This is a genomic window from Geodermatophilus sp. SYSU D01186 (assembly GCF_054050215.1).
In genome coordinates this window covers 54,808-110,863 of the sequence record NZ_JBJGYW010000016.1, presented here as the reverse complement: position 1 = coordinate 110,863, position 56,056 = coordinate 54,808, and the positions used below count along the sequence as shown (strand labels likewise).

The window sequence follows — 56,056 nt, the reverse complement described above, 5'->3', positions numbered from 1 at the left end:
GCCATCGTGGTCGCGGTCATGCAACTGGAGGGGCACGTCCTGCAGCCGCTGCTGCTGGGCCGGGCGGTGCGGGTGCACCCACTGGCCGTCGTCCTGGCGATCGCCGCGGGCCTGCTGGTGGCCGGCATCTTCGGCGCCCTCATCGCCGTTCCGCTCGTCGCCTGCGCGAACGTGGCCGGCACCTACCTGAGCCGCCGGCACGACGGGCCGCGGCCCCCCGAGCCACGCCCGGAGCGGGCGCGCCCGGCGGTCAGCGCCGAGTAGGAGGACCCCCTCCTCCTCACCCCTGGCACGCTCGCGGTGAGCCTCGGGACGGGGCCGAACCCTGGACGGGGCCGGAGCCGGAGTGGAACCGGACGTGCCGGCCCTCAGCCGGCGGCGATCCGGCCCTCGACGGCGGCCAGCGCGATGTCGGTGCGCCAGTGCGCGTCGGCCAGCCGCACCCCGGCCACCCGCTCGTAGGCCAGCCGGCGGGCGGCGGCGAGGTCGTCGCCGACCGCCGTCACCGCCAGCACCCGCCCGCCGGCGGACCGGACCGTCCCGTCCGCGTCGACCGTGGTGCCCGCGTGCAGCACGCCCTCGCCGTCCGCCCCGGTGATGGGGTCGCCGGTGCGCGGCCGCTCCGGGTAGCCGGCCGCGGCGACGACGACCGTGACCGCCGCCCCGTCCCGCCAGCGCAGCGGCGGGTGGTCGGCGAGGGTGCCGGTCGCGGCGGCGTGCAGCAGGCCGGCCAGCGGGGTCTCGAGCAGCGGCAGCACGACCTGGGTCTCCGGGTCACCGAAGCGGGCGTTGAACTCCACGACCCGGACGCCGCGGGAGGTCAGCGCCAGCCCGGCGTAGAGCAGCCCGGCGAAGGGCTCACCGCGGCGGGCCATCTCGTCGACCGTCGGCTGCAGCACGGTGGCCAGCACCTCGTCGACCAGGCCCGCCGGCGCCCAGGGCAGCGGCGCGTAGGCGCCCATCCCGCCGGTGTTGGGGCCGGCGTCGCCGTCGTCGCGGCGCTTGGCGTCCTGGGCGGGGACCAGCGGCAGCACCGTCGTCCCGTCGGTGACGGCGAACAGCGACACCTCGGGCCCGTCCAGGTACTCCTCGACCAGCACCGCGCCGCCGGCCTCCAGCACGCGGTGGCCGTGCGCGACGGCGGCGTCCCGGTCGGTGGTGACGACGACGCCCTTGCCCGCGGCCAGGCCGTCGTCCTTCACCACGTACGGCGCGCCCGCCTCGTCCAGGGCGGTCTCCAGCTCCGCCGGGCCGCCGACCGGCCACGACCGGGCGGTGGGCACGCCGGCGGCGGCCATCACGTGCTTGGCGAAGGACTTGCTGCCCTCCAGCTGGGCGGCCTGCTCCGACGGGCCGAAGCAGGCGATGCCGGCGTCGCGGACGGCGTCGGCGGCACCGGCCACGAGCGGCACCTCGGGGCCGACGACCACCAGGTCGGCGCCCCAGCCGGTGGCCAGCGCGGCGACGGCGACCGGATCGGCGACGTCGACCGGCGCGGCCTCGGCGAGCGCCCGCGTGCCGGCGTTGCCGGGAGCGCACGCCAGCGCGGTCACGGCGGGGTCGTTCTGCAGAGCGACGCACAGGGCGTGCTCCCGGGCACCGGAGCCGATCACGAGCACGCGCACGTCCGGCGACCCTACCGGGGCTCAGCGCGGGCGGTTCGGCTGCGCCCGGTAGGACCGGTACAGGGCGCGCACCCGGGCGTGCTCGGCGGCCCGCGCCCGCGCGTCGGAGCGCAGCGCCTGCCGCCGGGCCTCGGCCTGCAGCTTGCGCCAGGCGGTGTAGCGGGCGGGGTCCAGCCGGCCCTCGGCGATCGCCCCGGCGACGGCGCACCCGGGCTCGGACCGGTGCCCGCAGTCACGGAACCGGCACCGCCCGGCCAGCTCGGTGACGTCGGCGTAGGCGGTGTCGATGCCCTCGTCGTCCACCACGCCCAGCTCCCGCATGCCGGGGGTGTCGACGAGCAGGCCGCCGCCGGGCAGCTGGTGCAGCTCGCGAGCGGTGGTGGTGTGCCGGCCGCGGCCGTCGCTCTCCCGCACCTCCGCCGTGGCGACGACCGGCGCCCCCAGCAGCGCGTTGGCCAGGCTGGACTTGCCCACCCCGGACGGCCCGACCATCGCGGCGGTGCGGCCGGGGCCGATCCGGGCGGCGACGTCGGCGAGGCCGGCCCCCGTCACCGAGCTCACCGGCAGGACGTCGACGCCGAGGGCCGCCTCGGCCACCTCCTGCACCACCGCCGGGACGTCGTCGCACAGGTCGGCCTTCGTGAGGACGACGACCGGTGCCGCCCCGCTGCCCCACGCCACCGCCAGGTAGCGCTCCACCCGCCGGGTCCGCCGCGGCCCGGTGAGGGCGTCGACGACGAGCACCGCGTCGAGGTTGGCGGCCACCACCTGCTCGCTCGACGTCCGGCCGGCCATGACGCGGGTGAACGCCGTCCGGCGGGGCAGCACCGCGACGGCGAGCTCCCCGCGCAGCGCCACCCAGTCGCCGACCGCGGGCCCGGCGTCGCCCAGCAGCGCCGACGCGGGGTGGGCGCGCAGCTCGCCGTCGGCGGTGAGCACGGTCAGGCGGCCGCGGTCGACCCGCGCGACCCGGGCCGGTGCGCACCCCGGCGGCAGCTCGGCGCGCCGCTCCGGCGTCCAGCCCAGGAGTGAGAGTTCCGTCACTCCCGCATGGTGACGCGCTGGTCAGGGCGGCGTCTTCCGAATTGTGCTGCACGCGACTCTCCGCGTTCACGTTCTCGTCAGGTGACTGCGGTGTTCTCAATGACATGCACGCGAGCGAGTCGCTGGCAGTCCGTCCCGCGACCGGCCTCCCCCGTCCCGTCGTCGTGGGTCACCGCGGCGCCTCCGCGTACCGGCCCGAGCACACGGCCGCCAGCTTCGAGCTCGCGATCGACCTCGGCGCCGACCTCATCGAGCCCGACGTCGTGGTCAGCCGCGACGGCGCGCTCGTCGTCCGGCACGAGAACGAGCTCTCCCCCTCCACCGACGTGGCCGACCGGCCGGAGTTCGCGGACCGCCGCACCACGCGCGTCGTCGGCGGCCGCGAGCGCACCGGGTGGTTCGCCGAGGACTTCACCCTCGCTGAACTGCGCACCCTGCGGGCCGTCGAGCGCATGCCGGCGCTGCGTCCGCTGAACACGACCTACGACGGCCGCTACGGCGTCCTGACGCTGGCGGAGGTCGTGGAGATCGCCCGCCGCCGCTCCACCCCGGGCCGGCAGGTGCGCGTCCTCGCCGAGCTGAAGAAGCCCACCTGGGCCGGCGACCACGGGCTGCCGATGGTGGAGCTGGTCGCCGCCGAGCTGCGCCGCCTGGGCGCCGACACCCCCGACGGCACGGTCGTGCTGCAGTCCTTCGACGCCGCCGCGCTGCGGCAGCTGCGCGCCGACCTGGGCGCCGCGGGGCCGACCATGCTCCAGCTGGTGGACGACGTCGCCGCGGACGACGCCCTCGTCACCCCCGCCGGCCTGCGTGCGGTGAGCACCTACGCGCAGGGCATCGCGCCCAGCCGGCACCGCATCCTGCTGCGGGACGCCGACCAGGCGCTGACCGGCGTCTCCGACCTGGTCGCCCAGGCCCACCGCGCCGGGCTTCTCGTCGTCCCGTGGACGCTGCGGCCGGAGAACGCCTTCCTGCCCCGGCACCTGCGCCGCGGCGAGGACCCGATCGGTCCCGGCGACGCCCAGACCGAGGCCCGGCTGCTGCTGGCGCTCGGCGTCGACGGCGTCATCACCGACGCCCCCGAGGTCGCCGTCCGCGCCCGGGCGGAACTGCAGACCGCGGCCCTCGCCCCCATCCGCCGTCCGTAGCGGAGGCGGCCGTCCGTAGCGGAGGCCGGGAGCGCAGGTCCCCTGCGCTCCCGGCCTCCGCTCAGCCGATCAGGTCGTGGACCACGACGTTCTCGTCGCGGCCGGGGCCGACGCCGATGACGCTGATGCGGGCGCCGGAGAGCTCCTCCAGCCGCCGCACGTAGGCCTGGGCGTTGGCCGGCAGCTCGTCGAAGGTTCGGCAGTGCCGGATGTCCTCGAACCAGCCCGGCAGCTCCTCGTAGACCGGCTTGGCGTGGTGGAAGTCCGTCTGGGTCATGGGCATCTCGTCGTGCCGGACGCCGTCGACGTCGTAGGCCACGCAGATCGGCACCGTCTCCAGCCCGGAGAGCACGTCGAGCTTGGTGAGGAAGTAGTCGGTGATGCCGTTGACCCGGCTGGCGTAGCGGGCCACCACGGCGTCGAACCACCCGCAGCGGCGGTCGCGGCCGGTGGTGACGCCGACCTCGCCGCCCTGCTTGCGCAGGTACTCGCCGCTGGCGTCGAACAGCTCGGTCGGGAACGGGCCCGAGCCGACGCGGGTCGTGTAGGCCTTGAGGATGCCGACCACCCGCTGGATGCGCGTGGGGCCGATGCCCGAGCCGGCCGCGGCCCCGCCCGCGGTCGGGCTGGACGACGTCACGAACGGGTAGGTGCCGTGGTCGACGTCCAGCAGCGTGCCCTGGGAGCCCTCCAGCAGGACCCACTCGCCGGCGTCGAGGGCCTCGGCCAGCAGCAGCCGGGTGTCGGCGATGCGGTGCTTGAGCTGCTCGGCGTACCCGGCGTACTCCTCGACGACCTCGTCGACGTCGATCGCCTTGCGGTTGTAGACCTTGACCAGGACCTGGTTCTTCTCCTGCAGCGTGCCCTCGAGCTTCTGCCGGAGGATGGAGAGGTCGAGCAGGTCCTGCACGCGGATGCCGGTGCGGGCCACCTTGTCGCCGTACGCGGGGCCGATGCCCCGGCCGGTGGTGCCGATCCGGCGCTTGCCGAGGAACCGCTCGGTGACCCGGTCCAGCGCGCGGTGGTGCGGCATGATCAGGTGCGCGTCGGCCGAGATGACCAGGCGTGAGGTGTCCACGCCCCGCTCCTCCAGGCCCGCCAGCTCCCCGATCAGCACCTCCGGGTCGATGACGACGCCGTTGCCGATGACCGGCGTGCACCCCGGGGTGAGGATCCCCGACGGGATCAGGTGCAGCGCGTAGCGCTCGCCGTCCGGCGTGATCACGGTGTGGCCGGCGTTGTTGCCGCCCTGGTACCGCACCACGTAGGGCACGCGGCCCCCCAGCAGATCGGTGGCCTTCCCCTTGCCCTCGTCGCCCCACTGGGCGCCGATCAGCACGACTGCCGGCATCGCTCGCTCAGATCCCCTCGGAACTCCGTCACCGGCGGATGACCGGCTGGCAGGTGGCAGGGTATCCGCATGTCGCTCGTCCGGTTCGACCTGCGCGGCCTCGACCCCGGCCAGGCACCGGCCCGCGAGACGGTCGCGCCGGCCGTCGACGCCGACGCCGTGCTGGTCAGGGGCCCGGTGCCCGCGCTGGCCGCGGTGCTCGCCGCGCTCGACAAGGCCGGGCGGACCGCCGGGGTGCCGGTGTCGTGGGAACCGGCCGACGACACCGCGTCGACCGGGCTGGCCCGCGCGCTGGGCGTGGGTGCCGGCGAGGAGCGCGAGCTCAGCCTGGTGCGCGACGACCACGGCGGCGTCCTGCTGCACCACGGCCGGGTCGAGGCGGCCGATCCCGGACGGCGCGGCCCGCTGGCCCGCCGGTTCGGGGCGCAGGCGCACAACGACGCGGCCAAGGTCGCCGACGGGATCATCACGCGCATCGACGTCCGGCCGGAGTGGCGGCAGGTGGACACCCTCGGGGTCGTCGTCATGACGCTGCCCCTGCGGCCCGCCCGGCGCACGACGGGCCGGGCGGTGCAGATCGCCTGCGACCCGGCCCGGGTCGTCCGGGACGGCGTGCCGTACCCGCGGCCGGTCAGCCGCTGGACCTGGTACGCCGACCACCGCGTGCGCTGGCGGCTGCGCCCCTGATCGGCGGCGCGGGGCGCTGCGGGTGGGTCGCGCCGTTCGTGGACACTGGACGCACGTCCCTGGTCGAGGAGGCCCCGCTGCCGACGTCCTGTCCCCGCCGGTGACAGCCGACGGACTGCCCTCGTTCGGGCCGCACGCCACGCCGGCCCCGGCCCGGGGACGACGGCTGCTCGACCGGGCGCTGGCCCGCCCCAGCCTCGCGGCGTTCGTGGGCCTGGCCGTCGTCCTGCTGTTCTTCGCCCCGCAGGCACCCCACCTGCTCAGTCCGGGCGGGCTGGCCAGCGCCCTGGACGCGGCAGCGCTGATCGGCATCGGCGGTGTCGCGGTCGCGCTGCTCCTGGTCGCCGGGCACTTCGACCTGTCGATCGGGATGATCTCCGTCGGCAGCGCCCTGGTCACCGGCGTGCTCATCACCGAGGCCGGGTGGGGCACCTGGCCCGCGCTGGCCGGCTCGCTGGCGGCCGCGCTGCTGGTCGGGCTGGTGAACGGCTGGCTGGTGGTCACGACCGGGCTGCCGAGCTTCCTGATCACCCTCGCGACGTTCCTCGTGCTACAGGGCGTGGCCCTGGCCGGCACCCGGTCGCTGACCCGCTCGGTGCGCATCGACGGGCTCGGCGAGGCCCCCGGCTGGTCGTCGGCGACGGCGGTGTTCGGGTCGACGGTGCAGATCGGCGACGGGCGGTTCCGCGTCTCGCTGGTGTGGTGGGTGCTCCTGACCGCCTGGGCGTCGTGGACGCTGTGGCGCACCCGCTTCGGCAACGGCGTGCTCGCCGTCGGCGGCGCCCGCCGTGCGGCCCGCGAGCTCGGTGTCGCCGACCGGCGGACGACGGTCGCGCTGTACTGCTGCACCGCCGCGGCCGGCTGGCTGGTCGGCACGCTCGGGGTGGTGCGCCTGGGCGGCGTGCAGGCCAGCACCGGGCTCGGGACGGCGATCACCTTCGTCGTCGTCGCGGTCATCGGCGGCTGCCTGCTCACCGGCGGGTACGGGTCTGCGGTCGGCGCCGCGGTGGGTGCGCTGCTCTACGCCACGGCGCGGCAGGGGGTGGTGCTGGCCGGGTGGGACGCCCGCTGGTTCGAGGCCTTCCTCGGCGTCCTTCTGCTGGTGGCGCTGCTGGCCAACGGCGTCGTCCGGGACCGGCTGAAGGCGGTGCCGCGATCGTGAGCGGGCCGGCCGACCGCCCCGTCCCGCTGCTGGAGCTGCGCGGTGTCAGCGTCCACCACGGCAGCGTGGCGGCGCTGGCCCGGGTGAACGCGGCGTTCCGCCCCGGCGAGATCACCTGCGTGCTGGGCGAGAACGGGTCCGGCAAGTCCACGCTGGTCTCGATGCTCTCGGGCCTGTGCCGGTACGACGAGGGGGAGCTGCTGCTCGACGGTCGGCCGGTGCGGTTCCGGTCGCCCAAGGCCGCCCGCGCCGCCGGCATCGCGACCGTGTGGCAGGACCTCGCGGTGGCACCGCTGCTGTCGGTGTGGCGGAACTTCTCCCTGGGCGCCGAGCCCACGCGCGGGCCCTGGCCACTGCGCCGGCTCGATCTCGAGGCCGCGCGGGAGACGACGGTGCGGGCCCTCGCCCAGGTCGGCGTCCCGGGCATCGACCCGGACCAGCCGGCCTCGGCACTGCGCGCCGGGGAGCGGCAGACGCTGGCGATCGCCCGGGCGCTGCACTTCGGCGTCCGGGCCCTGGTGATCGACGAACCGACCGCGCCGATGACGATCCAGCAGCACACCCTGGTGGGCCGGGCCGTGCTGACCGCCCGCGCGCGGGGGCTGGCCATCGTGGTGGTCACCAGCAACCCGCGGTACGCCCACCTGGTCGGCGACCGGTTCCTGCTCCTCGCGCACGGGCACGTGGCGGGCGACCTGACGCGTGAGGACGTCGATGCCGACGTCCTCACGCGTCTCATGGCCGGCGGGGACGAGCTGGCCTCACTCACCGCCCGGCTGCGGGAGCTGCACCCGGAGCTCGACGAACGCTGAGTCGGGGCTCCGGGTGCAGCTCAGGTGAAGATGCTCACCCCACCCGGCCCGACGAGCAGGCCCACGATGATGAGCACGATCCCCCACAGCAGTTGCCTGCGCACGATCGCGACGATGCCGGCGACCACGAGGATGACCGCGAGGATCCAGAGAAGCGTTGCCATGCAGCACCTCCGGTGACGGGCGTCCCCAGTGGACGCCGGAGACGGAGCGTAGGCACGGTCCTGGAAATCCGCACGTCGAGCGATCACCCAGCGTCACAACGCCTCCACGATGGGACCGGCACCCACTTCTGGGGCGCGGGTCGCCGGGATCCCCGGCCTCGTCGTGCCCCGGAGCGCCCGGCGGTGTCCGGCCGCTCCCTGTGAGCCCGAGACCGCCGGCGTCGGCCCCCGGCCGCCGCTGCCCTCCCTGGATGCGCCCCGGGCGGGCAGTGGCACCTCAGGCGGCTGGGCGGACCACGCGCTCGAGCAGGTCGACGTGCCAGTCGACCTGCACCCGCCGGCCGGCGTGCCCGCCGGGCCGGACGAGGTCGAAGCGGGTGACGACGGCGCCGGCGTCGGCCCACAGCAGGGCGAGGTGCCCGGGCGCCGGGCGCGGGACGCCGGACCGGTCGTCGAGGTCCAGCTGCAGCTGGCGGCTGGGGGCCTGCCGGTAGAAGGCGCGCAGCCCCTCGGTGGCGGCCGCGGGCAGCTCGCCGTCGTCGGAGCGCCAGACCCGCAGGACGTCGGTGGCGGTGCGCAGCAGCAGCCCGCTCATCGGCAGGCCGAGGTTGTCGGTGCTGGTGTCGGTGAACTCCAGCTGGCGGGTCAGCCACGGATCGGCCTCGTCGTCCGGGGCGGCACCCCACGGCTTGAGCCGCTCCATCGCCTCGCGGCGGACGAGCTGGTGGTCGAGGTGGCGGTCCGCGCTCGGGTTCCAGCCGTGGGCGGCGTGGATCGCGGCGCTGACCGCCACGCCCGCCGACAGCGCCTCGTGGACCGCGAGCAGCAGCGGCCGCAGGCGGGCCACCACGGCTGCCGGCGTGTGCTCCACGGGGGTCAGTCTGCCGCTCCGGGCCGACAGCACTGCGGGCGTCCCCCGGGCTGTCTCAGCGGAGGCTGGGAACGCAGGAAACCTGCGCCCCCAGCCTCCGTTGCGCGTCAGGAGGGACGCCCGCAGAGGGGGGTCAGGCAGCGAGGCTGGGGTCGCAGTCGCGCAGCAGCTCGGTGAGGCGCTCCTGCTCGGCCGTCTCGCCGATCGCCTCGGCGGCGCGGGCCAGCACCGTCACGCAGCGCAGGAACCCCCGGTTGGGCTCGTGCGACCAGGGCACCGGGCCGTAGCCCTTCCAGCCGTTGCGGCGCAGCGCGTCCAGGCCGCGGTGGTAGCCGGTGCGGGCGTAGGCGTAGGCCTCGATGGTGTCCCGCAGCGCCCGCTCGGGCCGGTTCAGCGCCTCCTCGGCCAGCGCGGCCCAGGCCGCGCTGACCGTCGGGTGGTGCGCGGCGACCTCGGCCGGCGTGCTGCCGGCCGCGAGCTCGGCCTCGGCCTCTGGGTTGGCCGGCAGCAGCGTGGCCGGCGGCTCCCCGAGCAGGTTCTGGTGCGAGTGCGTCACAGCTCCTCCTCGCCGGCGCTCGTCGGACCTGCGCCGCGCGTCGCTCCGTCCATGCGTGACCTCGCGAGCTCGGTCACTCAGGCGCTCGGCGACTGGCCGGCCGACAGCAGGTCCTCGCACGCCTGGACGATGCGGGCGGCCATGCCCGTCTCGGCGGCCTTGAGGTAGCTGCGCGGGTCGTAGGCCTTCTTGTTGCCGACCTCGCCGTCGACCTTCAGGACGCCGTCGTAGTTGCTGAACATGTGCCCGGCGATGGGCCGGGTGAAGGCGTACTGGGTGTCGGTGTCGACGTTCATCTTCACCACGCCGTAGGAGAGCGCCTCGCGGATCTCCTCCTGCGCCGACCCGGAGCCGCCGTGGAAGACGAGGTTGAACGGCTTGCTGCCCTCGGCCAGGCCGAACTCCTTGGCGACGACGTCCTGACCCTGCTTGAGGATCTCCGGGCGCAGCTTGACGTTGCCCGGCTTGTAGACCCCGTGCACGTTGCCGAAGGTGGCGGCGAGCAGGTAGACGCCCTTCTCGCCGAGCCCCAGCGCCTTGGCGGTCGCGACGAAGTCGCCCTCGGCGGTGTAGAGCTTCTCGTTGATGTCGTGCGCGACGCCGTCCTCCTCGCCGCCGACGACGCCGATCTCGACCTCCAGCACCAGCTTGGCGGCGGCCGACTTCTCGATCAGTTCCTCGGCGATGTGCAGGTTCTCGTCGAGGTCGATCGCCGAGCCGTCCCACATGTGCGACTGGAACAGCGGCGCCTGGCCGGCGTCGACGCGCTCCTTGGACAGGGCGATCAGCGGGCGCACGTAGGCGTCCAGCTTGTCCTTCGGGCAGTGGTCGGTGTGCAGCGCGACGTTGACCGGGTACTTCTCGGCGACGACGTGCGCGAACTCGGCCAGCGCGACGGCACCGGTGACCATGTCCTTGACCCGGGTGCCCGAGCCGAACTCCGCGCCGCCGGTGGAGAACTGGATGATGCCGTCGCTGCCGGCGTCGGCGAAGCCGCGCAGGGCCGCGTTGACCGTCTCGGACGAGGTGCAGTTGATCGCCGGGTAGGCGAAGCCGCCCTCCTTGGCCCGGTTGATCATGTCGGCGTAGACCTCAGGGGTCGCGATGGGCATGCGAGGCACTCCTTGCGTCGGGATCGGCGCTTGCTGGCGGCCAGTATCCCGCCGCGCCCGTGCCCCGCGACACCCGCTACACCCCGCCGGGCTCCACCCGCAGCCCGAGCGCGGTCACCAGGGCGACCGCCTGGACGACGTCGATCCGCGCCCCGGCCAGCTCCACCTCCCGCGGGTCGACCCCGGCGAGGTCGGTGCCGCGCAGGTCGGCACCGGAGAGGTCGGCCCCGTGCCACTCGGCGGCGGAGAGGTCGAGGTCCCGCAGCGTCGCCCCGACGGCGCGCACCCCGGTCAGGTCGGCCTCCCGCATGCGGACGCCGGTGAGCGTGGCCTTCGCCAGGTCCGCCCCCGCCAGCCCGACGAAGGACCAGTCGCCGCCGGTGACGGTGAGCAGGTCGAAGCCGCAGCGCTCGAACCGGGAGCCGACCAGCTTGCAGCCGGTGAGCGTCGCCTGGGAGAACGAGCAGCCGGTGAACGTGCAGGTGAGGAACGCCGCGTCGGTGTGGGTGGAGAGGGTGAACCGGCAGTCCCGGAACACGCAGTCGGTGAAGACGGCGCCGTCGTCGGTCGTCTCCGAGAGGTCCACGGCGCTGAAGGTGACCCCGGTGTGCTCCTGGCCGGAGAGGTCGTCGCCGTACCAGTCCGCCCCGCGGACCTCACCCTTGGCGGTCACCCCCGCTCCGCCCGGCTGGCCACGCGCGCGGCGACGAGCACCGGGTCGTAGACCGGCGAGAACGGCGGGGCGTAGGAGAGGTCGGAGCCGGCGAACTCCTCGGCGGTCAGGCCGGCCCAGATGGCGGTGGCCATGACGTCGATCCGCTTGCCGCTGCCGGGGCCGCCCACGATCTGCGCCCCGAGCAGCTCCCCGGACCCGCGGTCGCTGACCAGCTTCACCGCCATCGGCTCGGCGCCGGGGAAGTAGCCGGCCCTCGTCGTCCCCTCGATCGTCTCGGTGCGGATCTCGTAGCCCGCTGCCTCCGCCTGGCTGGTGCACAGCCCGGTGCGGGCGATCTCCAGCTCCCCGATGCCGGTGAGGGCGGTGCCGAGCACCCCGGCGAAGCGCGCCGGCCGGCCGCCGACCACCGAGCCCACGACCCGGCCCTGCTTGTTGGCGTGGGTGCCCAGCGCGACGTGCGCCGGCTCGCCGGTCAGCCGGTGGAAGGTCTGCACGCAGTCACCGGCGGCGAACACCTCGGGGTGCGAGCGGGAGCGCTGGGTGCGGTCGACCTCGATGGCGCCGGTCTCCCCCAGCCGCAGGCCGGCGTCGCGGGCGAGGGCCACCTCCGGGCCCATGCCCAGCCCGAGGACGACGAGGTCGCAGGGGTAGCTGCCGGCGTCGGTGCGGACGGCCCGCACCACGCCGTCGGCGTCGGTCTCGATCTCGCGCACCGGCTGGTTGGGCTGGACGTCGATGCCCATGTCCCCGATCGCCTTGCAGACCCGCTCCCCCATGTCGGCGTCCAGCAGCGCCATGGGCAGGGGGTCGGCGAGCACGACGGTCACCGCCACGCCGCGGGCGTGCAGGACGTCGGCCATCTCGAGGCCGATGTAGCCGCCGCCCAGGACGACGGCGCGGCGGGCGCCGGCGGCGACCGCGGCCCGGATGGCGGCGCCGTCGGCCAGCCGGTGCACCCCGTGCACGCCGTCGGCGTCCAGGCCGGGCACCGGCGGGCGCAGCGGGCGGCCGCCGGTGGCGACGAGCAGGTGGTCGTAGCCCAGGGTCTGCCCGTCGGCCGTGCGCACCGTGCCGGCGTCGAGGTCGATCGCCTCTGCCCGGGTGCCGGTGCGGACGTCGATGTCCTGGGCGGTGAACTCGTGCCGGCTGCGGGCGATCAGCCGGTCCCGGTCGGAGACCACGTCCCCGACCCAGTAGGGGATGCCGCAGGCGGAGTAGGAGACGTCGGGCCCCTGCTCCAGGACGGTGATGGCCAGGCTCTCGGCCGGTCGCAGCCGCCGGGCCTGTGCCGCCGCGGACATGCCGGCGGCGTCCCCGCCGATGACCAGGAGCCGGTCTGCAGCCATGGGGTCAGCGTGTCAGGCGGCGCAGCACCTTGCCGGGGTTGAGCAGCCCGTCCGGGTCGAGCGCGGCCTTGATCGACCGGTGCACCTCCAGCGACACCGGGCCGACCTCCCGCTCCAGCCAGTCGACCTTGATCGCCCCGACGCCGTGCTCGCCGGTGATCGTGCCGCCGAGGGACAGGCCGAGCTCCAGGATGTCGTCGAAGGCGGCGAAGGCCCGCTCGCGCTGGTCGGCGTCGGTGGGGTCGAAGCAGATCGTCGGGTGCATGTTGCCGTCGCCGGCGTGCCCGACGACGCCGATGGTGAGCCCGCGCTCGGCGGCGATGGTGTCGCAGCCGTCGAGGAACTGGGCGATCCGCGAGCGGGGCACGGCGACGTCGTCGATGAGCGTGCTGCCCAGCTGCTCGAGCGCCGGCAGCGCCATCCGCCGGGCGGCCAGCAGCAGGTCGCCCTCGGCCGGGTCGTCGGTGGTGTGCACGAGGTCGGCGCCGGCCTCCCGGCACAGCTCGGCCAGCGTCTCCATCTCCCGGACGGCCGCCTCGCCGCCGGCGTCGGACTGGGCCACCAGCAGCGCGTGGGCGTCACGGTCGAGATCGGCGCGCAGCAGGTCGTCGACGGCGCAGATGCAGGTGTTGTCCATGACCTCCAGCAGGCTGGGCACCAGGCCGCTGGTGACCACCCGCTCGACGACCTGCCCGGTCTGCGCGGTCGTGGCGAAGGTGGCCACGAGGGTGACCGGCCGCTGCGGTGCCGGCCGCAGGGCCAACGTCGCCTCGGTGATGACGCCGAGGGTGCCCTCCGACCCGACGAACAGCCGGGCGAGGTCGTAGCCGGCGACGCCCTTGACGGTGCGCCGTCCGGTGCGCAGGACCCGCCCGTCGGCGAGCACGACCTCCAGGCCCAGCACGTAGTCGGTCGTGACGCCGTACTTGACGCAGCACAGCCCGCCGGAGTTGGTGGAGAGGTTGCCGCCGATCGTGCACCAGTCGTAGCTGGAGGGATCCGGCGGGTAGAACAGCCCGGACCCGGCGACCGCGTCCCGCAGCGCCTTGTTCACCACCCCGGGCTGGACGACGACCAGGCGGTCCGCGGGGGACACCTCCAGGACGGCGTCCATCCGGGTCATGACCAGCGTGATCGCGCCGTCGACGGCGTTGCTGGCCCCGGCCAGACCCGACCCGGCACCCCGGGGCACCACCGGGATCCCGTGCCGCGAGGCGATCTGCATGACCGCGACGACGTCGGCGGTGCTGCGCGGGAGGACGACGGCCGCCGGCGTCCCGGCCTCGGCGAGCATCGCCTGGTCACGGGAGTAGGAGGCGGTGACGTCGGGGTCGGTCAGCACGCTGTCGGCACCCAGGGCATCGGCCAGCTCGGCCGCCCACGCCGTCGTCACCGTGGTCATCGTCACACCGTACGACGCCGCGGCCGCGGGTCCGTCCTTCTCGGTGTTCAGTCCAGGCCGAGGTCGGCGAGGGTGAAGGCGGCGCGGTACTCCAGGCCCGCCTCCTCGACCGCGGCGCGGCCCCCGCGGTCGACGATGACCGCGACCGCGACCGGCTCGGCGCCGGCCTCGCGCAGCGCCTCGACGGCGGTCAGCGGGCTGGAGCCGGTGGTGGACACGTCCTCGACCACGAGGACGCTGCGGCCGTCGACGTCCGGGCCCTCGATCCGCCGCTGCAGACCGTGCGCCTTGCCGGCCTTGCGCACCACGCAGGCGTCGAGGAAACCCTCCCCCGCGGCGGCCGCGTGCAGCATCGCCGTGGCGACCGGGTCGGCGCCGAGGGTGAGCCCGCCGACGACGTCGTAGCGCAGGTCGCCGGTCAGCTGCCGCATCACCCGGCCCACCAGGGGCGCGCCCTCGTGGTGCAGGGTCAGGCGGCGCATGTCGATGTACCAGTCGGCCTCCTGCCCGGAGGAGAGCGTGACCCGTCCCTGCACCACGGCGAGCTCGACGATCAGCTCCAGCAGGCGGTCGCGGTCGGGCAGGGCGGCCCCGCCCCAGGGGCCCGTCCCGAGGGACGAGGGGCGGGGAGGGGCGGGGTCCTTTTCCATGCAGCCGACCCTACTGACGGCCACGATCGGGGCATGTCGCTTCCCCGGACCCGCCTCGTCGCCGCGGCCGGGCCGCTGGCCGCCGCCGTCCTCGGCGGGCTGGCCACCGACCCCGGCAGCCGGTGGTTCCGCCGGCTGGACAAGCCCTCCTGGTACCCGCCGCCGCAGAGCTTCGGCATCGTCTGGACCGCTCTGTACGCCGGGATGGCGTGGGCCGCCGGCGAGGTCCTCACCCGCAGCAGCGACGGCCGGCCGTTCGCCCGGGCCTACGCGCTGAACCTCGCGCTCAACGCGGGGTGGTCGCCGCTGTTCTTCCGGGCCCACCGCCCGTGGGCCGCCACGGCCGAGTGCGCCGTGTTCACCGTCTCCACGGTCGACCTCGTCCGCCGGGCGGCGGCAGTCAGTGGCCCGGCGGCGGTCGTCCTGGCCCCCTACGCGGGATGGACGGCATTCGCGACGGCGCTGACCGCGGCCATCGCCCGGAGGAACGGGGCCGTCACGCCGGCGGGCTGAGCACCTGGTCGATGACGTAGACCGTCGCGTTCGCCGTCGGCAGGTTGCCGCAGACCACGGTGGCGTCGGTGCTGCCGACGAGGGTCTGCTCGGCGCTGATGGTGAACGACCCACCGGAGCCCTCGATGGTGACCGGGTCGCCGCTGAGGGTGGCGTGCGTGCCCGCCAGCTCCTCCGGCGCCAGCCGGCCGGGGATCACGTGGTGGGTGACCAGCTCGGTCAGCCGCGGGGTGTCGGCCAGCAGGGGCTGCAGCGTCTCCGGCGGCACCGCCTCGTAGGCCTGGTTGATCGGCGCGAGGACGGTGATGTCCTGGGTCGTGTTGAGCGGGTCGACGAGGGTGGCCGCGTGCACCGTGATCATGAGGTTGGACAGCGGCGGGGCCCCGGCGACCGCGGTGGCCAGCGGGGCGCCGGCCATGGCGGCGATGCTGCCCTCACCCTCGGGCGGGAACGCCCCGCACCCGGTGCCGATCGGCCCCGTGGCGGCCGGGGCGGCAGAGGTGGGAGCCGCCGTGGCGCCGGGGGCCGGGGCGGCGTCCTCCGCGGCGTCCCCGGAGCCGCAGGCGGCCAGCGGGACGGCCAGCGCCGACGCGGCGGCGAGCAGGGCGCGGCGGGCGGGGGTGTGCGTCACGGGACGGAGCTCCTTCGCAGTCGACCGCCGGCCATTCTCCCCGGACCGCCGGGTGCCCCCCGGGACCGGCGCGGCCCGGCCCCGGCACACCGCATCGGCGCGCCGGGGCCGGGCCCGGCCGTCAGCGCAGGCCGGCGGCGCGGCGCCGGCCCATGGCCCGGTACCACTCGTTCGACGGCGGCCGGGCCAGCAGCACGACACCGGCGATGACCACCAGCATCTGGCAGACCGACAGCGCGGTGAGGAAGCCGGTGGTCGGCTGCGCCAGCGCGGACAGGCCGCCGATGATGCCGAGCCCACCCAGCACGAACAGGATGATCCGCGCCCAGTTGCGCCCGTTCCAGGCGAACCAGATGAACAGCGCCTCCAGCGCCACGAACAGCAGCCCGATGACGGCGCTCACGGTGATGACGGCCTGGACGGCGTCCTCGGAGACCGTGACGCCCTCCCGCGCCAGCTCGGAGTCCAGCAGGGTGTCGATGCTGGCGAAGGTGACGATCGCGCCGACGAGCCCGATCAGCAGGTTGGCGACGAAGGCGCCGATCCCGAAGCGCACGCTGTCGGGGCGCGGCGGCGCCTCCTGCGGCGCGTACCCGGGAGCCGACGGCGCGGGGGCGTAGCCGTACTGCCCCGGCTGCTGCCAGCCCTGCTGCGGCTGCTGCCACCCGGGCGGAGGCGGCGCCTGCCAGCCCTGCTGCGGCGGGGCCTGCCAGCCCTGCTGCGGCGGCTGCCAGCCCTGCGGGTCCTGGCCGCCCTGCTGGGGGTCCTGACCGCCCCACCCACCCTGGCCGCCCTGCCCTGACGTCATCTGTGCTCCCGTCGTCGTCCCCCGGTGTCGGCGGAGATGATCACCCACCGCCGAGTCCCCGAGCCACCCCTCGACGTGTTTCGAGACCGGATCGGTAGGGACGACGACCGGCCCACGACGACAGCGCCGGCCTGCCGGCCGGCACCGCGGCCGGCTGCCGTCCCCCCGGCGCGCGGAGCCCGCACCCGCGGACCCGGCGGGAGGCGACCACACCGTCGGCCTGCCGGCCGACACCGCGGCCGGCTGCCGTCCCCCCCGGCGCGCGGAGCCCGCACCCGCGGACCCGGCGGGAGGCCTCCGGCCTCCGCACCGGGTCCACGGTGGTCGTGCAGGGCGCGGCGCTCAGCCGCGGCGGACGATCAGCCCCTCGACGGCGAGGTCGTCCGGCGCGTCGACGACCACCTCGTCGCCGTCCCGGATGTCGCCGGCCAACAGCGCCTTGGCCAGCTGGTCGCCGATCGCCGACTGCACCAGCCGGCGCAGCGGCCGGGCGCCGTAGACCGGGTCGAACCCGTTGATCGCCAGCCAGTCCCGCGCCGCGTCGGTGACCTGCAGCGTGAGCCGGCGAGCGGCCAGCCGCCGCGCCAGGACGCCGACCTGGATGTCGACGATCCCGGCCAGCTCCTCGCTGCCCAGGGCCCGGAACACCACGACGTCGTCCAGCCGGTTGAGGAACTCCGGCTTGAAGTGCTGCCGGACCACCTCGAGCACCGCCTGCCGGCGCCGCTCCTCCTCCACCGACTGGTCGGCGATCACGTGCGAGCCGAGGTTGGACGTGAGGATCAGGATCGTGTTGCGGAAGTCGACGGTGCGGCCCTGGCCGTCGGTGAGCCGGCCGTCGTCGAGCACCTGCAGCAGCACGTCGAACACGTCGGGGTGGGCCTTCTCGACCTCGTCGAGCAGCACGACGGTGTAGGGCCGCCGCCGCACCGCCTCGGTGAGCTGACCGCCGGCCTCGTAGCCCACGTAGCCGGGCGGAGCGCCGACGAGCCGGGCCACCGAGTGCTTCTCGGAGTACTCGCTCATGTCGATGCGGACCATCGCCCGCTCGTCGTCGAACAGGAACTCCGCCAGCGCCTTGGCCAGCTCGGTCTTGCCGACGCCGGTCGGGCCGAGGAACAGGAACGAGCCGGTCGGCCGGTCGGGGTCGGCCACGCCGGACCGCGCACGACGCACGGCATCGGAGACGGCTCGGACGGCGTCGGGCTGGCCGACGACCCGCTGCCCGAGCTCCTCCTCCATGCGCAGCAGCTTCTGGGTCTCGCCCTCCAGCAGCCGGCCCGCGGGGATGCCGGTCCAGGCCTGCACGACCTCGGCGATGTCGTCGGGGCCGACCTCCTCCTTGAGCATGGAGTCACCGGCCTCGACGGACGCCTCGGCGTCGGTCAGCGCCTTCTCCAGCTGCGGGATCCGGCCGTAGCGCAGCTCGGCCACGCGGGCCAGCTCGCCGTCCCGCTCGAACCGCTCGGCGTCCAGGCGCGCCCGCTCCAGCTCCTCCTTGATCTGCTGGATGCGGACGATCGCGCCCTTGTCCTGCTGCCACCGGGCGGTCAGCTCGTCGAGCTGCTGGCGCTTGTCGGCGAGGTCCGCGCGCAGCGCGGCCAGCCGCTCCACCGAGGAGGGGTCGTCCTCCTTGGCCAGCGCCATCTCCTCGATCTCCAGCCGGCGGACGGCGCGCTCGACCTCGTCGACCTCGACCGGCCGGCTGTCGATCTCCATGCGCAGCCGGCTGGCGGCCTCGTCGACCAGGTCGATCGCCTTGTCCGGCAGGAACCGGGCCGTGACGTACCGGTCCGACAAGGTGGCGGCGGCGACGATCGCGGCGTCGGTGATCCGGACGCCGTGGTGCACCTCGTAGCGCTCCTTGAGGCCGCGCAGGATGCCGATCGTGTCCTCCACGGAGGGCTCGCCGACGAAGACCTGCTGGAAGCGCCGCTCGAGGGCCGGGTCCTTCTCGATGTGCTCGCGGTACTCGTCGAGCGTGGTCGCCCCGACCATGCGCAGCTCGCCGCGGGCCAGCATCGGCTTGATCATGTTCCCGGCGTCCATCGCGGAGTCGCCGGTCGCGCCGGCACCGACGATGGTGTGCAGCTCGTCGATGAAGGTGACGATCTCGCCCTCGGACTCGGTGATCTCGTGCAGGACGGCCTTCAGCCGCTCCTCGAACTCACCGCGGTACTTCGCGCCGGCCACCATGCTCGCCAGGTCCAGCGCCATCAGCCGCTTGCCCTTGAGGCTCTCGGGCACGTCGCCGGCGACGATCCGCTGGGCCAGGCCCTCGACGATCGCGGTCTTGCCGACGCCGGGCTCACCGATGAGGACCGGGTTGTTCTTGGTGCGCCGGGACAGCACCTGCACGACCCGCCGGATCTCGGTGTCGCGGCCGACCACCGGGTCGATCTTGCCCTCGCGGGCACGCTCGGTGAGGTCGACGGCGTACTTCTCCAGCGCCTGGAAGGTGCTCTCCGGGTCGGCGGTGGTGACCTTGCGGTTGCCCCGCACGGTGCGGAAGGCGGCCAGCAGCGCGTCGCGCGTGGCACCGGCGCTGCTCAGCACCGTCGCGGCCTCGCCGTCGGAGCTCGCCAGGCCGACCAGCAGGTGCTCGGTGGAGACGTACTCGTCCCCGAGCGCACTGGCCTGCTCACCGGCGGCGTTGAGCACCCGCAGCAGCTCGCGCGACGGCGAGGGCGCGGGCACGGTGGCCCCGCTGACGCTGGGCAGGCGCCGCAGCGCCGCCTCCGCCTTGGCGCGGACGTCGGAGACGTCGGCGCCCACGGCCTTGAGCAGGGGCCCGGCGATGCCGTCGGTCTGCTCCAGCAGGGCGAGGAGCAGGTGCAGCGGCTCGAGGGCCGCCTGGCCACGGTCGACCGCCAGCCGCTGAGCAGCGGCGATGGCCTCCTGCGAACGGGTGGTGAGCTTGCTCTGCATGGTGGGTGCAGCGGTCCTCTCGGCGTGGGGTCGGCCGGGGCTCGGCCGTGGTTCTCGTCCCGTCCAACGTGGACGAGGTTGAGTCTGTTCCACTCAATCTCGCTGCGCGCCCCTGGTGCACGCACCGGAGGTCCTCACCCGCCCGTGTCGATCCTCGGCAACCCCCCGTGGCGGCCTGGCCAGGACGCCTAGACTCCCGGGGATGACGCGTCTGCCGGCACCGAGCGCGGTCCTCGAGGACCAACTCTGCTTCGCGCTCTACGCCGCATCCCGGGCGATGACGGCGCGGTACCGCCCTCTGCTCGACGCGATCGGCCTCACCTATCCGCAGTACCTCGTGATGATGCTGCTCTGGGAGACCGACAACCAGACCGTTGGCCAACTGGGCGCGCGGCTGTCCCTGGACAGCGGCACGCTCTCCCCGCTGCTCAAGCGGCTCACCTCCGCCGGCCTGGTCACCCGCCACCGCCGGGTGGAGGACGAGCGCTCGGTGTCCATCGCCCTCACCGACGCCGGCCGCGCGCTGCGGGACGAGGCCGAGTCCATCTCCGGCGAGATCATCTGCGCCCTCGACCTGGACCGCGAGGAGTTCGCCGAGCTCAAGGCGAAGCTGCAGCTGGTCACCGAACGGGTCAGCGGGGGCTGAGCCGTGACGGTTGCGTGCAACCGTCACGGGTAGGGCGAGCCCCGTAGGCCCCGAGACGGAGGAGATCGCATGCCCACCCGCACTGCCCGCACCGCGTGGAACGGCACCCTGCAGGAGGGGTCCGGTCAGGTCGAGCTGTCCAGCTCGAAGGTCGGCACCTACGAGGTCTCGTTCCCCAAGCGCGCGGCCGAGGACGCCGGCGGCACCACCAGCCCCGAGGAGCTGATCGCCGCCGCCCACTCCGCCTGCTTCGCGATGGCACTGTCCAACGAGATCGCCAAGGCCGGCGGCACCCCCCAGGCCCTGGAGATCGGCGCCGACGTCACGCTCGGCCAGAAGGACGGCGGCCCGCACATCACCAAGATCGCCCTCACCGTGCGCGGTGAGGTGGAAGGCCTCGACGCGGCCGGCTTCGAGAAGGCCGCCCAGGCCGCCAAGGCGGGCTGCCCCGTCAGCAAGGCCCTGGCCGGCGTCGACGAGATCACCCTGGACGCAGCGCTCGAGAGCTGAACAGCACGACGGCGGCAGGACAGAGCCCCCCGGGTGATCGCCCATCCGGGGGGCTCCGTTCGCGCTGGGCGTCGCGGACGTCGGTCCGTTCCGCGTCGACGATCCTCCTACTGCGTCCCTTCCAGCAGTTCCGAGGAGACGTCGGGCGCGGTGCCGCCGACGGTGGTGGTGAGCTCACCGTTGACGGGGTTGAGGACCCCCGCCAGCCTGGCGTTGTTCAGCGCGTGCTGGCCGTTGCCACCGTCACCGGGATTGACGCCGTGGGGCCCCTCGTCGTCCGCCGACACGTTGCCGACACCCTCCCGACCGGTCGAGCCGTCGGTGTTGTCGCTCAGCGTGATGCCCAAGGCGTTGTCACTGCTGGCGAAACCACCGTTGTTGTCGGCGGCCTTGGTCGAGCGCGAGTGCTGCCCCATCGCACCGCCCGTGCCGCCCTCGGCAGTGGTGTCCAACTGCGCCAGGTTGCTCGCGACCTCGCCCCACGCGCTGTTCAGCTGGCCACCCACCTTCGGGGTGTTGGCCACCCTGTCCACCGGATGCGGATTGTCGGCCATCGCGACCGGAGCCCCCATCATCATGAAGCCGGCGGCGCCGGCGAGGACCACTGCTGCTGCACGCTTTCGCACGGGTGTCCCTCCCCCTGGATTGGCTTGCGGGATCAGCACGTTTCCAAGGCTGGGAGGAGAGCCCGCAGGCTGAAGGTCCCGAGTACCCGGGACCGACGACCGCTCGACACCATCCACCGTCGACGGTCGCTCACGATTCGCGACGACACGCACCCGGGCGTCCACGATCGCCCGTCAAGCGTGTCGATCATCCGACGACCCATGTCGGTCCCCGGCCGTCGCGGGCTACTCGCCGCTGCGCAGCCGCTCCTCACCGCTCTGGGTGCTCAGCGCGACCTCGCGGATGAACAGGATGACCACCACCGCGACCACGGCCAGGACGGCGGAGATCGCGAAGATGCGGCCGGTGGCGTCGCCGTAGGAGACCTGGATCAGCGTCCGGATCGCCGGCGGCGCGTCGGCCAGGTCGGCCAGCCCCACCTCGCCGGACGACGCGGCCTGCGCGGCCCCGGGGACGCCGGCCAGGCCCTGGGCGATCAGGTCGCCGACCCGGCTGCTGAGCACCGCGCCGAGCACCGAGACGCCGATCGTGCCGCCCAGGCTGCGGAAGAAGGCCACGGCCGAGCTCGCCGCACCCAGGTCGCGGGCGGCCACCGTGTTCTGCACCGCCAGCACCAGGTTCTGCATGGTCATGCCGATGCCGACGCCCAGGACGAACAGGAAGGCGCCCAGCAGGACCATGTCCGTCTCGTGGTCGATCGTCGACAGGAGCCCGAAGCCGGCCACGACCAGCACCGAGCCCGCGACCAGGTAGGCCTTCCACCGGCCGTGGCGGGTGATGAGGATGCCGGAGACGGTGGAGGAGATCAGCAGGCCGCCGACCATCGGGATGGTCAGCAGACCGGCCGCCGTCGGGGAGTAGCCGCGGGAGATCTGCAGGTACTGGCCGAGGAAGACCGACGACCCGAACATCGCGACACCGATCGCGATGCTGGCGACGATGGCCAGCGTCGTCGTCCGGTCGCGGAACAGCCGCAGCGGGACGATCGGCTCGGGGTGCCGCAGCTCGGTGACGACGAAGGCCACGATGGCCAGCACGCCGCCGGCGAGGAACAGCGCCGTCTCGACCGACCACCAGGGGAAGGTGCCGCCGGCCAGGGTGACCCAGATGAGCAGCGCCGAGACGCCGGCGGTGAGGAAGGTCGCGCCCAGGTGGTCGATGCGCACGTGGCGCCTGGTCATCGGCAGGTGCAGCGTGCGCTGCAGCAGGACCAGCGCGACGACGGCGAACGGGACGCCGACGTAGAACACCGACCGCCAGCCCAGCCAGCTGGTGTCCACCAGGACGCCGCCGATGAGGGGGCCGCCGACGGTGGCCACGGCCATGACCGCACCGATGAGGCCGGAGTACCGGCCGCGCTCGCGGGGGCTGATCATCGCCGCCATCGCGATCTGCACGAGCGCCTGGACGCCGCCGAGGCCGAGGCCCTGCAGGACGCGCCAGGCGATGAGGGTGTCCACCGACTGCGACAGGCCGGCCAGCATCGAGCCGACGATGAAGATGACGATCGAGATCTGGATGAGCAGCTTCTTGCTGAACAGGTCGGCGAGCTTGCCCCAGATCGGCGTCGACGCGGTCGAGGCCAGCAGGGTCGCGGTGACCACCCAGGTGTACTGGCCCTGGGTGCCGCGCAGCTCGGTGATGATCGTGGGCAGGGCGTTGGAGACGACGGTCGAGGACAGGAACGCCACGAACATCGCCAGCAACATGCCCGACAGCGCCGAGAGGATCTGCCGGTGCGTCATCCCGCCCTGCTGCTCGACGGGGGCGACGTCGTCCGGGGCGGCCGCCGCGGTGCGGGGCTCGAGGGTGCTGGTCACGGTGCTCCTGGGCTCGGTGCGGAAGGGGAGGGAGGTGTGGCGCCCCTCACGAGGCGGTCCGGGCGACGCCTGCGGCGGCGGAGGCGTCGAGGTCCGCGGCGAGCCGCTCGAGCAGGTCGCTGAGCAGGCCGGCGTCGTGCTCGTCCCAGTCCGCCAGGGCGGTCTCGGCCCACTCGGAGCGCAGCGCCCGGGTGCCGGCGAGAGCGGCCTCCCCGGCCTCGGTCACGTACACGAGGTGGGCGCGCCCGTCGGCCGGGTCGGGACGCCGGGCCACGTAGCCGGAGCGCTCGAGCACGGCCAACTGGCGGCTGACCACGGAGACGTCCACGCCGGCGCGGGCGGCCAGCACGCTGCAGCGCTGCTCGCCGTCCTGCTGGAGGGGGGCGAGCAGGGCCCAGTCGTAGGACGGCAGGTCGCCGTAGAGCGCGGCGGCCGCGCGGACGCTGAGGTGCCGCCCGCTCCGGACGATGCGGGCCACGCCGGCGGTGAGCCGGTCGCGGGTCTGGGGGGTGATGGGCACGGGGTTCCTCGCCACGATCGTTGCTTGCAGAGTGCAACCATACTGTCCGTTGGTTGTAGTCTGCAACTGTTGTGACGCAGAAGACCCCCGCGGTAACCCAGCGGTCACGACGGGGGTCTGCGGGGGTCGTGCGGGGCGGCTCAGCCGCCCGGGGCGCCGTCCCGGGGTTCGGGGACGGCGCCGGCGTCGCGCGCCTCGCCCAGTCGGTTGAGCCGGCCGAGCAGGTCGCCGAGCGTGGCGATGTCCTCGACCGGCCAGTCGGAGAGGTCGGCCTCCCAGCGGGCGCGCCGGGCGTCGCGGATGCGGCTGAGCCGGGCGTGGCCCTCGGCCGAGGTGCCGAGCACCTGGGCGCGGCCGTCGGCGGGGTCGGGTTCGCGGGTGACCAGGCCGAGGTCGACGAGGGAGGCGATCTGACGGCTCACCGTGCTCTTGTCCAGGCCGAGGCGGGCGACGAGGTCGCTGGCCCGCAGCGGCCCGGAGTCCTCGAGGAGCACCAGCAGGCCGTAGGCCGCGCCGTCCAGGTCGGGGTGGAGCTCACGCGACAGCCGGGCGGACATGGCCCGCGACCGGCGCAGCAGCAGCGCGATCTCCCGCTCCACGTGGACGATCGCCTCGTGCTGGCTGCTGCCGCTCACCGCTGCTGCCCGGGACGCCAGACGACGAGTGCCGAGGTGGCGGGACGCAGCGGCACGAGGTCGCGGCCGTAACCGGCCCGGACGGCGGACTCCGCAGCGATCCGCCGGGCCTCGGCCAGCTCCAGCTCGCCCAGCAGTTCGGTCACCCGCTGCTGCAGCGCCTCCACCTGCGACTCCAGGTCGATGATCCGCTTGATGCCGGCCAGGTTGACGCCGTCCTCCTGCGAGAGGCGCTGGACCTCCCGCAGGAGGGCGACGTCGCGCGGGCTGTACCGCCGGCCGCCACCGGGCGTGCGCCCGGGGCTGACCAGGCCCAGCCGGTCGTACTGGCGCAGGGTCTGCGCGTGCATGCCGGCCAGCTCGGCGGCCACCGAGATGACGAAGACGGGGGCGTCCTCGGCGACCGCGCGCCCGGCCTCGCGCCGCTCCCGGCCGTCGGCCGCGGCGGTCACTTCGTGCTCCCCTGGACGGCGGCGGTGATCCGCGGCCGCGGGTCACCCAGCTCGGCGTCGAGCACCTTGACCGCCTCCTCGGCCGCGGGGCTGAGCCGCTTGGGCACGGCGACCTCGACGGTCACCAGCAGGTCACCGGCCCGGCCCTTGCCCGGCACGCCGCGCCCGCGCACGCGGAGGGTCTGCCCGCTGGCCGTGCCCGCGGGCACCTTGAGGGAGACGCTGCCGTCCAGGGTCGGGACGGTGAGCGTCGTCCCCAGCGCCGCCTCGGCGTAGGTGATCGGCACGGTGAGGGTGAGGTCGCTGCCCTTGCGGCCGAACAACTCGTGCTCGGAGACGTGGACGACGACGTACAGGTCGCCGGCCGGGCCGCCGCGGCGGCCGGGTGCCCCCTTGCCCGCCAGCCGGATCCGCTGGCCGTCCTTGACCCCGGCCGGGATCCGGACGGTGATGGTGCGGGTCTGGGTGGTGACGCCGTTGCCCGCACACGTCGGGCACGGGTCGTCGACCACCTGTCCGGTGCCGCGGCAGTTGCGGCACGGCTCGGAGAAGGCGAACGCGCCCTGGCTGCGGCTGGTGACGCCGGCGCCCTGGCACACCGGGCAGGTGTGCGGCGAGGTGCCGGGCTTCGCGCCGCTGCCGTGGCAGGTCGGGCAGGTGCCCGGGCTCTGCATGCGCAGCGGCACGGTCACGCCGAGGACGGCCTCCTCGAAGGAGAGCGTCGCCTCGGTCTCGACGTCCTGGCCGCGGGCGGGACCGGACGCCGCCTGGCTGCGCGCCCGCGCCGAGCCCGATCCCCCGCCGCCACCGAACAGGCCGCCGAAGAGGTCCCCGAGTCCGCCGGCACCGCCGCGGCCGGAGGTCCCGGCCGCGCCGAACAGGTCGCCGAGGTCGAACGGCTGACCGCCGCCGGCCCCGCCCGGGAACCCCCCGGGGAAGCCGGCGCGCGCGCCCGCGCCGCCGGCCCCGAACAGCCGCCGGGCCTCGTCGTACTCGGCCCGCCGCTTGGTGTCCGACAGCACGTCGTAAGCCTCGGAGACCTCCTTGAACCGGGCCTCGGCCTCGGTGTTGCCCGGGTTCTTGTCCGGGTGGAGGTCCCGCGCCAGCTGGCGGTAGGCCTTCTTGATCGCGGCCGCGTCGGCGTCCTGGGCGACGCCGAGAGCGGCGTAGTAGTCCTTCTCGATGAAGTCCCGGGTGCTCATCGGGCGCCCCCTCTCTGGCTCAGTCGGACGCCGGAGCGCCGTCGCCCGGCGGCGTCGCGGCCTCGATCACCGCGCCGTCGCCCGCGGGAGCCGGGCTCTCCGGGTCGGTGACCGCGACCATCGCCGTCCGCAGCACGCGGTCGCCGCGACGGAAACCCTGCCGCAGGACCGTGCTCGCGGTCGGCACCTGCACCTCGGTCGAGGTGTCGTGCATGACCGCCTCGTGCAGCGACGGGTCGAACGGGTCCCCGGAGACGCCGAAGGCCTCCACGCCCAGCCCGTCGAGCAGGCCCAGCACACGGTCGGCGACCACCTTGAAGGCACCGGTCAGGTCGCCGTGGTCCCGGGCCCGCTCGATGTCGTCGACGATCGGGAACAGCTGCGCGGCGAACCGCTCGGCGGCCTGGTCGACCACGAGCTGGCGGTCCCGCTCGACCCGCCGGCGGTAGTTGGCGTACTCCGCGGTGACCCGCTGGAGGTCCTCGGTCCGCTCGGCGAGCTGGCGGCCCAGGTCGTCGTCCCCCGCCACCGGCTGCTGCTCGGCGACGGTCTCGTGCTCGCTCATCTGCTCCCCTTGCGCCGTCCAGCCCTGTGCTGGCCCCGGCGCGGTCCGGTCCGGAACGTCTGCGCCCGTGCGGGCGCCGGCCGGCTGCTCGCCGGCCGGCTCCCGCACGGTGCCGCTGGTCGGGTCGATGCGCCGCTTGTCGCGGATGACGACCCGCGGCTCCTCTTCCCTCTCCGTCATCGGCGGTCGTTGTCCTCGTCGACGATCTCGGCGTCGACGACGTCGTCGTCGCCCGTCGTCGTACCGGACGGACCGGTGTCACCCGGGGTTCCCGCACCGGCGCCGGGAGCACCCGCGGCAGCCTGGTTCTCGGCCTGCTGGGCGTAGAGGGCCCCGCCGACCTCCTGCGAGACGCGGGCGACCTTCTCCTGCGCCGCCTTGATGGCCGCGATGTCGGAGCCGCCGAGGGCGGAGCGCAGCTCGGTGAGGGCCTCGCCGAGCTCCTCCTTCTTCTCGGCCGGGATCTTCTCGCCGTTCTCCGCGAGGAACTTCTCGGTCTGGTACTGCAGCGACTCGGCCAGGTTGCGGGTCTCGGCCTCCTCGCGGCGGCGCTTGTCCTCCTCCGCGTGGGCCTCGGCGTCCTTCATCATCCGCTCGATGTCGTCCTTCGGGAGGGCCGAGCCGCCGGTGATGGTCATCGACTGCTCCTTGCCCGTGCCGAGGTCCTTGGCCGACACGTGCACGATGCCGTTGGCGTCGATGTCGAAGGCCACCTCGATCTGCGGCACGCCGCGCGGCGCCGGGGGCAGACCGGTCAGCTCGAACATGCCGAGCTTCTTGTTGTAGGCGGCCATCTCGCGCTCGCCCTGGAACACCTGGATCTGCACCGACGGCTGGTTGTCGTCGGCCGTCGTGAAGATCTCGCTGCGCTTGGTCGGGATCGTGGTGTTGCGCTCGATCAGCTTGGTCATGATGCCGCCCTTGGTCTCGATGCCCAGGGACAGCGGGGTGACGTCGAGCAGCAGGACGTCCTTGACCTCACCGCGGAGGACACCGGCCTGCAGCGCGGCGCCGATCGCCACGACCTCGTCCGGGTTGACGCCCTTGTTGGGCTCCTTGCCGCCGGTCAGCTCGCGCACCAGGTCGGAGACGGCGGGCATGCGGGTGGAGCCACCCACCAGGACGACGTGGTCGATCTGGCCGACGGAGATGCCGGCGTCCCGGATGGCCTGGTTGAACGGCGCGCGGGCGCGGTCGAGCAGGTCCTGGGTCATCCGCTGGAACTCGGCGCGGGTGATGGTGACGTCGAGGTGCAGCGGGCCCTCGGCGCCGGCGGTGATGTAGGGCAGGTTGACGTTGGTCGACTGCGCGCCCGACAGCTCGATCTTGGCCTTCTCGGCGGCCTCACGGAGCCGCTGCATGGCCAGCTTGTCCTTGGACAGGTCGATGCCGTTGGAGGCGTTGAACGTCTGCACCAGGTGCTTGACGACGCGCTCGTCCCAGTCGTCACCGCCGAGGTGGTTGTCACCGGCGGTGGCCTTCACCTCGATGACGCCCTCGCCGATCTCCAGCAGGGAGACGTCGAAGGTGCCACCACCGAGGTCGAAGACGAGGATCGTCTGCTCGGTCTCGCCCTTGTCCAGGCCGTAGGCCAGCGCGGCGGCGGTGGGCTCGTTGACGATCCGCAGGACGTTGAGGCCCGCGATCTCACCGGCCTCCTTGGTGGCCTGGCGCTGCGCGTCCTCGAAGTAGGCCGGGACGGTGATGACCGCGTCGGTCACCGGCTCGCCCAGGTAGGTCTCGGCGTCCCGCTTGAGCTTCTGCAGGACGCGGGCGCTGATCTCCTGCGGCGTGTAGCGCTTGCCGTCGATCTCCGGCGACTTCCAGTCGGTGCCCATCTCACGCTTGACGCTGCGGATGGTGCGGTCGACGTTGGTGACGGCCTGGTTCTTCGCCGACTGACCGACGAGGACCTCGCCGTTCTTGGCGAACGCGACGACCGACGGGGTGGTGCGCGAACCCTCGGAGTTGGCGATGACCGTCGGCTCGCCGCCCTCCAGGACGGTGACGACGGAGTTGGTGGTGCCGAGGTCGATACCGACCGCTCGAGCCATGGAGCTGGCCTCTCTTCCGTGTGTACCGGTGTGGTTCTGGTCTACGGGTCAGTTGCCGGATGCCCGCCTTGCGCGGGGTCCACTCAACTTTCCTGCCCACCCTAACGGCAGTCCGGACGGAACTGTTCCCGGGGGGAGCGAGCGGGGTCGCGCGTGCCCGCCGTCCCACCTCCCGGCGACCCGTGACGGCTCGTGGCCGCCCGGCAGCTGTGGTGCGGCGTCCTCCGCGGTGACACGGCGAGGATCACGAGGACGGCGGCCCGTCCGCGCGCCGGCGTCCGAGCTCCCGCGGCACCGCCTCGAAGGGGCGGACGACCGGCCCGGGGACGGCGACCAGTTCCCCGGAGACGCCTCTCCAGCGCCGGACGGCGGCTGCGAGGGCAGGTGGGCAGCAGGGGTTACCGACGAGTAGCGTCCGCGACCGGCGGCTATCGTGCGACGCGTGCGGGCGGTGGCGCCCGCCGCGGTCCGTCGCCGGCGGGCGGGGGATCGACCGACGCCGTCAGGCGTGTGCGGGAGGAAGAAGATGACGGGCCCGTTGCAGGTCGTCCTCGGGACGATCAGCGTCCTGTTCCTGGTGGTGGCCTCGGTGATGGCCTACCGGGCGGTGCGCGCCATGGTCCGGATCATCCGGATCGGTCAGCCCGACGGCACCCGGTCCGGCCCGGTGGGCGCCCGGCTGAAGACGCTGGCAGTGGAGTCCCTGGGCCACACCCGGATGCTCAAGTGGTCGTCGATCGGCGTGGCCCACTGGTTCGTCTTCGCCGGGTTCTACGGCCTGTTCCTCACCCTGGTCGAGGCCTTCGGCGAGGTCTGGAACCCGGCCTTCCACCTGCCGTTGATCGGCGAGTGGAGCCTGTGGAACCTCTTCGCCGACATCATCGGCACCGGCACGATCCTCGGCATCCTCTACCTGGTCTACCGGCGCCAGCGGGACCACCCGCGCCGGCAGGGCCGCGCCAGCCGCTTCGCCGGCACCAACGAGGGCCGCGGCTACTTCGTCGAGGCCGTCGTCCTCACCGTCGGCGTCTGCATCCTGCTGATCCGCGCCCTGAAGATCTCCTCGGACCTGACCGACGCCCCGGCCTGGTCGCACCCGGTCTCCGGCGCGGTGGCCACCCTGCTGCCCGACAGCCCCGACCTGCTCAGCGTCGTCGCCTTCGTCAAGATCGTCGTCTCGCTGGTCTGGCTGGTCGTCATCAGCCGGATCCTCAACATGGGCGTCGCCTGGCACCGGTTCAGCGCCTTCTTCAACATCTACTTCAAGCGTGAGGACGACGGCGGCGTCGCGCTGGGCCCGCTGCAGCCGATGACCTCCGGCGGCGAGCCGATCGACTTCGAGGACCCCGACGAGGACGCGATCTTCGGCCGCGGCAAGATCGAGGACTTCACCTGGAAGGGGATGCTGGACTTCACCACCTGCACCGAGTGCGGGCGGTGCCAGAGCCAGTGCCCGGCGTGGAACACGGGCAAGCCGCTCAGCCCCAAGATGGTGATCATGGACCTGCGGGACCACCTGTACGCCAAGGCCCCGTACCTGCTCGGCGAGAGGACCGCCGGCGAGACCGCCCCCGACTACGACGTCCTGAAGCCCAGTGACGAGCAGGTCTGGGCGTCGGGCTACGCGCGCATCGAGGGCACCAACGACGCCCAGGCCCACCGCCCGCTGGTCGGCACCCTCGAGGAGGGCGGGGTCATCGACCCCGACGTCCTGTGGAGCTGCACCAACTGCGGCGCCTGCGTCGAGCAGTGCCCGGTCGACATCGAGCACGTCGACCACATCGAGGACATGCGCCGCTACCAGGTCCTCATCGAGTCGAGCTTCCCCTCCGAGGCCGGCGTGATGCTGCGCAACCTGGAGAACCGGGGCAACCCGTGGGGCGTGCCGGCCAGCACCCGCGAGGACTGGATCAAGGAGCTGGACTTCGAGGTCCGGATGGCCGACGGCCCGCTGGACTACGACGTCGAGTACCTGTTCTGGGTGGGCTGCGCCGGCGCCATCGACGACCGCGCCAAGAAGGTCACCAAGGCCGTCGCCGAGCTGCTGCACACCGCCGGCGTCGAGTTCGCCGTCCTCGGCTCCGGGGAGACCTGCTCCGGTGACCCGGCGCGGCGCATGGGCAACGAGTTCGTCTTCCAGATGCTGGCGCAGGAGAACGTCGCCACCCTGGACGGCGTCTTCGAGGGCCGGGTGCCGGGGATGCGCAAGATCGTCGCCACCTGCCCGCACTGCTTCAACTCGCTGGGCCGGGAGTACCCGCAGCTGGGCGGGAACTACGAGGTGGTGCACCACACCCAGCTGCTGGGCCAGCTGGTGGAGGAGGGCCGGCTGACCCCGGTCACCCCGGTCGACCGCAAGGTCACCTACCACGACCCGTGCTTCCTCGGTCGGCACAACAAGGTCTACACGCCGCCGCGGGAGATCCTCGACTCCGTCCAGGGCCTCACCACCCAGGAGATGCACCGCTGCAAGGACCGCGGTTTCTGCTGCGGCGCCGGCGGTGCGCGCATGTGGATGGAGGAGAAGATCGGCAAGCGGATCAACATGGAGCGCACCGAGGAGGCGCTCGACCTCGATCCCGACGTCATCTCCACCGCCTGCCCGTTCTGCATCACGATGCTGTCCGACGCGCTGACCACCAAGAAGCAGAACGGCGAGGCCGGCGAGCACGTGGAGGTCCTCGACGTCAGCCAGATCCTGCTGCGGTCGCTGGCCCCGGTCGGCGCCCCCGGCACCGAGTCCGGTGCCGACGTCGGCACCAAGGACGACGACGTCGTGGGCCTGGACTCGGCCAACACGGAGCACGGCCCCCAGAGCTGAGGACCACCGACGGCGCGCGTTCCCCCACGGGAGCGCGCGCCGTCGTCGTCTCCGGAGGGACACCGGGACGCCGACCGCACCGTCCCCACGACCGCCCCTCCGGTGTCACCGCTCCCCCGCCCGGGCCGCCAGCCACTCGAAACCGCGCCACAGCCCCGCGTCCTCGCGACGGGCCCGCTCCCACGCCACGAACTCCGCCGTCACCGACCAGGTGCGCGCGACGTTGGCGCCCCACCCCTCGAGAAGGACGTCCGCGGGCACGATGTCCCGCCGGGCGAGCAGTCCGGCGGCGGACCACGTCGAGCAGACGTGGCGCGCCGCGTCGATCTCCGCCGGAGTCCAGTTCCGGAGGTCGGGGTCGAACGGGCCCGTCCGCGCGACGGCCGCGTAGAGGGTCCGCCCGTCGGCCCGTGCGGTCTCGCTCTGCAGGAAGGTCCACAGCTGGAGCACGTTCGCCCCGCCGCCCCCGTGGCGCGCCAGGCGCACCTGCTTGGCCGCGAAGACCAGGGCGGTGGCCGCGACGACCAGGGCCACGGTCTGGACGAGGTTGGCCCACGCATCACTCGACATGCGCATCGATGCTCCTCGGCGGCCCAGCACCGCGGGTGCACCGTGGGCCCCCCGCCTCCCGGGGCGGCGTGGCCCCACCGCCGATGGTTGCGTGGGCTAACCACCCGGCGCGATGTGGTCGCGGCCCGGGGAGGACCATCGTCGGGTGACCCGCGCCGCCGTCTCCGCCTCCCCCGCCGGCCCGACCGCCACGGATCACCGCCGCGGGCTGCTGCTCATCGGGACGGCGATCGTCCTCACCGGCTTCAACCTGCGCACCGCGGTGAACAGCATCGGGCCGGTGCTGGAGGAGATCGAGCACGGCCTGGGCATCTCCAGCGGGATGGCCGGGCTCATCACGACCATGCCGGTCCTGTGCTTCGCCGCGATCGGCTTCGCCGGGCCGCCGCTGGCCGCCCGCTTCCGCGACGGGCACGTGCTGGCCGGCGCGCTGCTGGCCATGGCCGCGGGGCTGGTGGTGCGGGCCCTGGCCGGAACCTTCTGGCTGTTCCTCGTCGGCACGGTGCTGGCGATGGTCGGCGGGGCGCTGGGCAACGTGCTGCTGCCCAGCCTGGTCAAGCGCTACTTCCCCAGCCGGACGGGCCTGCTGGTCGGCGCCTACAGCATGTCGATGGCCGCGGGCGGCGCGATCGCCTCGATCTCCGCGGCGCCGATCGCCGCCGCGGCCGGGCCTGACGGCTGGCGCTGGGCGCTGGGCTGGTGGGCGGTGCTCGCGCTGCTGGCCGCGCTGCCCTGGCTGGCCGTGCCGGCCCGCCCGGGCGCCTCCCGGGACGCCGCCCGAGACGCCCGCGGCGCCGTGCGGATGCGCTCCCTGGTGCGCAGCCCCATGGCCGTGGCGCTGGCGGTCTTCTTCGGCGCCCAGTCGATGCAGGCCTACGTCCTCATCGGGTGGACGGCGCAGTACCTGCGGGACTCCGGCCTGAGCGCGGCCACCGCCGGTCTGCTGCTCGGCATCAACACCATCGTGGTCATCCCGCTCAACGCGATCATCCCGGTGCTCACCGTGCGCCAGCACCTGCAGCGGCCCCTGCTGGCCGGCTTCGGGGTCTGCTACGTCGCCGGCTGGATGGGCTTGATGCTCGCCCCGCTGACCGTGCCGTGGCTGTGGATGAGCCTGCTCGCCCTCGGCATGGGCACCTTCGCGATGGTGCTCACGCTGATCGGGCTACGGGCACGGACGGCGGAGACGACCGCGGCCCTCTCCACCGTCGTCCAGGGGTGGGGGTACCTGCTCGCCGGTGCCGGACCGCTGCTGGTCGGCGTCCTGCGGGGCAGCACCGGCGGCTACACCGGCATGTTCGTCGTCGTCCTCACCGGGGTGGCGGTGCTCATGGTCACCGGCTGGCTGGTGTCGCGGCCGCGGTTCGTCGACGACGAGGTGCCCGGCTGGGCCCGCGACGCCCACCACGGCGACGTCATCGAGGTGGCCGGCACCGAGCCGCCGGTCACCGTGCACGTCACGGAGCCGGACGGCGGGTCTCGGCGCGGGTGAAGTTGCGGAAGGACCGGGACGGCGTGGGGCCGCGCTGGTCCTGGTAGCGCGAGCCGTAGACCGCCGAGCCGTAGGGGTGCTCGGCGGGGCCGGTCAGCCGGAACAGGCACAGCTGGCCGATCTTCATGCCCGGCCACAGCGTGATCGGCAGGTTGGCCACGTTGGACAGCTCCAGCGTGATGTGCCCGCTGAACCCTGGGTCGACGAAGCCGGCCGTGGAGTGGGTGAGCAGGCCCAGCCGGCCCAGTGAGCTCTTGCCCTCCAGGCGGGCGGCCAGGTCGTCGGGGATGGTCACCACCTCGAGCGTCGAGCCGAGCACGAACTCCCCCGGGTGCAGCACGAACGGCTCGTCGCCGTCGGGCTCGACCAGGGTGGTCAGGTCGTCCTGCTGCTGGGCAGGGTCGATGTGGGTGTACCGCGCGTTGTTGAAGACCCGGAAGAACCGGTCCAGCCGGACGTCGATGCTCGAGGGCTGCACCAGGCCCTTGTCGTAGGGCTCGATGCCGAGCCGCCCCTCGGCGATGGCAGCCGTGATGTCGCGGTCGGACAGCAGCATGCGCCGGAGTCTAGGGAGGTCCGCGACCTCACCATTCCGGGCGAGCCGGAACGCGACCGTCTCAAGCCCTCCGCACAGGGCGTCGTTGCCGTCTCGCAGGCCCTCTGGGGGCCACGTCGTCCGGGGGACGTGCCGGGCAGGGAGTGGAGTGGACGTGCGGAGTCTGATGAGGAGACGGGGGCTGGCCGCGGTACTCGTGGCCGCCGCCGTCGCGGGGTACGCCGGGGCCGCGGCCGTGACCGCACTCGCGGGACCGGCCGTGGCGCCGGCCGGTGAGTACGGCCCCGGAGACGGGCTGAGCCGCTACGTCGTCACCGCCGACGCGGGCGTCCCCACTGCGGACCTCGTGGCCCGTCTGGGCGCAGCCGGCGCCGTGGTGACCGTCCAGGCGCTCAGCGACGGCCGGGCGCTGGCCGCGACCGAGGGGCTCACCCCGCGCGACCTCGAGGCCGTGCCCGGTGTGGCCGAGGCCGAGTACTCGCCGCCGGTGCCGGTCCTGGGGAGCATCACCGACCCGTACTGGCCGTCCTACGGCTGGAACCTCGAGAACACCGGCGCGAACGCCTACAGCCAGGCGATCACCGCCGACGTGGACGTCGACGCCACCACCGGCTGGGAGGGCGGGACCGGCCGCGGCATGATCGTCGCCGTCACCGACACCGGCTTCGACTCCGACCACCCCGACCTCGTCGGCTCGCTGTGGAGCAACCCGGCCGAGAGCTGCGGCTCGGTGGACCGGGACGGCAACGGCAAGGCCGGTGACTGCCACGGCTGGAACTTCGTCACCGGCTCCGCGGACATCGACAACGGCGCCGGCGGCACGCACGGGACCAACGTCGCCGCGGTCGTCGGTGCCCGCGCCGGCAACGGCCAGGGGACGGCCGGCGTCGCCCCGGACGTGCAGCTCATGCCGCTGGTCATCGGCACCGGGGACGGCGTCGACGCCTTCCTCGGCGCGGAGGCGATCCGGTACGCCGCCGACCACGGTGCGGCCGCGGTCAACGCCTCGTGGGGCGGCGCGTTCACCGGTTCGGCGCTGACCGCGGTGCGGGACGCGATCGAGTACGCGGAGTCCAAGGGCGTCGTCGTGGTCGCGGCGGCGGGCAACGACGCCGGCGACCGCGACACCGCGCCGCTGTACCCGGCGAGCTACACGAACAGCAACCTCATCACCGTGGGCTCGCACACCGCCTCGGACACGATCACCCCCTCCTCCGCCTACGGCGCCACCTCGGTGGACCTGTTCGCTCCGGGGAACCTCGTCTTCACCGCCTGGAACGACGGGGGCTACCGGCTGGTGGGCGGGACGTCCATCGCGGCTCCGCACGTCGCCGCGGCGGTGGCCCTGTACCGCGCGCAGATGCCGGACGCGACCGCCGACGAGGTCAAGGCGGCCCTCCTCGGGGACGTCGTGCCGGTGTCGGCCTACGCCGGGAGGTCGGTGACCGGCGGTCGCCTGTCCCTCGCGGGTCTGGCCGAGGCCCGCTCGGACCGGGTCGACTACACCTTCACGTCGATGACCGCGCCGGCGGGCGTGGTGACCCCGCGGATCGCCGCCTCCGGCACCGCCGGCAGTGGCGACTACGCCGTCACGCTGGGCCTCGGCATGGAGCACCAGGGCGAGGTGTGGGCCGTCGCGGACGCCGAGCTGACCGTGGGCGGCACCACCGTGGCCACCGACGACACCGGGACGGCGCGCTTCCCGCTGGGCAGCGCCGCCGGCCCGGGCGCCCTCGCCCTCTCCCCCTCGGTCGAGCTGGGCGACGGCCGCTACGTGCTCACGGTGCAGCTGGAGAAGGACGGCGCCGCCCTCGGGCAGACCGTCGCGGCCCCGCTGGTCGTCGGCGCGGTGGCGGGATCCCCGTCCGCCGGCTCCGGCAGCCCGGGCACGGGTGGCACCCAGCCCGGCACCGGCGGGACGAGCCCCGGCGCCACCACGCCCGGGACCGGCGGCTCCGGTGGCAGCAGCCCCGGCACACCCAGCACCCCGAGCACGCCGAGCACGCCCAGCAGCCCCAGCACGCCCAGCACCCCCAGCACGCCCGGCAGCACGCCGGGCACCGGCGGCTCCGGCGGCGACGACCCCGGCACGCCCAGCAGCCCGAGCTCGCCGGGCACCGGGGGCACCCAGCCCGGCACCGGCGGGACCGGCCCCGGCGGCACCAGCCCCGGTGGCACCACACCGGGCACCGGCGGCTCCGGCGGCAGCACCCCCGGCACACCGAGCAGCCCGAGCTCGCCCGGCACGGGGGACACCGAGCCCGGCACCGGCGGCACGGACCCCGGCACGGGTGGCGAGGTCACCTTCCCGAACGTGGGCCCGTTCGGCATCACCTCGCTCAGCCCAGCGCGGGTCGGTACGGCCGGCGGTGAGACGGTCACCATCCGCGGCAGCGCCCTGCCGGACGGCGCGCGGGTGCGCGTCGGGGACTCCGCCTCCGCGGCGGTGCTCCGGGTCGCGGCCGACCAGGTGCAGTTCCGGGCGCCGGCCCGGGCGGCGGGGACCTACGACGTCCACGTCTTCGCCCCCGACGGCCGGGAGTCGGTCCTCGCCTCGGCGCTGACCTACCTCGCGCCGGCTCCCGGCGGGTCCGGCACCGGTGGCAGCGACCCCGGCACGCCGGACGGCACCACCCCCGGCGGCTCGGGCAGCAGCCCCGGTGACAGCACCCCCGGCGGCACCACGCCGGGTGGCTCCGGCACCGGGGGCATCGTGCAGCCGGACGTCGCGACCGGCCCCGCCGGCCAGCGACTGGTGCGCAGCGCGGTGTTCGGCGGGCTGCGCGGGATCTGGTCGACCGACTGCTCGGTGTCCTGCACCGGCGTCCGGATCTGATCGCCCCCGCCCCGTCCCGGACCCTCGGTCCGGGGCGGGGCGCGGCGCCGTCCGCCGGAACGGACGGCGGCGTTCCGGCTACACCGGGGGCGGGCCCTGCCGATGACACAGGGGTCACGTCGGCGCCCGCCCCAGGAGGACCCTTGCTCGGCACGCAGGTGACGCGTCCCGCTCCCCGGGGCGCCGGCCGCGGCATCCGGCCCACCGGCGAGGAGCGCACGTTCCGCCCCGACGAGCTGATCGTCTCCAAGACCGACCAGCGCGGCGTGATCACCTACGCCAACGACGTCTTCCTGCGGGTCAGCGGCTACCACCTCGACGAGGTCGTGGGGCAGCCGCACAACCTCATCCGGCACCCGCAGATGCCGCGCGCGCTGTTCGCGCTGCTGTGGCAGACCCTCACCGAGGGCCGGGAGCTGTTCGCGTACATCAACAACCTCGCCTCCGACGGCGCCCACTACTGGGTCCTGGCCCACGTCACGCCGTCCTACGGCGCCGACGGCTCGGTGACCGGCTACCACTCCAACCGGCGCAGCCCCGCCCGCGGCGCGATCCGGCAGGTGACCCCGCTCTACGAGCGGCTGGTGGCCGAGGAGCGCCGGCACCCCACGGCCAGGGCCGCGGTCGCGGCGTCCTCGCGGTTGCTGGACGACCTGGTCGCGGAGCAGGCGTCGTCCTACGACGAGTTCATCTGGTCGGTCATCAACCGCGAGGAGCGCTGACGTGGGCATCCGCACGAGGGGCGAGGGCACCCGGCGCAGCGACGCGGAGGAGCTCGCCGCCTACCGGGAGTTCGTGCGCCAGCTGACCGCCACCTGCGAGGCCGCCGCCCGCGGCGACCTGGAGGCCCGCAGCCGCCCGACGCCGGGCATGGAGGACGTGCCGGAGCTGCTGGCGCTGCACCACAGCGCCAACCGGGTGCTGGACGTCTCCGACGCCTTCGTCCGGGAGTCCTCCGCCGCGCTGGGGGCGGCGGCGGAGGGCCGCTTCCACCGCTCGGTGCTGCTCACCGGCCTGGCAGGGGCCTACCGCAAGGGCGCGACGGAGATCAACACGGCGCGGCAGGCCATGGAGCGGACCGCCGGCCGGGTCACCGAGGCCCAGACCGCCCGGCTGCGGCTGGCCGACGAGTTCGAGGCCGTCGTCCTGGCGATGTCGGAGCAGGTGGCGACGGCGTCGACGGAGATGAGCGCCTCGGCGTCCGGGCTGACCGCCGCGGCGTCGGCGGCGAGCGCGGAGACCGGCACCGCCCAGGAGACGATGAGCTCGCTCACCCGCTCCTCGGCGGAGATCAAGGACGTCATCGCGCTCATCGACGCCGTCGCGGCACAGACCCGGCTGCTGGCCCTCAACGCCACCATCGAGGCCGCGCGCGCCGGCGAGGCCGGCAAGGGCTTCGCCGTCGTCGCCACGGAGGTCAAGGACCTCGCCGACCAGACCGCCCGGGCCACCGTGCGGGTCACCACGCAGGTCGAGCGGATCCGGGAGGCCTGCGAGGAGGTCGCCGCCGTCATGGACGAGGTGGGGACGACGGTCACCGAGATGAACGGGCTGGTCGACGGGATCGCCGCGGCGGTCGACGGCACGGCCTCGATGGGCGCCGGGGCCGGCGACATCACCGGGCTGTCCCGGATGGCCGAGCGGCTGCGGTCGGAGGCGACCGGGTTCCTCGCCGAGATGCGCCGCTGACGCCGGGGTACCGTTTCGGGCTGTCGTCCGGATGCTGACCGGGCGGCGGGCCGCGCACGAGCCACAGCGCCGGCGCAGCAGTCGAGGACCGGAACCGGAGGTGTGCGTGCGCGCCAGCGCCGGTGCCGAACGGCCGCCGGGCCCCGGGGACGTCGAGCTCTTCCGGGACGGCGGCGAGAACGGCCGGTTCATGGCCGCGCTGGACTGGTCGGCGACCCCGCTCGGGCCGGTCGACGGCTGGCCGGCCAGCCTGCGGCACGCCGTCCGCACGGTGCTGGCCTCGCGGTTCCCGATGATCCTCACCTGGGGCCCGCGGTACACCCAGATCTACAACGACGCCTACGCCGACCTGATCGGCGCGAAACACCCCGGCGCGATCGGCGAGGACCTGCGGGTCACGCTCGCGGAGGGCTGGTCCGCGCTGCGGGAGCCGGTCGAGCGGGCCATGACCACCCGCGAGCCGTCGTGGATCCCCGAGCTGCTGCTCCTGCTGGAGCGGGCCGGCTACCGCGAGGAGACCTACTTCACCGTCTCGCACGCCCCGGCCTACGGCGACGACGGCGAGGTCGCCGGCATGCACGCGGTGTGCACCGAGGTCACCCGCCGGGTGCTGGCCGAGCGCCGGCAGCGGCTGCTGCGCGACGTCGCGTCCTCGGCGGGACTGGTGGGCGAGGAGGAGCACGACCCGGTGGCGGACATGACCGCATCGCTGGCCGGGCACCCCCTCGACGTCCCGTTCGCGGCGGTCTACCTCGCCGAGCCGGGCACCCCCGGACTGCGGCGCGCGGCCACCGTCGGCTGCGACCCGCGGCTGCTGCCCGAGACGGCCGATTCCGCCGCCGCGCTGCAGCCCTTCGAGGCCGAGGGCCTCGGGATCCCCGGCGGGCCGTGGGGCGACCCGGTCACCGCCGCCGTCGTCATCCCCCTGGCCGGCCCCGGTGGCGACGAGGTCGGGGCCCTGGTGGTCGGCGTCAACCCGAACCGGGCTCTCGACGAGGAGTGCCGCTCGTTCCACGAGCTGCTCGCCGGCCAGTTCACCGGCGCCGTGCTCAACGCCCGCGCCTACGCCGCCGAGCGGTCCCGCGCCGAGGCGCTGACCGAGCTCGACGAGGCCAAGACGGCGTTCTTCGCCAACGTCAGCCACGAGCTGCGCACGCCGCTGACGCTGCTGCTGGCCCCCATCGGCGACGCCCTGGCCGGCACCGCGCTGCCGCCGTCCGTCCGTGACCAGCTCACCCTCGCCCTGCGCAACGGCCAGCGGCTGCAGGGCCTGGTGAACGACCTGCTGGAGTTCGTCAGCATCGAGGCCGGCCGCACCTCCGCCGTCCGGGTGGCGACCGACCTCGCCGCCCTCACCGCGGAGCTGGCCGGGGTGCTGCGCGCGGCCGCGGAGCGGGCCGGGCTGCGGCTGGTCGTCGACTGCCCGCCGCTGGGGCGGCCGGCCCACGTCGACCGGCGGATGTGGGAGAAGGTCGTCCTCAACCTGGTCGCCAACGCGGTGAAGTACACCTTCGTCGGCAGCATCGGGGTCACCCTGCGGGCCGACGGCGACACGATCACCCTGCAGGTGTCCGACACCGGCGTGGGCATCCCGGCCGAGGAGCTGCCGAACCTGTTCGAGCGGTTCCACCGGGTCCCCGACTCCCCCGCCCGCAGCAGGGAGGGCACCGGGCTCGGGCTGGCGATGGTCCGCGAGCTGGTCGGCCTGCACGGCGGCACCGTCACGGTGACCAGCGAGCCCGGGGTCGGCAGCACGTTCACCGTCACCCTGCCGTTCGGTTCCCCGGACGCCGCCGACGGCGCCGCCGCACCGTCGCCGGCCGCGCGCGGTGCGGCCGTCACCCCCTGGGACGACGACCTCGCCTGGACCGCGCCCGAGCCCCGCCCCGCCGGGGGCGCCGGCGTCCTCGTCGTGGACGACAACGCCGACATGCGCGCCTACCTCACCCGGCTGCTGTCCCCGCACTGGACCGTCCGGACGGCGACCAACGGCGAGGAGGCGCTGGAGAGCGTGGCCGCGGCCCGGCCGGACGTCGTCCTGACCGACGTGATGATGCCGGGGCTGGACGGCTTCGGGCTGCTGCGGGCGTTGCGCGCCGACCCCGCGACCCGGAGCGTGCCGGTGGTCGTGCTGACCGCGCGCGCCGGCCAGGAGGCCGCCGTCGAGGGCTTCGACGCCGGGGTCGACGACTACCTGGCCAAGCCGTTCGAGTCGGCGGAGCTGGTGGCCCGGCTGCGGGCGGTGCTGGCGCGCGCCGCCGGGGCCCGTGCCGCCGTCCCGACGCCGCCGTCGTCGGCACGGATCGACGTCGACGGCGCTCCGCCGCCCGCCCCTGCCGGACCGCCCGTCCCGCGCGTGCCGATGACCGGTCCCCCGCCGGCCGCGACGGTCCGCGGGGACGGCGCGGCCGCGGCGCCGGGCCCGGTCTCCGGCCGCTGGCGGTTCCCCGCGGCGAGCTCCTCCATCCCCGCGCTGCGCCGCCGGCTGCGCGGCCTGTTCGCCGAGGCGGGCCTCGACGAGGAGCGGGCCTACGACCTCGTGCTGGCCACCTGCGAGGCGGCCACGAACGCCGTCGAGCACGCGCAGGACCCGACCGAGCCGTTCATCGACGTCGCGGCGGAGGTCGTCGCCGGGCGGGTGGAGGTGGCCGTCCGCGACTACGGCCGGTGGCGCGAGCGGGTGCCGAGCATGGACCGCGGTCGCGGGTCGATGCTGATGAGCGCGGTCGGGGAGATCACCGCCACCCCGAGCCCGGCCGGGACGACGGTGGTCATCCGCTCGGCCTGAGCCGGCCTGGCAGCCCGCCTCCGCACGGGCACGTGCGACCGCTCAACCGCGCAGTTCCGCGTTGAGCCGTGCGGCCTGCCGCGTGAGGTGGTCGCGTTCGGGGAGGTTGGGCGCCGATCGGGCCGCGTCGGCGTAGAGGCGGGCTGCGGTCGCCGGGTTCCCCGCCCGCTCGTGCAGGTACGCCGCGACGGCGGAGTGGCGGGGCAGGGCGGGGTCGAGCTCCGCCAGAGCGGCCAGACCGGCCCGCGGGCCGTCGGCCTCGCCGACCGCGACGGCCCGGTTGAGGCGGGCCACCGGGCTGCCGGTGAGCCGCACCAGCTCGTCGTACCACTCGACGATCTGGACCCAGTCGGTCTCCTCCGCCGTCCGGGCGTCAGCGTGCAGGGCGGCGACGGCGGCCTGGGCCTGGAACTCCCCCAGCCGGTCGCGGGCGAGGGCGGCCTGGAGCACCTCGACGCCCTCGGAGATCAGAGCGGTGTCCCACAGCGAGCGGTCCTGCTCGGCGAGGGGCACGAGGCTGCCGTCGGCCCGGGTCCGGGCGGGGCGCCGCGCGTGGTGCAGCAGCATGAGCGCGAGCAGGCCCGCGACCTCCTCGTGGTCGGTCCGCGCCGCCAGCTGGCGAGTGAGCCGGATGGCCTCGGCGGCGAGGTCGACGTCGCCGGAGTAGCCCTCGTTGAAGACCAGGTAGAGCACCCGCAGCACCGTGGCGACGTCGCCGGGCTGGTCGAGCCGGACGCCGGAGACGGTGCGCTTGGCCCGGCTGATGCGCTGGGCCATGGTCGCCTCCGGCACGAGGTAGGCCTGCGCGATCTGGCGGGTGGTCAGACCGCCGACCGCGCGCAGGGTGAGCGCGACGGCCGAGGCCGGGGTCAGGGACGGGTGGGCGCACAGGAAGTACAGCTGCAGCGTGTCGTCGACCTCCGTCCCCGGTCCGGGCGCCGGCTCGTCCTCGGCGACCTCCTCGCGCCGCCGGCGGGACGTGTCGGCGCGGGCGGCGTCGAGGAACTTGCGCCACGCCACGGTGACCAGCCAGCCCTTGGGGTCCCGCGGCGGGTCCTCCCGCCACACCCGCACGGCCTCGACCAGCGCGTCCTGGACGGCGTCCTCAGCCGCCGCGAAGTCTGCTCCGCGGCGGCCGAGGATCCCGATCACGGTGGGGGTGAGGGTCCGCAGCAGGGCCTCGTCCACCGGTGCGTCACTCCGTGATGGTCGGCGGCGCGGCCAGGAACGGGCGCATTTCGAGCCACTCGTGGATCGGCTTCCCACCCGCGCCCGGGGCCGAGGACAGCTCGCCGGCCAGTTCGACCGCCCGCTCCTGGGTCTCGACGTCGATGATCATCCAGCCGGCGATCAGGTCCTTGGTCTCGGCGAACGGGCCGTCGGTGACCGGCGGCCGCCCCTCCCCGTCGGAGCGGACCCACATGCCCTCCGGGGAGAGTGCCTGCCCGTCGACGAACTCACCGGTGCCCTCGAGGCGGGCGGCGAAGTCCTGCATGTACTGCACGTGGGCCGTCACCTCCTCGGGCGTCCACTGGTCCATCGGCACGTCGTTGGCCGGCGCCGGCGCGCCACGGTAGTGCTTGAGGAGCAGGTACTTGGCCATCGTGTTCTCCCTCGTCAGGTGCGGCCATTCTGGCCGCGTGCACCCGGGGGGACGGAGCCGTGCGCCGGTTCTCGACATCCCACCGCGACACATCTCCTGGCGGATTCGTTCCGCGGACCGGGCCGCAGCTCCCGCGCGGACGAGCCGTGTACGATCTCCGGGAACGCTCACCGAGCGGCGGGTCCCCCAGCCGCTCAGGCCCGAGCGCTCCGCGGGTGTAGTTCAATGGCAGAACATCAGCTTCCCAAGCTGACAGTGCGAGTTCGATTCTCGTCACCCGCTCTCTCCGCCCCTCGCGGGCAGCCCCGGCGGGCCGACGTCCGTGCCCGGCCGGAGGCCCCCATCCCCCCTCCTGACCTCATCGTCCGGCTGCGCGCCGCCGGCTGCGTCTTCGCCGAGGAGGAGGCCGCCGCCCTCGTCGCCACGGCGCCCGACCCCACCGCGCTCGAGGCCCTGGTCGCGCGGCGGGTGGCCGGCGAGCCCCTGGAGACTCTGCTGGGCTGGGCGGAGTTCTGCGGCCTGCGCATCGCCGTGGAGCCCGGCGTCTTCGTGCCGCGCCGGCGGACCGGCCTGCTCGTCGACCGCGCCGCGGCGGCCCTGCGGGGCGTCCCGCGGCCGGTCGTGGTCGACCTGTGCTGCGGCACCGGCGCCGTGGGCGCGGCCGTGGCCGCCGCGGTGGGCGCGGTCGAACTGCACGCCGCCGACGTCGACCCGGTGGCGGTCCGCTGTGCCGCGCGCAACGTCGCCCCCACCGGCGGGCGGGTGCACCAGGGAGACCTCTACGCCGCGCTGCCGCCGCAGCTGTGCGGGCGGGTGGACCTGCTCGCGGTCAACGCCCCCTACGTGCCGACCGCGGCGATCGCGCTCATGCCCCCGGAGGCGCGCGACCACGAGCCCCGCACGGCCCTGGACGGCGGTCCGGACGGCGTCGACCTGCAGCGCCGGGTGGCCGCGGGTGCGCGCCGCTGGCTGGCGCCGGGCGGGGTCCTGCTGCTGGAGACCAGCCGGGCGCAGGCGGCGCTCACCGCGGCCGCCGTCACCGCCGGCGGCCTGGTGGCCGAGGTGCTGCACGACGAGGAGCGCGACGCCACCGTCGTGGCCGGCACCGCCGGCCGGCGGCTCACTGCAGGGCCGGCGCCAGGCTGACGAGGGCGAGGACCAGGACCACGGGGGTCGTGACCAGCCGCTCCCGCTCGGCTCGCGGGCTCACCCGGTGAACCGCACCGTCCCGTCGGGGTCGACGACCAGCCCGGGGTTGTGCGCGATCTCCCAGCGGAAACCGTCGGGGTCGGCGACGTGGGCGGTGTACCCGCCCCACGACGCCCGCGCCGGTGCGGCCACGACCTCCCCGCCGGCCGCGGCCATCTCGGCCACGACCCGGTCCACCTCCGCCTCGCTGCCGACGTTGTGCGCCAGCGCGATCGGGGGTGGCGGCACGGGGCCGCGCGCGGTGCCGGCGTCCCGGGCGAGGAGCTCGCGGTCGTAGAGGGCGAGGAGCAGCCCCGCCCCCACCTGGATGAAGAACGACTCGCCGGCATCGAGGACCGGCCGCCAGCCCAGGCCGTCGACGTAGAAGCGGCGGGACGCGTCGAGGTCGGTGACGCCGAGGGTCACGAGGCTCACGCGCGGCTGCACGCCCCCACCCTGCCGCGACGGCGCCCGCCCCGACACCCCTCCGGATCCGTACCTGTCCGATCACTGTGCGCAGTGGCACGCGCGATCGGGATCCGGAACGGTGTCGGTACTCCTCCTCCCCGGCGGACACCGGGTCCTTGGGCCCTGCCGCGGGGCTGCGCCCGCCGGACACCATGCCCGGCATGACCGACGCGCACCGGTTCAGCAGCGAGCCGGAGGAGCCGGACACGGTGGCCCGTGCGGCCGACCGGCGGTCGGACGACGGCGCCCTGCGCGCCCTGGGAGACGACGAGATGCCGACTGGCACCGTGCCGGAGCAGCCCGACACCGCGAGTCCGGCCGTCGAGCCCACGCGGCTGACGCCGCTGCTGCCGCGACGGCAGAACCCGTGGCTGGTGGTCGACGTCGACGGCTCGGCCGCCGGCTACGGCGCGCTGGTGTGGGCGCTGCGGGAGGCCGCCCGCCGGGAGGCCACGGTGGTGGCGGTCAGCGTCCTGGAGGAGGCCGACCCCGACCCGCTGGCCGGCCTGGGCCGCCGCGACCCCTCGCCCGCCCTCGAACGCCTGGAGGCGGTGGTGCTGCGGGCGATCGCCGAGACCGGCGTGGTCGGGCGGACCCGCACCGCGGTGCTGGAGCGCCCGGTGTTCGAGGCCCTCACCAGCGCGGCCCGCGGCGCCGACCTCGTCGTCGTCAGCGCGCACGGCAAGTCGCTGCTGCGCCACGCGGTCCCCCGCCCGCACTCCCGGCGCCTGGCCCGCGGAGCGTGACCGGCGGCACCCATCCCCGCAGTGACGCTCCCTCCTCCGAGACCCTCGCCGGCCGGGCCGTGACCCCGCCCGACCCCGAGGGTCCCGACGACCGGGGCCCCGTCCCGGTACTCGCGGCCGGTGTACGCGCGGCCGCGACGAGCGACCACGTCGAGTCGACGCTGCGCGGAGTCGTGAGCGCGGCGATCGAGCGCGTGCAGGCCGCCTACGGCGCCCTCGGCGTGGTCGACCGCGCCGGCACCGGCTTCGAGCGGTTCGTCGTCGTCGGCATGGACGCCGCGGACCGGGAGCGGATCGGCCGGCTACCCACGGGCGAGGGCGTGCTCGGGGTGATGATCGGCGCCTCGGACCCGCTGCGGCTCGAGGACCTCACCGTCCACCCGGAGGCGGTCGGCTTCCCGCCCGGCCACCCGCCGATGCACACCTTCCTGGCGTTGCCGATCCGCGCGGCGGGCCGGGCGTTCGCCGTCCTCTACCTGACCGAGAAGCGCCCCGGGGGCCCCTTCACCGACGCCGACGAACGGGCCGCCCTGGCGCTGGCCGCGACGGCCGGGCTGGCCATCGAGAACGCCCTGCTGGTGGAGCGTGCCGAGCACCGGCGGGCGTGGGCCCAGGCCGGCAGCAGCATCGCCACCGCCCTGCTCTCCGGGGCCGACCCCGACACCGTGCTCCACGCCATCGCCGAGCGGGTCGCCGCCCTGGCCTCCGCCGACGTCGCCGGGGTCCTGGCGCCCAGCCCGGACGACGAGGACGTCCTGATCGTCGTCTCCGCCTTCGGCCTGGAGAGCGAGGACCTGGAGGGCGTGCGGCTGCCCCTGGCCGACACGCAGCTGGGCGCCGCGCACCGGTCCGGCGTCCCTCGTCTCATCTCCGACGTGAGCGCCGCGGCGCCCGGCGGGCGGCGGGCACCGGTGCTGGGAGAGATCGCCGTCGACTACGGCCCCACGCTGTTCATCCCGCTGGGCGGGCGCCCGCCCCTGGGCACGGTGGTCGCGATGCGACGCAAGGGCGGCATGCCGTTCGAGCCCGACACCCTGGAGCTCGCCTCGGCCTTCGCCGCCCAGGCGGCCGTCGCGCTGCAGCTGGCCCGCAGCCAGCAGCGGGAGCGCCGGCTGCAGGTCGAGGCCGACCGCGACCGGATCGCCCGGGACCTGCACGACCACGTCGTCCAGCGGATCTTCGCGACGGGCCTCGCGCTGGACCGGATCAGCCGGTCCCTGCAGACCGACCACCCGGAGGCGGCCGCCCGGCTGGCGGAGCGGGTCGACGAGCTGGACGGGACGATCGCCCGCATCCGCTCGGCGATCTTCGAGCTGCACCAGCCGGAGGACGACTCGCCGGACGCCGTCCGCACCCGCCTGGCCGACGTCGTCCGCTCCATCACCGGCGGGCACGGGCTGCGGCCCGACGTCCGCCTCCGCGGCCTCGACGAGCTGCCGGGGAGCCTGGTGCCCGACGTCGTCGCCGTCGTCCGTGAGCTGGTGACCAACGTGGTCAAGCACGCGCGGGCGACCCGGGTGATGGTGCTGGTGAGCGTGGAGTCGGACGTGCGGGTCGTGGTCACCGACAACGGCATCGGGCTGCCGCCGGTCACCGTGCGCAGCGGCCTGACCAACGTCGCCGACCGCGCCGAGCGGCACGGGGGCCGCCTGACGACCTCGACCGGCCCGTCGGGGACGGAGTTCCGCTGGACGGTGCCGCTGCCGCCGCAGCGCTGAGCGGCCGCCCGGCGCTCAGCTGCCGCCGGGGCGGTCGCGCAGCTCCGTGGCGAGGATGGCGGCCTGGGTGCGGCGCTCCAGGCCCAGCTTTGCCAGCAGGTGGCTGGTGTAGTTCTTGACCGTCTTCTCCGCCAGGCCCATCCGCTCGCCGATCTGCCGGTTGGTCAGGCCCTCCCCGATCAGCCGCAGCACCGTGCGCTCCTGCTCGGTCAGCACCGCCAGCCGGCGGTCGCGCTCCACCGGCCGGCTGCGGGCGGCCACCGCCACCGCGGGGTCCTGGTCGAACAGCGTGCCGCCGGAGGCGACGGTGCGGACCGCGGACACCAGCGCCGAGCCGCGCACCTGCTTGAGCAGGTAACCGGCCGCCCCGGCGGCCACCGCGGCGGCGACCGCGTCGTCGTCGGAGTAGCTGGTCAGCACCAGGCAGCGCTGGTCGGGGACGCGGTCGCGCAGCAGCCGGCACACCTCGGCGCCGTCGCCGTCGGGCAGCCGCATGTCGACCACGGTGACGTCCGGCCGCACGGCGGGCACCCGCGCGAGGGCCTCGGCGACCGAGCCGGCCTCGCCCACCACCCGGATCGCCGGATCCTCCTCCAGCAGTTCGGCCACCCCTCGCCGGACGACCTCGTGGTCGTCGACGAGGAAGACGCGCACCTCGGTGGGTTCCTCCCCCATGCGGCCGCCCCCTCCGGTGTGAGCCAGCGCACAGAGCCTAGGGGGCGCGACGACCGTCGGCACGCCGCCTGCACACCGCGTCAGGCCGGCAGCAGCAGGGCGGCGTACAGGGTCAGCCCCGGCCCGAACGCCATGGCGACCACCGGGCCGTCGACGTCCCCGAGCTCGTCGAGCACGAGCAGGACGGTGGCCGAGGAGCAGTTGCCGTGCTCGGCCAGCACCCGCCGGGAAGCCGCGAGCTGGACCTCGGCCAGGCCGAGCTCGTCGCGGACGACGTCCAGGATGCGCGGTCCACCGGGGTGCACCGCCCACCCGGCGACGTCCTCCACCCGCAGCCCCGCGGCGGTGAGCAGCTCGTCGACGACGTCCCCGACGTGGCGGGCCAGCACCTCGGGCACCCGCGGCGACAGCCCCATGCGGAACCCGAGGTCGGTGACGTCCCAGGTCATGTGGTCGGCGGTGGAGGCGTCGGTGCGCGCGACGATGCCGGCCAGGCGGCGCCCGCGCCGGGCCCCGGGCTGGACGACGACCGCGGCCGCGGCGTCGGAGAACAGCGCGTGCGCGACGACCTGCTCGAGGTCGGCCTGGGCCGGCTGCACGTGCAGGCTGGTGAGCTCGCAGCACAGCAGCACCGCCGGGCGGGACCGGGCCGTCACGAAGTCCGCGACGGCGGCCAGCCCCGGGATCGCCGCGTAGCAACCCATGTGGCCGACGAGCAGCCGCTGCAGGCCCGCGGGCATGCCCAGGTCGCCGGCGAGGCGGATGTCCAGGCCGGGCGTGGCGTACCCGGTGCAGGTGGCGACCGCGAACAGCCCGACCTCGCCCGGCGGCAGCCCGGCGGCGTCCAGGGCACCGGCCACGGCCTGCTTGCCGAGTGGGAGCGCCTCCTCCACGTAGCGCTGCATGCGGGCGCCGGTGCCCCAGCTGCTGAGGTCCTCGTCCAGCGGGTTGGCCACCGCGTGTCGGCGGCGCACGCCCGAGGAGCTGAAGATCCGCCGGGCCGCGCGCAGCCCGGCGTAGTGCTCGGCGAAGAAGCCGTCCCAGACCGCGTCCTGGTCGATCGTGGTGGGGAGGGCGGCTCCGGCGCCGGTGACCACGGCGGCGCTCACCGGGCCACCTCGCCGGCGCTGCCGGGCCGCGACGGAGAGGCGTCCACGGGGCTGCTGGACGGCTCGGCTGCGGGTGCCGCTCCGCAGGCGCACGGGCTCGGCGTCATGCGGAGACGGTACGGCCGAGCAGGGGCTGCCGCCGCATCAGCGCTTGCGCCCGTAACCGGCGAAGACGACCGCGGTGGAGCGGATCGGCTTCATCCGGACCGACCGGCGCCGGCCCAGCCGCCAGCCGACCGCCTCCCGCACCGAGGGGCGCAGACCGACCAGCCGCAGGTCCAGGCCCAGCCGGTCCGCCGCGGCCAGCAACCGGCGGCGGTCGACGAACAGCGCCGGGTCGTGCAGGCCCGGCGGCGGGCCACCGGGCAGCCGCTCGGCGACGGTCACCATGAGGAACCGCCCCAGGCGGGTCGCCGCCAGCGCGTCGATCACCAGGGTGCCGCCGGGACGCAGCAGCCGGGCGCACTCGGCGAGCACGCCGACGTCGTCCTCGACGTGCTCGAGGATCTCCCCGGCGACGACGACGTCGGCGCACCCGTTCCCGAGCGGGACGGCGTGCACCGAGCCCTGCACCGCCAGGACGCCGTGCGCCCGCGCCAACTCCAGCCCCGGCCGGCCGAGGTCGACGCCCACGTGCCGGTAGCCCAGCCGGGCCGCGTGCGGCGCCATGAGGCCTCCGCCGCACGCCAGGTCGACCAGCACCGCGCCCGGTGCCGCGGCGGGTGGGATGTGCTCGGCGCGCGACTCGGCCAGCCAGTGCAGCGCGGCGAACCCGCCCGAGGAGTCCCACCACTCGTCGGCGAGCTCGTCGTACTGGCGGGGGTCGTTGCGGGGCAGACCGCTCATGCGGGCATTCAACGGCCCTCGAGCGGATCGTGTCCCCAGCTCGTCGCCCGGCACCACAGGTCCGGGGTGTCGAGTGGGTCCCCGCGCGGTACCGCAGCGGCGTGGCGTGGAAGAGGTCGGCCGTGTCGCGGGAGCGGACCGACGTGGCCGGGGCCGCGCAGCTGCGCGGCCAGACGCCGGAGCAGGTGCTCGACCGCAACCTGGGCGAGCTGCTCCAGGAGCTGCGGGTCGCGATCACCGGCGTGCAGGTGCTGTTCGCGTTCCTGCTGACCCTGCCGTTCATGGCCCGCTTCGACGACGAGGGCCCGTTCGGCACCACGGTCTACACGATCACGCTGCTCAGCACGGCGACCGCGATCCTCGTGCTCATCGCCCCGGTGTCGTTCCACCGCACGCTCTTCCGTCAGCGACGCAAGGCCGAGCTGGTCGCCTTCGCCGACCGTGCGCTGCTCCTGGGGCTGGGGCTGCTCTTCCTCGGCATCACCAGCGCCGTCCTGCTGGTGCTCGACGTGGTGCTGGGCCGCTGGCCGGCGGTCGTCGGGTGCGCGTTCGTCGTCGTGGTGGGAGCGGTGTCCTGGTACGCCCTCCCCCTGCGCCACCGCCGGTCGGCGGCCGGGTGAGGCGGGTCTGGTAGAGCTGACCTCCCGTCCCGCTCCTGGAGGTGCACGCGTGTCGGTGACCGTCGTCGGGAGCCTCAACGAGGACGTGCTCGTCCGCGTCGGCCGCCTGCCCGGGCGGGGCGAGACCGTCATCGGCTCCGGCACCGCGCTCGCGCCCGGGGGGAAGGGCGCCAACCAGGCGGCGGCCGCGGGCCGGCTCGGCACCGGGGTGGTCATGGTCGGCCGGGTCGGCGCCGACCCCGCCGGGGAGCGGCAGCTGGCGGCGCTCACCGCGGCCGGCGTCGACGCCGGGCACGTGCAGCGGACGCCGGAGGCGCCCACCGGCACCGCGACGATCCCGGTCGAGGAGGGCAGCGGGGAGAACCTCATCGTCGTCGTCCCCGGGGCCAACGCCGAGCTGCGCCCGGAGGACGTCGACGTCGACCCGGTGCGGCGGGCGCGGGTGGTCCTGCTCCAGCTGGAGGTGCCGCTGGCCACCGTGGCGGCCGCTGCGGCCGTCGCCGGCGGCACCGTCGTCCTCACCCCGGCTCCGCCCCAGCCGCTCCCGGCGGAGCTGCTCGCGCGCGTCGACGTGCTCGTGCCGAACGAGCACGAGCTGGTCGCACTGGCCGGCGCGGCACCCGGCGAGCGCGACCCGGCCGAGCTCGCCGGCCTCGCCCGCGCCCTCGGGGCGGGCACGGTCGTGGTCACCCTCGGCGCGCGCGGCGCGCTGCTCGTGCCCGCGGACGGGCCGGCGCTGCTGCAGGCCCCGCCGCCGGTCGAGCCGGTCGACACCACGGGCGCCGGGGACTGCTTCTGCGGCGCGCTCGGCATCGCGCTGGCCGACGGCGCGGCCCCGGCCGAGGCGGTCGCCCTCGCGGTCACCGCCGCCGCGCTGTCGACCACCGGTGCCGGCGCCCGGGGCGCGCTGCCCGACGCCGCGGCCGTCGCCCGGCTGCGCCCCCGGCTGCCGCCGGCAGCGCCGCTGCGGGGTTGAGCGGCCGGGTCCCCGGGCACAGGCCCGCCGAACGGGAGAGCCCCGACCGAGGAGGACGACGATGACCGATCCGGACCGCCCGCCCCGCTCCGCCGAGCGCGCCGAGGGCGACCCGCCCGGCGAGGAGTCGACCGACGGCCGCACGCCGCACCCGTCGGAGCCCGCCGAGGGCCAGGACCGGCCCGAGGAGGGCGCGGACACCCCCTGAGCGCTGGCGGGCGGGGTGGCCGGTGCGGCAGGCTGCGGGGCCGTGCTGCTCGACGCCACCCTGCCCGCCGACCTCGACGCGGTGCCCGGGGTCGCGCGCGAGCTGGAGGCGCGCGGCTGCGCCGGCGTCTGGACCTCGGAGACCGACCACGACCCCTTCCTCCCGCTGCTGGTCGCGGGCCGGGCGACCACCCGGCTGCAGGTCGGGACGGCGATCGCGGTCGCCTTCGCCCGCTCCCCGATGACGGTGGCCGCCACCGCGCACGACCTCCAGCGGTACACCCGCGGCCGCTTCGTGCTGGGCCTGGGGACGCAGGTGCGTGCGCACGTGGAGCGGCGGTTCTCGATGCCGTGGAGCACGCCGGTGCCCCGGATGCGCGAGTACGTGGCCGCGCTGCGGGCCATCTGGACCGCGTGGCAGGAGGGCACCCCGCTCCGGTTCCGGGGCGAGCACTACACGCACACCCTCATGACGCCGGTGTTCAGCCCGGAGCCGCACGAGTGGGGCGGGCCGCCGGTGCACCTGGCCGCGGTCGGGCCGGGGATGACCCGGCTGGCCGGTGAGGTCGCCGACGGCCTGTTCGCGCACCCGTTCACGACCGCCCGCTACCTGCGCGAGCGCACGCTGCCGGCGCTGGGCGAGGGGCTGACGGCGTCGGGCCGGGCGCGTACCGACGTCACCGTGGGCCTGCCGGGGTTCGTCGTCACCGGGGACACCGCGACGGAGCGGGAGGCCGCGGCCGCCGCCGTCCGGGCCCAGATCGCGTTCTACGGCAGCACCCCGGCCTACCGGCCGGTGCTGGAGCTGCACGGGTGGGAGGACCTCGCCGACGAGCTGCACTCGCTGTCGGTCGGGCGCCGGGAGGACCGGTGGACGGCGATGCGCGACCTGGTCGACGACGAGGTGCTGGACGCGTTCGCCGTGGTCGCCGACCCCGCGGACGTCGGGGCGCGGGTGCGCGAGCGGTACGACGGCCTGGTGGACCGGTTCAGCGTCAACACGGTCGCGCCGGCCCCACGCGGGGTCTGGGACTCCCTGGTCGCGGCGCTGCAGGGAGGCCCGTCGGACACGAGGAGTGACTGATCTCTCATCGTTTCGGCTTCAACTCACCGTTTCGGGTCTGTTTCCTCCGCCCGGATTGGGGGGACGCTGGGTGCCATGGAGGACACGCAGCGCGACATGCGAGTAGTTGACGAGACCCCGGCCGAGCGCCAGGCCGACGAGTCGCAGGCCCAGCAGGCCTCCGCCGTCCCCGTGGCGCGGATGCTGGCCAACCCCCGCCGGGTGCGCCGGGCCTGACCCGAACGGGGATCGGTCGGTCGCTCGACGGTCACTGATCGTCACACGCGTCCCACCGATCCCCGGGGTCCCGGCCAGCCCGGGCGTCTCTCGTCACTCACTGCAACCAACCGGCGCCGGATCCCGGCGTGCCGCGAACTGATCCGTCACGGGCTGGGGCAGCATCCCCGACGTGACCGCAGCCGCCCTCCCCCTCGCCGCCGACGACGTCTCGGTTCCCGTCCGCCGGAGCCGGGCCGAGCGGCAGGCCATCGTCCTGGACACCGCTGAGCGGCTGTTCGCGACCCGCAGCTCCCGCAGCGTGGGCATGGACGAGCTGGTCCGCGAGACGGGGCTGGGCAAGATGACGGTGTACCGGCTCTTCAAGAGCAAGGACGACCTCGTCGGGGCCTACCTGGCCCGCAAGGCGGCCACCGTGCTCGCCTCCATCGACGCCGAGCTCGTGCGCCTGGACGGCGACCCGCGGGCCGCGCTGCTGTCCGTGGTCGACACCGTCGAGCGGGACGTGACCCGCGCCGGCTTCCGCGGGTGCCCGTTCACCAACGTGAGCAGCGAGTACGACGACCCCCAGCACCCCGCGCGCAGCGCCGCCGCCGACTACAAGTTCGAGCTGCACGGGCGCCTGGAGCGCCTCGCCGACCAGCTGGTGCCCGGCGCCGGGGACGACCTCGCCGCGCAGGTCCACCTGATCATCGACGGCATGTACCTCTCCGGCGGGCTGCTGGGCCCCGACGGCCCCGCCTCGCACGGCCGCGCCCTCGCCGAGCGGCTCATCGACGCCGCCGTCGCCGCCCGCTGAGCCGCCGCGGTCGCCGGCGCGGTCGCCCACCCGCGCGGGGCACCGCAGGATGGGCCGGTGAGCACCGACCGCAGCCGGCCCGACCTCGACGACACCACGGTGGAGGGCCTCGGCAAGTTGTCCGAGGCCCTGGAGACCATCGAGCAGGCCCGCGGCCAGCTCTACGGCTTCCACCAGCACTCGGGCAAGGCGGATCTGCTCCTGCAGGACGCCGTCGAGCTGTTCCGCAAGGCCGGCCACACGCAGCTGGCCGACGACCTCGACCGTGACCTCGTCGGCCGCAACGTCATCGCCGACCGCTGGACGTTCCAGATCGTCGAGGACTACGACGCCACCTACTGGTCGGTCTTCCGGGACTTCGACGAGCGGGCCCGCACCGAGCTGGCCGGCGGCGACCGGCACGTCTACGAGGCCCGCATGAAGCAGCGCGAGCGCACGCACGGCCACCCGCACCACGAGGCCGGCCCCTCCCTCGACGAGTAGCGGGACCGCGCAACTCCGGGGAAGTCGTCGTCGTCCCGACCCGCAGGGAGACCGCCTCTCCCCCGGAGTTGCGTCGCGGCGCCGGCCGCCGGGCCGGCTACGGCAGCGGTGCGATCCGGCCGACGACGTCGGTGGCCGCCTCGTAGGCGGTGCCGACGTCGAGCAGCGTGAGCTCGTCGAAGGGCCGCCCCGTGAGCTGCATGCCCAGGGGCAGTCCGGCGGCGTCGAACCCGGTCGGCAGCGCGATCGTGGGCAGGCCGGTGAGGTTGGCCGGGGAGGTGAGCCGCACCATCGCCAGGTCGACGGCCTCGGTGGTGCCGTCGGCCCAGGTCACGTCCATCTGGTCGACCAGCGGGGCGGGGAAGGGCTGCACCGGGGCGACGACGACGTCGACGTCGCGGAACAGCTCGGCCCAGGCCCGCTGGATCAGCGTGCGCACCCGCAGCGCCTTGATGTAGTCGGTGGCCAGCACCAGCTCGCCCACCTCGAGCTGCATGCGGGTCTCCGGGCGGTAGAGCTCGGCCTTCGTGCGCAGCGCCTCCTGGTGGTAGGCGGCGGCCTCGGGGAGCACGATGCCCCACTCCGCGGCCAGCACCTGGTCCGGGTACGGGATGGTCACCTCGCGGACCTCGGCCCCCAGGCCCTCCAGCACCTCGACCGCCGCCCGCACCGAGGCCTCGACGTCCGGCTGCACGTGGTCGAAGAAGTAGTTGGCGGGCACGCCGATCCGCAGGCCCCGCACGTCGCCGGTGGTGCCGGCCGCGTAGCCGGGCACCGGCACGTCGACCGAGGCCGGGTCCAGCGGGTCGTGCCCGGCGATGGCGTCGAGCACCAGGGCGGCGTCCCGCACGTTGCGGGTGAGCGGGCCGACGTGGTCCAGCGACCACGACAGGGAGGCCACCCCGCGCCGCGACGTCCGCCCGTAGGTCGGCTTGAGCCCCACCGTGCCGCACAGGTTCGCCGGGATGCGGATCGAGCCGGCCGTGTCGGTGCCCATGCCGACCAGGCAGGAGCCTGCGGCGACCGCGGCCCCGGAGCCGCCGCTGGACCCGCCGGGGATGCGGGTGGTGTCCCACGGGTTCCGGGTGGTGTGGGTGCGCCCGCCGTAGGCGAACTCGTGCGTGTGGGTCTTGCCGACCATGACCATCCCGGCCCCGAGCAGCCGCTGGACGGCGACGGCGTCGGTGTCGGGCACGTGGCCCTCGCGCACCTTCGAGCTCGACGTCGACGGGATGCCGGCGGTGTCGTAGAGGTCCTTGACGCCCAGCGGGATGCCGTGGAGCGGCCCGCGGTAGCCGCCGGCGGCGATCTCCTTCTCGGCGGTCCGCGCCTGGTCCCGCGCGAGGTCCGCGCAGACGTGGGCGAACGCGTTGATCGCGGGCTCGGTGGCCTCGATGCGGTCGAGCACCGAGTCGGTGAGCTCCACCGGGGACAGCCGGCCGGCCTCGATCTCCCCGGCCGCGGCGGTCAGCGACAGCTCGCAGGGCTGCACGGTCAGCCCTCCCAGCGGGCGTCGAAGGCGGTGGCCGGCGGGGTCTCCCCCAGCGGGACGTCGTCCAGCCGGTCGATGAGGGCGTACATCTCGCCCAGGACGGCGCCGACCGCCTCGTGCCGGTCGGCGGCGAGGTCGAGGCGGGCGCCGCGGGCGGCGTGCGCCGTCGCCTCGGCGGAGAAGGAACGCGGGGTGGGTGTCACGGGCAGCTCCCGGGCTCGAGGGATCGTCCCAGCAGTCTGCCGCCCCGCGCGCCCCGGACCCTGCCTACCTGTGACGTCGTCGGCCGCACCGCCGGCGTTCCCCGTGCGTTGCCGGTCCTGCACCACCCGCAGTGCACGAGGTGGACCGGCAGTGCGCAGCGCCGGCCCACCGCTGCGGTCGCCGTACGGCTGTCGCCACCGGAGACTCGGGGCGTGACGATGCCCGAGCCCTCCGAGGACCGCGACGCCCAGCCCCTCGGCGCGGAGGTCGCCCCGCCGGCCGACCCGGAGTCCCAGGGCGGCAGCGAGGACTCCGCCTCCGGGGTCGCCGGCCCGAGCTACCCCCCGGCGGAG

At 74.9% G+C, this 56,056-nt stretch carries 57 protein-coding genes and 1 tRNA gene (2 of these 58 running past the window's edge); 26 read left to right on the top strand and 32 right to left on the bottom strand.

From position 1 onward, the window contains the following. Window positions 1-264, top strand: the end of a protein-coding gene (locus ACI784_RS13750) for an AI-2E family transporter (protein WP_456922391.1). It extends 1,197 nt beyond the left edge of the window; the window shows 264 of its 1,461 coding nt (coding positions 1,198-1,461); its start codon lies off the left edge, out of view; its stop codon occupies window positions 262-264. A gap of 104 nt (window positions 265-368) precedes the next feature. Here ACI784_RS13750 and purD read toward each other — a convergent pair whose 3' ends face one another. Next, window positions 369-1,625, bottom strand: a complete 1,257-nt coding sequence (gene purD / locus ACI784_RS13745; RefSeq protein WP_457013841.1) for a phosphoribosylamine--glycine ligase — start codon at window positions 1,623-1,625, stop codon at window positions 369-371. A 21-nt stretch (window positions 1,626-1,646) separates the two neighbouring features. Next, a complete protein-coding gene (rsgA, locus tag ACI784_RS13740; protein WP_457013840.1) occupies window positions 1,647-2,669 on the bottom strand; it encodes a ribosome small subunit-dependent GTPase A in 1,023 nt (340 codons plus the stop codon). 104 nt (window positions 2,670-2,773) lie between these two features. Between rsgA and ACI784_RS13735 the strand changes: the two genes are divergently transcribed. Continuing rightward, a complete protein-coding gene (locus ACI784_RS13735; protein ID WP_456922388.1) occupies window positions 2,774-3,817 on the top strand; it encodes a glycerophosphodiester phosphodiesterase family protein in 1,044 nt (347 codons plus the stop codon). 61 nt (window positions 3,818-3,878) lie between these two features. On the opposite strand, the gene ACI784_RS13730 is transcribed toward ACI784_RS13735, so the two are convergent. After that, a complete protein-coding gene (locus ACI784_RS13730; RefSeq protein ID WP_456922387.1) occupies window positions 3,879-5,168 on the bottom strand; it encodes an adenylosuccinate synthase in 1,290 nt (429 codons plus the stop codon). A gap of 69 nt (window positions 5,169-5,237) precedes the next feature. Between ACI784_RS13730 and ACI784_RS13725 the strand changes: the two genes are divergently transcribed. The 3 genes from ACI784_RS13725 to ACI784_RS13715 all read left to right on the top strand — a co-directional run bounded on the left by ACI784_RS13725 (window position 5,238) and on the right by ACI784_RS13715 (window position 7,829). Continuing rightward, window positions 5,238-5,855 (top strand): hypothetical protein, encoded by a 618-nt coding sequence (locus tag ACI784_RS13725; RefSeq protein WP_456922386.1) that lies wholly within the window; start codon window positions 5,238-5,240, stop codon window positions 5,853-5,855. 100 nt (window positions 5,856-5,955) lie between these two features. Next, a complete protein-coding gene (locus ACI784_RS13720) occupies window positions 5,956-7,017 on the top strand; it encodes an ABC transporter permease (protein ID WP_457013839.1) in 1,062 nt (353 codons plus the stop codon). Further along, window positions 7,014-7,829, top strand: coding sequence for an ATP-binding cassette domain-containing protein (locus ACI784_RS13715; RefSeq protein ID WP_456922384.1), 816 nt, complete (start codon window positions 7,014-7,016; stop codon window positions 7,827-7,829). The genes ACI784_RS13720 and ACI784_RS13715 overlap by 4 nt, the downstream gene beginning before the upstream one ends. A gap of 20 nt (window positions 7,830-7,849) precedes the next feature. Here the strand turns inward: ACI784_RS13715 and ACI784_RS13710 are convergent, their stop codons facing one another. The 8 genes from ACI784_RS13710 to pyrE form a co-directional block, all read right to left on the bottom strand. Beyond that, window positions 7,850-7,993, bottom strand: a complete 144-nt coding sequence (locus ACI784_RS13710; RefSeq protein WP_186817115.1) for a GPGG-motif small membrane protein — start codon at window positions 7,991-7,993, stop codon at window positions 7,850-7,852. 277 nt (window positions 7,994-8,270) lie between these two features. After that, window positions 8,271-8,864, bottom strand: a complete 594-nt coding sequence (locus ACI784_RS13705) for a hypothetical protein (RefSeq protein ID WP_457013838.1) — start codon at window positions 8,862-8,864, stop codon at window positions 8,271-8,273. A gap of 133 nt (window positions 8,865-8,997) precedes the next feature. Continuing rightward, window positions 8,998-9,420, bottom strand: a complete 423-nt coding sequence (locus ACI784_RS13700) for a DUF3151 domain-containing protein (protein ID WP_456922382.1) — start codon at window positions 9,418-9,420, stop codon at window positions 8,998-9,000. A gap of 77 nt (window positions 9,421-9,497) precedes the next feature. After that, on the bottom strand, window positions 9,498-10,532 hold the full coding sequence (gene fbaA / locus ACI784_RS13695; RefSeq protein ID WP_456922381.1) for a class II fructose-bisphosphate aldolase: 1,035 nt from the start codon (window positions 10,530-10,532) through the stop codon (window positions 9,498-9,500). Window positions 10,533-10,608: 76 nt separating this feature from the next. Further along, window positions 10,609-11,205: a pentapeptide repeat-containing protein gene (locus ACI784_RS13690; RefSeq protein WP_456922380.1), complete on the bottom strand. Its 597-nt coding sequence runs from the start codon at window positions 11,203-11,205 to the stop codon at window positions 10,609-10,611. Further along, the gene (locus tag ACI784_RS13685) at window positions 11,202-12,554 is read right to left on the bottom strand and encodes an FAD-dependent oxidoreductase (protein WP_456922379.1); all 1,353 of its coding nucleotides are present in this window, start codon (window positions 12,552-12,554) and stop codon (window positions 11,202-11,204) included. The genes ACI784_RS13690 and ACI784_RS13685 overlap by 4 nt, the downstream gene beginning before the upstream one ends. A 4-nt stretch (window positions 12,555-12,558) precedes the next feature. After that, window positions 12,559-13,956: an FAD-binding oxidoreductase gene (locus ACI784_RS13680; protein WP_457013837.1), complete on the bottom strand. Its 1,398-nt coding sequence runs from the start codon at window positions 13,954-13,956 to the stop codon at window positions 12,559-12,561. Window positions 13,957-14,003: 47 nt separating this feature from the next. Next, window positions 14,004-14,606, bottom strand: coding sequence for an orotate phosphoribosyltransferase (pyrE, locus tag ACI784_RS13675; RefSeq protein WP_457013836.1), 603 nt, complete (start codon window positions 14,604-14,606; stop codon window positions 14,004-14,006). Window positions 14,607-14,639: 33 nt separating this feature from the next. Here pyrE and ACI784_RS13670 point away from each other — a divergent pair, with 33 nt between their 5' ends. Further along, window positions 14,640-15,119: a TspO/MBR family protein gene (locus ACI784_RS13670; RefSeq protein ID WP_457013835.1), complete on the top strand. Its 480-nt coding sequence runs from the start codon at window positions 14,640-14,642 to the stop codon at window positions 15,117-15,119. Here the strand turns inward: ACI784_RS13670 and ACI784_RS13665 are convergent. The 3 genes from ACI784_RS13665 to clpB all read right to left on the bottom strand — a co-directional run bounded on the left by ACI784_RS13665 (window position 15,103) and on the right by clpB (window position 19,486). Then, the gene (locus ACI784_RS13665) at window positions 15,103-15,750 is read right to left on the bottom strand and encodes a fasciclin domain-containing protein (RefSeq protein WP_457013834.1); all 648 of its coding nucleotides are present in this window, start codon (window positions 15,748-15,750) and stop codon (window positions 15,103-15,105) included. The genes ACI784_RS13670 and ACI784_RS13665 overlap by 17 nt on opposite strands. Window positions 15,751-15,871: 121 nt before the next feature. After that, window positions 15,872-16,558 (bottom strand): hypothetical protein, encoded by a 687-nt coding sequence (locus tag ACI784_RS13660; RefSeq protein WP_456922374.1) that lies wholly within the window; start codon window positions 16,556-16,558, stop codon window positions 15,872-15,874. Window positions 16,559-16,900: 342 nt separating this feature from the next. Further along, complete coding sequence (gene clpB, locus ACI784_RS13655; protein WP_457013833.1) at window positions 16,901-19,486, bottom strand: ATP-dependent chaperone ClpB; 2,586 nt, start codon at window positions 19,484-19,486, stop codon at window positions 16,901-16,903. Between the two features lie 202 nt (window positions 19,487-19,688). Between clpB and ACI784_RS13650 the strand changes: the two genes are divergently transcribed. Both ACI784_RS13650 and ACI784_RS13645 read left to right on the top strand, forming a co-directional pair. Further along, complete coding sequence (locus tag ACI784_RS13650) at window positions 19,689-20,132, top strand: MarR family winged helix-turn-helix transcriptional regulator (protein ID WP_456922372.1); 444 nt, start codon at window positions 19,689-19,691, stop codon at window positions 20,130-20,132. 69 nt (window positions 20,133-20,201) lie between these two features. Beyond that, on the top strand, window positions 20,202-20,642 hold the full coding sequence (locus tag ACI784_RS13645) for an OsmC family peroxiredoxin (RefSeq protein WP_456922371.1): 441 nt from the start codon (window positions 20,202-20,204) through the stop codon (window positions 20,640-20,642). Window positions 20,643-20,749: 107 nt separating this feature from the next. Here ACI784_RS13645 and ACI784_RS13640 read toward each other — a convergent pair whose 3' ends face one another. The 8 genes from ACI784_RS13640 to dnaK form a co-directional block, all read right to left on the bottom strand. Beyond that, window positions 20,750-21,307: a hypothetical protein gene (locus tag ACI784_RS13640; protein ID WP_456922370.1), complete on the bottom strand. Its 558-nt coding sequence runs from the start codon at window positions 21,305-21,307 to the stop codon at window positions 20,750-20,752. A gap of 186 nt (window positions 21,308-21,493) precedes the next feature. Further along, window positions 21,494-23,089 carry an MDR family MFS transporter gene (locus tag ACI784_RS13635; protein ID WP_456922369.1) on the bottom strand — a complete coding sequence of 532 codons (1,596 nt, stop codon included), beginning with the start codon at window positions 23,087-23,089 and terminating at the stop codon, window positions 21,494-21,496. A 46-nt stretch (window positions 23,090-23,135) separates the two neighbouring features. After that, window positions 23,136-23,609: a MarR family winged helix-turn-helix transcriptional regulator gene (locus ACI784_RS13630; protein WP_457013832.1), complete on the bottom strand. Its 474-nt coding sequence runs from the start codon at window positions 23,607-23,609 to the stop codon at window positions 23,136-23,138. A gap of 140 nt (window positions 23,610-23,749) precedes the next feature. Continuing rightward, entirely contained in the window at window positions 23,750-24,244 is a 495-nt protein-coding gene (locus ACI784_RS13625; RefSeq protein WP_456922367.1) for a MarR family winged helix-turn-helix transcriptional regulator, read from the bottom strand. After that, window positions 24,241-24,696, bottom strand: a complete 456-nt coding sequence (locus tag ACI784_RS13620) for a heat shock protein transcriptional repressor HspR (protein WP_456922366.1) — start codon at window positions 24,694-24,696, stop codon at window positions 24,241-24,243. Before ACI784_RS13620 ends, ACI784_RS13625 begins: the two co-directional genes overlap by 4 nt. Further along, window positions 24,693-25,898, bottom strand: a complete 1,206-nt coding sequence (dnaJ, locus tag ACI784_RS13615) for a molecular chaperone DnaJ (RefSeq protein ID WP_457013831.1) — start codon at window positions 25,896-25,898, stop codon at window positions 24,693-24,695. The genes ACI784_RS13620 and dnaJ overlap by 4 nt, the downstream gene beginning before the upstream one ends. 19 nt (window positions 25,899-25,917) lie before the next feature. Further along, on the bottom strand, window positions 25,918-26,643 hold the full coding sequence (gene grpE / locus ACI784_RS13610) for a nucleotide exchange factor GrpE (RefSeq protein ID WP_456922364.1): 726 nt from the start codon (window positions 26,641-26,643) through the stop codon (window positions 25,918-25,920). After that, window positions 26,640-28,517, bottom strand: a complete 1,878-nt coding sequence (gene dnaK, locus ACI784_RS13605) for a molecular chaperone DnaK (protein ID WP_456922363.1) — start codon at window positions 28,515-28,517, stop codon at window positions 26,640-26,642. Before dnaK ends, grpE begins: the two co-directional genes overlap by 4 nt. Before the next feature lie 526 nt (window positions 28,518-29,043). Between dnaK and ACI784_RS13600 the strand changes: the two genes are divergently transcribed. Next, the gene (locus ACI784_RS13600; RefSeq protein ID WP_457013830.1) at window positions 29,044-31,338 is read left to right on the top strand and encodes a heterodisulfide reductase-related iron-sulfur binding cluster; all 2,295 of its coding nucleotides are present in this window, start codon (window positions 29,044-29,046) and stop codon (window positions 31,336-31,338) included. Window positions 31,339-31,443: 105 nt separating this feature from the next. Here ACI784_RS13600 and ACI784_RS13595 read toward each other — a convergent pair whose 3' ends face one another. Continuing rightward, on the bottom strand, window positions 31,444-31,908 hold the full coding sequence (locus ACI784_RS13595; protein ID WP_457013829.1) for a DUF4760 domain-containing protein: 465 nt from the start codon (window positions 31,906-31,908) through the stop codon (window positions 31,444-31,446). A 145-nt stretch (window positions 31,909-32,053) separates the two neighbouring features. On the opposite strand from ACI784_RS13595, the gene ACI784_RS13590 reads away from it, so the two are divergent. Next, entirely contained in the window at window positions 32,054-33,400 is a 1,347-nt protein-coding gene (locus tag ACI784_RS13590) for an MFS transporter (RefSeq protein WP_457013828.1), read from the top strand. Here the strand turns inward: ACI784_RS13590 and dcd are convergent. Beyond that, a complete protein-coding gene (gene dcd / locus ACI784_RS13585) occupies window positions 33,366-33,956 on the bottom strand; it encodes a dCTP deaminase (RefSeq protein WP_456922358.1) in 591 nt (196 codons plus the stop codon). The two genes, ACI784_RS13590 and dcd, sit on opposite strands and share 35 nt — an antisense overlap. A gap of 166 nt (window positions 33,957-34,122) precedes the next feature. Between dcd and ACI784_RS13580 the strand changes: the two genes are divergently transcribed. The 4 genes from ACI784_RS13580 (at window position 34,123) to ACI784_RS13565 (ending at window position 41,269) form a co-directional block, all read left to right on the top strand. Further along, window positions 34,123-36,792, top strand: coding sequence for a S8 family serine peptidase (locus ACI784_RS13580; protein WP_457013827.1), 2,670 nt, complete (start codon window positions 34,123-34,125; stop codon window positions 36,790-36,792). Between the two features lie 143 nt (window positions 36,793-36,935). Then, a complete protein-coding gene (locus ACI784_RS13575) occupies window positions 36,936-37,514 on the top strand; it encodes a PAS domain-containing protein (protein ID WP_457013826.1) in 579 nt (192 codons plus the stop codon). Between the two features lies 1 nt (window position 37,515). Next, window positions 37,516-38,481, top strand: a complete 966-nt coding sequence (locus ACI784_RS13570; protein ID WP_456922355.1) for a methyl-accepting chemotaxis protein — start codon at window positions 37,516-37,518, stop codon at window positions 38,479-38,481. A 106-nt stretch (window positions 38,482-38,587) separates the two neighbouring features. Further along, window positions 38,588-41,269, top strand: coding sequence for an ATP-binding protein (locus ACI784_RS13565; protein WP_457013825.1), 2,682 nt, complete (start codon window positions 38,588-38,590; stop codon window positions 41,267-41,269). A gap of 42 nt (window positions 41,270-41,311) precedes the next feature. On the opposite strand, the gene ACI784_RS13560 is transcribed toward ACI784_RS13565, so the two are convergent. Beyond that, window positions 41,312-42,457 (bottom strand): RNA polymerase sigma factor, encoded by a 1,146-nt coding sequence (locus ACI784_RS13560; RefSeq protein WP_457013824.1) that lies wholly within the window; start codon window positions 42,455-42,457, stop codon window positions 41,312-41,314. A 7-nt stretch (window positions 42,458-42,464) separates the two neighbouring features. Further along, window positions 42,465-42,872 carry a YciI family protein gene (locus tag ACI784_RS13555; RefSeq protein ID WP_457013823.1) on the bottom strand — a complete coding sequence of 136 codons (408 nt, stop codon included), beginning with the start codon at window positions 42,870-42,872 and terminating at the stop codon, window positions 42,465-42,467. 211 nt (window positions 42,873-43,083) lie between these two features. Here ACI784_RS13555 and ACI784_RS13550 point away from each other — a divergent pair. Then, a tRNA-Gly gene (locus ACI784_RS13550) sits at window positions 43,084-43,154 on the top strand. After that, complete coding sequence (locus ACI784_RS13545) at window positions 43,128-44,018, top strand: putative protein N(5)-glutamine methyltransferase (protein ID WP_457013822.1); 891 nt, start codon at window positions 43,128-43,130, stop codon at window positions 44,016-44,018. The genes ACI784_RS13550 and ACI784_RS13545 overlap by 27 nt, the downstream gene beginning before the upstream one ends. 60 nt (window positions 44,019-44,078) lie before the next feature. On the opposite strand, the gene ACI784_RS13540 is transcribed toward ACI784_RS13545, so the two are convergent. Further along, window positions 44,079-44,507 (bottom strand): VOC family protein, encoded by a 429-nt coding sequence (locus ACI784_RS13540; RefSeq protein ID WP_457013821.1) that lies wholly within the window; start codon window positions 44,505-44,507, stop codon window positions 44,079-44,081. 182 nt (window positions 44,508-44,689) lie between these two features. Between ACI784_RS13540 and ACI784_RS13535 the strand changes: the two genes are divergently transcribed. Further along, window positions 44,690-45,274, top strand: a complete 585-nt coding sequence (locus ACI784_RS13535; protein ID WP_457013820.1) for a universal stress protein — start codon at window positions 44,690-44,692, stop codon at window positions 45,272-45,274. Between the two features lie 59 nt (window positions 45,275-45,333). Then, window positions 45,334-46,992 (top strand): GAF domain-containing protein, encoded by a 1,659-nt coding sequence (locus ACI784_RS13530; RefSeq protein ID WP_456922348.1) that lies wholly within the window; start codon window positions 45,334-45,336, stop codon window positions 46,990-46,992. A 15-nt stretch (window positions 46,993-47,007) separates the two neighbouring features. Here ACI784_RS13530 and ACI784_RS13525 read toward each other — a convergent pair whose 3' ends face one another. From ACI784_RS13525 to ACI784_RS13515, 3 genes are all read right to left on the bottom strand, one after another. Next, window positions 47,008-47,667 (bottom strand): response regulator, encoded by a 660-nt coding sequence (locus ACI784_RS13525; protein ID WP_456922347.1) that lies wholly within the window; start codon window positions 47,665-47,667, stop codon window positions 47,008-47,010. A gap of 80 nt (window positions 47,668-47,747) precedes the next feature. After that, on the bottom strand, window positions 47,748-48,776 hold the full coding sequence (locus tag ACI784_RS13520) for a type III polyketide synthase (RefSeq protein WP_457013819.1): 1,029 nt from the start codon (window positions 48,774-48,776) through the stop codon (window positions 47,748-47,750). A 144-nt stretch (window positions 48,777-48,920) separates the two neighbouring features. Continuing rightward, window positions 48,921-49,622 carry a methyltransferase domain-containing protein gene (locus ACI784_RS13515; protein ID WP_456922345.1) on the bottom strand — a complete coding sequence of 234 codons (702 nt, stop codon included), beginning with the start codon at window positions 49,620-49,622 and terminating at the stop codon, window positions 48,921-48,923. Window positions 49,623-49,744: 122 nt separating this feature from the next. On the opposite strand from ACI784_RS13515, the gene ACI784_RS13510 reads away from it, so the two are divergent. The 7 genes from ACI784_RS13510 to ACI784_RS13480 all read left to right on the top strand — a co-directional run bounded on the left by ACI784_RS13510 (window position 49,745) and on the right by ACI784_RS13480 (window position 54,007). After that, the gene (locus tag ACI784_RS13510) at window positions 49,745-50,242 is read left to right on the top strand and encodes a DUF6328 family protein (protein WP_457013818.1); all 498 of its coding nucleotides are present in this window, start codon (window positions 49,745-49,747) and stop codon (window positions 50,240-50,242) included. Between the two features lie 49 nt (window positions 50,243-50,291). Beyond that, a complete protein-coding gene (locus tag ACI784_RS13505; RefSeq protein ID WP_457013817.1) occupies window positions 50,292-51,218 on the top strand; it encodes a ribokinase in 927 nt (308 codons plus the stop codon). A 61-nt stretch (window positions 51,219-51,279) separates the two neighbouring features. Then, window positions 51,280-51,426: a hypothetical protein gene (locus ACI784_RS13500; protein WP_456922342.1), complete on the top strand. Its 147-nt coding sequence runs from the start codon at window positions 51,280-51,282 to the stop codon at window positions 51,424-51,426. 42 nt (window positions 51,427-51,468) lie between these two features. Beyond that, on the top strand, window positions 51,469-52,509 hold the full coding sequence (locus ACI784_RS13495; RefSeq protein WP_457013816.1) for a TIGR03617 family F420-dependent LLM class oxidoreductase: 1,041 nt from the start codon (window positions 51,469-51,471) through the stop codon (window positions 52,507-52,509). 75 nt (window positions 52,510-52,584) lie between these two features. After that, window positions 52,585-52,725, top strand: coding sequence for a hypothetical protein (locus ACI784_RS13490; protein ID WP_456922340.1), 141 nt, complete (start codon window positions 52,585-52,587; stop codon window positions 52,723-52,725). Between the two features lie 172 nt (window positions 52,726-52,897). Further along, on the top strand, window positions 52,898-53,524 hold the full coding sequence (locus tag ACI784_RS13485) for a TetR/AcrR family transcriptional regulator (RefSeq protein ID WP_457013815.1): 627 nt from the start codon (window positions 52,898-52,900) through the stop codon (window positions 53,522-53,524). Between the two features lie 57 nt (window positions 53,525-53,581). Beyond that, window positions 53,582-54,007, top strand: coding sequence for a hypothetical protein (locus ACI784_RS13480; protein WP_457013814.1), 426 nt, complete (start codon window positions 53,582-53,584; stop codon window positions 54,005-54,007). A gap of 97 nt (window positions 54,008-54,104) precedes the next feature. On the opposite strand, the gene ACI784_RS13475 is transcribed toward ACI784_RS13480, so the two are convergent. Continuing rightward, complete coding sequence (locus tag ACI784_RS13475; protein WP_457013813.1) at window positions 54,105-55,499, bottom strand: amidase; 1,395 nt, start codon at window positions 55,497-55,499, stop codon at window positions 54,105-54,107. Between the two features lie 2 nt (window positions 55,500-55,501). Beyond that, window positions 55,502-55,702 carry a hypothetical protein gene (locus ACI784_RS13470; RefSeq protein ID WP_457013812.1) on the bottom strand — a complete coding sequence of 67 codons (201 nt, stop codon included), beginning with the start codon at window positions 55,700-55,702 and terminating at the stop codon, window positions 55,502-55,504. 213 nt (window positions 55,703-55,915) lie between these two features. Between ACI784_RS13470 and ACI784_RS13465 the strand changes: the two genes are divergently transcribed. Beyond that, window positions 55,916-56,056, top strand: partial view of a hypothetical protein gene (locus tag ACI784_RS13465; protein WP_457013850.1) — the 5' portion only. It continues 24 nt past the right edge of the window; 141 of the gene's 165 nt are visible here — the first part of the coding sequence; its start codon is at window positions 55,916-55,918; the stop codon falls past the right edge of the window.

Bases quoted from the DNA above. Each gene is read 5' to 3' on its own strand.
- ACI784_RS13515 (WP_456922345.1), bottom strand. From the start codon at position 49,622: ATGAGCGGTCTGCCCCGCAACGACCCCCGCCAGTACGACGAGCTCGCC.
- ACI784_RS13650 (WP_456922372.1), top strand. From the start codon at position 19,689: ATGACGCGTCTGCCGGCACCGAGCGCGGTCCTCGAGGACCAACTCTGC.
- ACI784_RS13710 (WP_186817115.1), bottom strand. From the start codon at position 7,993: ATGGCAACGCTTCTCTGGATCCTCGCGGTCATCCTCGTGGTCGCCGGC.
- ACI784_RS13525 (WP_456922347.1), bottom strand. From the start codon at position 47,667: ATGGGGGAGGAACCCACCGAGGTGCGCGTCTTCCTCGTCGACGACCAC.
- ACI784_RS13500 (WP_456922342.1), top strand. From the start codon at position 51,280: ATGACCGATCCGGACCGCCCGCCCCGCTCCGCCGAGCGCGCCGAGGGC.
- ACI784_RS13735 (WP_456922388.1), top strand. From the start codon at position 2,774: ATGCACGCGAGCGAGTCGCTGGCAGTCCGTCCCGCGACCGGCCTCCCC.
- dnaJ (WP_457013831.1), bottom strand. From the start codon at position 25,898: ATGAGCACCCGGGACTTCATCGAGAAGGACTACTACGCCGCTCTCGGC.
- ACI784_RS13595 (WP_457013829.1), bottom strand. From the start codon at position 31,908: ATGTCGAGTGATGCGTGGGCCAACCTCGTCCAGACCGTGGCCCTGGTC.
- ACI784_RS13680 (WP_457013837.1), bottom strand. From the start codon at position 13,956: ATGACCACGGTGACGACGGCGTGGGCGGCCGAGCTGGCCGATGCCCTG.
- clpB (WP_457013833.1), bottom strand. From the start codon at position 19,486: ATGCAGAGCAAGCTCACCACCCGTTCGCAGGAGGCCATCGCCGCTGCT.
- ACI784_RS13670 (WP_457013835.1), top strand. From the start codon at position 14,640: ATGTCGCTTCCCCGGACCCGCCTCGTCGCCGCGGCCGGGCCGCTGGCC.
- dnaK (WP_456922363.1), bottom strand. From the start codon at position 28,517: ATGGCTCGAGCGGTCGGTATCGACCTCGGCACCACCAACTCCGTCGTC.
- ACI784_RS13685 (WP_456922379.1), bottom strand. From the start codon at position 12,554: ATGGCTGCAGACCGGCTCCTGGTCATCGGCGGGGACGCCGCCGGCATG.
- ACI784_RS13600 (WP_457013830.1), top strand. From the start codon at position 29,044: ATGACGGGCCCGTTGCAGGTCGTCCTCGGGACGATCAGCGTCCTGTTC.
- ACI784_RS13580 (WP_457013827.1), top strand. From the start codon at position 34,123: ATGAGGAGACGGGGGCTGGCCGCGGTACTCGTGGCCGCCGCCGTCGCG.
- ACI784_RS13645 (WP_456922371.1), top strand. From the start codon at position 20,202: ATGCCCACCCGCACTGCCCGCACCGCGTGGAACGGCACCCTGCAGGAG.
- ACI784_RS13730 (WP_456922387.1), bottom strand. From the start codon at position 5,168: ATGCCGGCAGTCGTGCTGATCGGCGCCCAGTGGGGCGACGAGGGCAAG.
- ACI784_RS13490 (WP_456922340.1), top strand. From the start codon at position 52,585: ATGGAGGACACGCAGCGCGACATGCGAGTAGTTGACGAGACCCCGGCC.
- pyrE (WP_457013836.1), bottom strand. From the start codon at position 14,606: ATGGAAAAGGACCCCGCCCCTCCCCGCCCCTCGTCCCTCGGGACGGGC.
- dcd (WP_456922358.1), bottom strand. From the start codon at position 33,956: ATGCTGCTGTCCGACCGCGACATCACGGCTGCCATCGCCGAGGGGCGG.
- ACI784_RS13725 (WP_456922386.1), top strand. From the start codon at position 5,238: ATGTCGCTCGTCCGGTTCGACCTGCGCGGCCTCGACCCCGGCCAGGCA.
- fbaA (WP_456922381.1), bottom strand. From the start codon at position 10,532: ATGCCCATCGCGACCCCTGAGGTCTACGCCGACATGATCAACCGGGCC.
- ACI784_RS13535 (WP_457013820.1), top strand. From the start codon at position 44,690: ATGACCGACGCGCACCGGTTCAGCAGCGAGCCGGAGGAGCCGGACACG.
- ACI784_RS13660 (WP_456922374.1), bottom strand. From the start codon at position 16,558: ATGACGTCAGGGCAGGGCGGCCAGGGTGGGTGGGGCGGTCAGGACCCC.
- grpE (WP_456922364.1), bottom strand. From the start codon at position 26,643: ATGACGGAGAGGGAAGAGGAGCCGCGGGTCGTCATCCGCGACAAGCGG.
- ACI784_RS13555 (WP_457013823.1), bottom strand. From the start codon at position 42,872: ATGGCCAAGTACCTGCTCCTCAAGCACTACCGTGGCGCGCCGGCGCCG.